Source organism: Segatella copri, from assembly GCF_026015295.1.
GTDB lineage: Bacteria > Bacteroidota > Bacteroidia > Bacteroidales > Bacteroidaceae > Prevotella > Prevotella copri_C.
Window position 1 is genome coordinate 2,620,529 of record NZ_JAPDUW010000001.1, and the last position, 57,671, is coordinate 2,678,199.

Genomic DNA, 57,671 nt, shown 5'->3' on the forward strand with positions numbered 1-57,671 from the left:
CGCATTAGCCTTTACTCGAATTTCGAAATTACCATCTAAGTCGGTAACTGCACCAGTCTTGGCATCTTTAGTCTTAACTGTTGCACCAATCAGAGGTTCACCCTGATCATCTACAACATGTCCCTTGACCGTGATCACCTGATCTTGTGCAACTGCAGCCATTGCAGGCATTGGGGTAACAAAAGAAGCACCACCAACAGCACCTAGGCATAGCATCATAGAGAATAATTGTTTCCTCATTGCTTATCAATTTTTAGGTTTATACTTTGTTTATTCTATTTTTAATGTTTTTGTTTCGTCCGTTCTCTATTTTTAGGTTGCGGATGAAATGATAAATGTCAGCTAAACTAGACATCAACCATCAAATTTCAGTGGCAAAAGTACAATTAACCGGATTATATTGGGTGGACAATTGGGTTTTATAGGTGGACAAAACGCATAAACAGTGGATTTTTAAGGATATTACGTGCTTATCCACCAGTTGTGTACCCACACATACAAAACAAGGGGTTACTTGACTTATATCAAGTAGCCCCTCAGTTTTATTTTATTTACTTAACAAATTATCACATCCAGGAACATTCTTTCTCCGAAGAATCCAAGGAGAACTATGCCATATCTGAACCCTGAGAATCCAACTGATCCTTATATGCAGTCGGCGAGATGCCAAACTGCCTGGTGAAGCAACGGGTGAAATACTTCGGATCGTTGAAGCCTACACGGTAGGCTATCTCCGTTATATTTCGGTTGGAAGTTTTATCAGCCATCATCTTGCGCGAGATGTCGAGACGGTAGTTGCGGATAAACTGGGCTGTTGGCAAGCCTGTCTCCTTGGAGAGATTCTTGCTCAGTACACTGCGGGATATACCCAAGGTATCTGCCAGTTCCTGTACACCAAACTCCGAATTATCGTAATTTTTCTCCATCACATCCATCACTTCTTCCATGAATGGACGCATAGTCTCCTCTACCATCTTCCTGTCAGCCTCAATGCTCTTTTTCTGACTGTCCTGATAACGCTTCTGGTTCTGCAGAATCATCTGGATGCGACTCTGCAACTTTTCAGGTTCATCACTTTCCTTCATCGCAGCCTCAATAGGACGGTACAGAGCCTCTACTTCCTCTTCGCGCATCTTGTTGAGACGGCGCACATAAGCATATTGGAGCAAGGCGATGATACCTATTATAATAAGGGTAACAAACCACCAGCTCTTCCAGAAATAAGGAGTAATCTGAACTTCTACAGAGATCACCTGCTCCTTGTCGGAATTGATAGATGGGATATATTTCACCTCAAACTTATAGTCTCCAGCTGGCAGAGTGGAATAACGCACACTATGCTGACCAGCCTTGAGTTGAACCCACTCATTCTCGTATCCCTTCATGCGATAAAGGTACACGCCCTGTGTCTCGCAGCCATAATTGAGCGCTGAGAAAAAGAGGGTGAACGACTTATCACTCTCATGGATACGCAACTTTCTGGCAATAGAAATGTCTTCTTCCAGATAATCGCTGCCGGCAAAGACAGGCTGGTTATCTACCAGAAGTTCGGTAAAGCACAACTTACCCGTCTGATGCACAGAACGGTTTATGCCCTTTACAGCCATCATACCCGCATCGGTGCCCAGGAATATTTCGCCCTTGGCATTGCGGATGGCACCATTGAAATAGAACTGCGAACTGATCAGACCGTCTTCACGGGAGAAACTGCAGAATGCCTCGGTCTTCGGATTGAAGATAGAGAGTCCGTTATCGGTAGCTATCCACAACATACCCTGGTTATCCTCTACAATACCCTTCACGATATTGTTGGCAAGTCCGTTATTGGTGGTATACGACTTCACTTGAGTCTTTCCGTTTTTATCGCTGGTATAGCAATACAGACCGTAACCGTTACTGCCCATCCATATCTTTCCATCCTTAGCCTGGCAGAAAGACAATATCTTATCGAAGACTCCACTCTTCGGATTGTCGAGTTTATACTGATGATACGTCACAGCGAAATCGCCCTTGCCATGAGGACGCGACTTGAGGTCGACCTCTACCATTCCCCGCACACAACCCATCAGGAGTTTGCCCTTTCGGGTTATCAGAGAACCGATGCAGCCGCGCACATTCAGGCATCCCTTGAAAGGTTCGATGAGTTGACGGCGCTTCATATCATAGAAGAAGAGGCCGTCATTGGTTCCGAGCCACATACCATCATTGATAGGATCATAAGCCAAAGCACCGGCAAAGTTGAGTAAATGCTGATGCTTAGCATCTATCACCAGAGGAATAATCTTGCCCGGCTGACTGAGATTCATCACTGCAAAGCCCCTTCCCCAGGTACCAATCCAGAGCTGATTGCGGTTATCGGCTGCAAGAACCGAGACGGTATTATGCGGCAAACCGGAATTTGCCACCGTATAATGAACAAAGTTCATGCTGCCTGGAGTCAAGGCATTGAGACCTCCCTCTACGGTTCCTACCCACAGGGTTCCGTCGGCTGCCGCATACATGGCATTGACAGCATTAGGAGAGATACTGCCCGGGGTGGCGGGGTCGTGACGGTAGAATTCCAAATTCAGCTGACGTGGAGCCAACTTGATAACACCACCTGTCTCGGAGCCTACCCATATCTGTCCGTTCTTTGAGAAAAGACTGTTGATAAAGTTGCTGCTCAGCGGATTCACAGCCGTAGCAGTGTTCCAATGTTCTATCTCTCCGGTCTTATCATTGAAGATATCTACGCCACAGAGCGTTCCGACCAGAAGTTTGTTATCTGGAGAAACGGCAAGGCTCGTCACTACTTCGTGCTGGAGCGAATGGTCGTTAGCAGAGCAATGGAATTCCTGCTTGCCACTATTAAACAGTCCGCGATTCGTACCCATCCATATCTTGCCATGATATGAGATGATGGCACCGGCATACCAGCCTTCGAGCGGAGGAAACAGGGATGAGATATTCTTTGCTACGAGCTGATTGTTCTTCACAGAAAACTCGCTCACTACTCCATCGTTGCATAATACAACCGTTCCTCTGCGATAGACATCACAGATTCCGAGGTCGGGAGCATTATAAGGATAGGATGTGGACAAGACGCTGTTCACCTCGCCCTTTTCGTTAAAGCCGAAACGGGTAAGCTGGTTGAAAGAAAGCATCCATATATTGCCCTTTGCATCACAATATGTTCGGGTGCAAAGGTTCTTGAATACTTTGTTGAGTTTTGCCTCTACCTGGCTGTTCTCACAAGGTGGAACAACAGGCTGCATCGTTTTGAGGTCGAGCACCTGCGGACCTTCTTCGAAAGCCACCCAAAGGCGCTTGAACGGATCTTCGCAGACATTACGGCAACTGTTGCTTCGCAGACTGATTCCTACAGAACCCAAACCGAAGTTCATGAAATTGAAACCATCGTAGCGCACCAGTCCACCACCATGCGTACTGATCCATACGAAGCCGTAAGAGTCCTGAAAGATATCATCAGCAAAATTATTCGGCATACCTGCAGCCATATTGAGATAGCTTACATTATAGCGACTAGGCAACCCACCTTGCGCCCAACTGCTCAAGGTAACGAAAAGAATGCTTATTATAGAAAGAATATATCTAATCATTAACTATTCTTTTGTTCTTTTCTGTCTTCTATCTTAACGTAAATGAAAGAACCAACAGCAATCAAAGCCAGAAATATATACATTCCTAATAATCCGTAATCCATAATTATTGCCTTTTCTGTTCTTTGCGATCATCAATTTTGGCATAAATAAATATTCCTGCTGCCAAAAGCAACAAAAAGCCATACATAATAAACAATCCTGTATCCATACTTATTTCTCCTGTCTTTTTCTATCAGACATTTTAGAATAAATAACTAATCCTGTTGCGAACACAGCAAGGAAAATATACATTGCTAATAATCCATTACTCATTTTACTTCCCTTTCTTATTTTTATCTTTTCCTTTTTTAATTAAATAATATCCTAATGCAAACAATAGAACAGCCAATAAGACTGCACCAATAAATGACCACCAGGAATCATTATCTTTACCAAACATTTGCGATAAGATATAAGCAGTAATTATATACTTGGATATATCTAATAGCCATTTGCCTATTTCTTCATCCATTTTTATTAAGTTTTTAAACTTCTGCTTGCAAAAGTACGAAGAAAAAATGAAACGAAAGAATTTTTATCAAGAAAAAAACGTTCCTAGAAGTGTAAATTTACAACTCTAGGAACGTTCATATAGGAATATACTTGCGTTTTAGAACTCGAGAATCATGCTCTGGCGAGGACGGAGCTTCACGTTCTTGTTGATAAGAACGGTGCGACCGTTTGTAACATCCGTAGCCTTGTCATGAGAACCGATAATCTCTGCATAACGGGAAACATTCAGCTCGTTTGCCTCGTTCTTGCCGTTGATCACCGTCATCACATTCTTACCCTTATACTGGCGGGCAATTACGTAAACACCCTTCTGAGGACAGAACTGGATCTGCTTGCCCTTGGTAATCACTTCATTGCCCTGGCGCCAGTGCAACAGGTTGCTGAGCCAGTTGAACATCTGATTCTCTGCCTGTGTTCTACCCTCAGCTGTAAAGGCATTGTGCTTATCACCAGCCCAACCGCCAGGGAAGTCCTTGCGTACATTGCCATCGGTTACACTCTTGGTACCGTTCATCAGCACCTCTGTACCATAATAGAGCTGAGGAGTGCGATTGATGGTAAGAAGCAATGACAACGCCTGCTTCAGAGCCAGGGTATCCTTGCCTTCACCCAGGAAGCGGTCGGTATCATGATTCTCGATGAATGCCATTACGCTCTTTGGATTAGGATAGAGATAGTCGTAGCAGAACACGTTGTAGAGACGGTTCATGCCGTTCCACCAGTCATCGGTCTCCTCTTTCTTTGCACTATTGATGCGGTCGAAGAAAGCGAAATCCATAACGGTTGGCAGATAGCTGTTCTTCTCTGAAAGCTTACTGTCCTTCTGCCATGCTGCAGTATAGGCAGGTTCGGTTACCCAAGTCTCGCCTACGGTATTGAAGTGAGGATACTCCTCGCCTAGCACCTTCATCCAGTGTGCCATCGCATCGCGGTCGGCATAAGGATAGGTATCCATACGGATGCCGTCGATACCTGCACTCTCTATCCACCACTCGCTGTTCTGAATCAGATACTTGATAACGTGTGGGTTACGCTGGTTGAGGTCAGGCATAGTTGGAACAAACCAGCCATCTACGGTTTCTGTGAGATCAACCTTGCTGGCGTATGGGTCAAGTACCGGAGTCAGCTTATAACTGGTCTGCAGATACTTATCGTTCACCTTAGCAGCGCCATCCACCGTACCGATGTTCTTCTGATGCTCGGCAGTCTGATTTTCAGGAGCCAGCCATTCTGGTTTATTAAACCAGTCCTTTGAAGGCATATCGGCAACCCAAGGATGCTCGAAGCCGCAATGGTTGAAAATCATATCCATCACTATCTTCAAACCTTTCTTGTGAGCCTCATTTATCAGCTGCTTATAATCGGCATTGGTTCCGAAACGTGGGTCTACACGATAGTAATTGGTGGTAGCATAGCCATGATAACTGCTGTTCTTGCCGTTACTTGGACTGTCGTTCTCCAAAACCGGGGTAAACCACAGGGCGGTTACACCCAACTGGTTGAAATAATCCAAGTGCTGACGGATTCCCTCCAGGTCGCCACCATGTCGCAGACTAGGCTCTGCACGGTTGCAGGTCTTATCACGCATCGTCTTAAAGGCATCATTCTTCAGATTGCCGTTGGCAAAACGGTCTGGCATCAGCATATAGAGCACATCCTCATTAGAGAAACCGATGCGCTTGTCGCCCGCCATCTCACGGTTCTTCAACACATACTTTACCTTCTTCGACTGTTTGCCCTGCTTGAAGTTGAGGGTCATCTCACCAGCCTTTGCTCCATTGAGGTTAAGATAAACCAGGAGATAATTAGGAGAATCAAGGCGGGCGATGCTGTCTACCTTTACACCCGGATAGTCTACCGTTACATCGGCATTCTTGATATCCTTGCCATACACCATCAGCTGGAGTGAAGCATCTTTCATGCCCACATACCAGTCGGTAGGTTCAATGCGGTTCACGTTGACCGCCGCATTCATACTTATTGCACTACTCATAAGCAATAAAGAAGCTATTATCTTTTTCATATTACACCTTATTATATATATAAACTATTTCTGATAAAGTATCAAGGCTGACTGAGGGGCAACCTCAACATCCTTTCCCGAAACAAAGCCTAAGCCTTCCTCATTAATCACACCGTTGCAGCAAGCCACAGTATAATTACCCTCAGGAATCTGCATCTTCTTTGCCTCCTTATTGAAGTTATAGATCACGATGATGTTCTTCCAGGCATCAATGCCCTCCAGATTCTTGAGTTGGAAACCTACGAGGCAAGTCTGCTTGTTGCCATTGGCATCCTGACTAGGCAGGAACTCCAGATACTGACGTACCTTATCGCCTGTTGAAAGACGGAAGGCAGGATGATTCTTGCGGAGCTGGATGAGACTCTTATAATAAGCAAACGCCTGCGGATACTTCTGCAGATTGGTCCAGGTAAACTGGTTGATGCTGTCAGGAGAATTATAGCTATTGTGTACTCCCTTTTTGTCGCGGAGCATCTCTTCGCCGGCAAGGATGAAAGGAACACCCTGGGAAGTGAAGACGCAGGTCTGCGCAAGCTTATCGATGCGGAGCAACTCGGCAGTACGTATTGCTTCAGGGATATTCTTGTCGGTAAGAGATGCGATGCTTGCCTTCAGACGGTCTACCAGACACATATCGTCATGGCAGCTTACATAACTGATCTGCTCGGTAGGATTGTTGGTCCAAGGCTTCTTGTCATAGTTCACCTTTGTCATATCCACCTGCGGATGAGCAATGCCACCCACAATACCGAACTTCAGGCTCTCCTCCTGACCTGTAAGACCAGCCAGGAGCGCACCCTGATGGTCATCAGAGAAAGGACCACGGAGCGCATCGCGCATATCATCGCTGAAAGCACCGATGCCCTTGAGCTGCTGGGTATTCGCCTTCACCGCCAGTTTCTCGGTAGGATAAGCACAGCTGCCTGCACTCCATCCCTCACCATAAATATAGATGCTAGGATCGATGCGGTTTACCATCTCACGGATAGCCTGCATGGTTTCGATGTCATGAACGCCCATCAGGTCGAAACGGAAACCATCGATATGATATTCGTCTATCCAATATTTCACACTCTCCAGCATATACTGACGCATGAGAGGCTTTTCAGAAGCAGTCTCGTTGCCACAGCCTGAACCGTCAGAATACTTACCATCCTTGGTCTTGCGATAATAATAATCAGGATAGGTACGCTGGAAATTGCTGCCGTTGATATCGAAAGTATGGTTATATACGGCATCGAAAATCACTCGAATGCCTGCCTTATGCAGCGCCATCACCATCTCCTTGAACTCCTTGATGCGGGTTGCTGGAGAATAAGGGTCGGTAGCGTAACTGCCTTCCGGCACATTATAGTTCTTCGGATCATACCCCCAGTTGAACTGTGGTTTGTCGAGTCGGGTCTCATCTATAGAAGCGAAATCGAATACAGGCTGGAAGTGGATGGCGTTGATGCCCAGATTCTTGAGATATTCGATGGCCTTAGGCTCGGTGAGGGCGAGATATTTACCCTTATATTTCAAGCCGGATGTAGGAGAAATGGAGAAATCACGCACGTGAAGCTCGTAGACAACGAGATCGGCTGGCGATTTCAGAGCAGGACGCACGTCCTTATCCCATCCAGATGGATCGGTATCATACAAATCTACAATGGCGCCACGGTTTCCGTTCACACCTACTGCTTTGGCAAATGTACCTGGTGTTTCACCCTTGCCAATATCAAAGGTATAGAACTTTCCCTTGAGGTCGCCCTTGACTGTAGCCTCCCAACGTTCATCACCCAACTTCTTCATTTTCAGTGTTTTATAAGCCTTTCCTCCCTGACCTTGCTTATAAAGTCGGAGAGTTACAGAAGACTTTTGGGCTGTTGGAGCATTCAGGATAAACATGGTTTTCTCCTTGGAATACATCATCTCATTGAATGTCTGCTGGGCATTCAATGAAGTTGGTAAAACGGTTGCTGTCAATGCTGCAATTATTAGTTTTTGGATATTCATATTGTTAAGTTGTTGTTATACAGGACATTAAAGCGAACTGAGCGAAGAAAACTGTGACAGATTATCTACGCTCATTTTTAGCGTATTTCCGACCAACCGGACAGTTGGACGGAAATACGGAAATTATAGGCTTATTTAGCGAGCAAAGAGATGGCGAAACCACCACCACGTGCTTCATTAATCTTCAAAACATCACCCTTCTTCACAGTCTTGTGGATGATCTGATAAGATTTAGGGTTCTTCTCGTAGTCAGCATTCTTGCCGTCCTGATAGATAGCGCAAGCATACTTCTTGCCCTTATCCAGGAAGTCGAGTTTTACTACGGCTGTGCGGGCTGCATCAGTCTTGCCACCAACAAACCAGTTGTCGGTTCCCTTAGCCTTGCGGGCTACGGTGATATACTTGGCTGGCTCTGCCTCCAGATACTTGGAGTCATCCCAGTCGCAAGCTACGTCGCGGATAAACTGGAAGGCATCATCGTACTTCTCATAATGCTCAGGAAGATCGGCAGCCATCTGCAAAGGACTGTACATTACGAGATAGAGAGAAAGCTGACCACAAAGGGTGGTATGAACATAACTCTTATTGTTGCTCCACTCAGAAAGCTTGGTCTCGAAGATACCAGGAGTATAATCCATCGGACCACCCTGCAGACGGGTGAATGGCAACATCACGGTATGATAAGACTTGTTACCGCCAAATGCTTCATATTCTGTACCACGTGCACTCTCGTTGCCCACCAGGTTAGGCCAGGTGCGGCAGATACCTGTAGGACGGGTTGCCTCGTGGGCATTTACCATGATATGATGCTTGGCAGCGGTCTCGATGACACGCTGGTAGTGATTGTTCATCAACTGGCTGTAGTGATACTCACCTCTTGGAATGATATCACCCACATAACCGGTCTTCACGGCATCATAACCATATTTGTTCATCAGGTTGAAGGCATCTTCCATGTGGCGCTCGTAGTTGAGAGCTGCAGAAGATGTCTCGTGGTGCATCATCAGTTTCACGCCCTTAGAGTGAGCATACTCGTTGAGCATCTTGATATCGAAGTCAGGATATGGAGTCACGAAGTCGAAGACATCGAGCTTCTGATGACCGAACCAGTCTTCCCAACCTTCGTTCCAGCCTTCTACCAATACTTCCTGCAAACCGTTCTTGGCTGCAAAGTCGATGTAGCGCTTCACTTCCTCGTTGGTTGCACCATGAGTACCGTTAGGCTTGCACTTGCTGTAATCAGTAACGCCGAGACGCACAGATGGCAGATCGTTGGTATAGCTCCAGGTCTTGGTGCCTACAATCATGTTCCACCATACACCGCAGTACTTGGTAGGATGAATCCAGGATGTATCCTTAATCTTGCAAGGCTCGTTAAGGTTCAATGTCAACTTGCATGAAAGCATATCACGGGCATCATCACTTACCATCACGGTACGCCAAGGGGTATTGAATGGAGTCTGGATAAATCCCTTTCTGCCCACGGCATCAGGAGTAAGCCAAGACTCGAAGGTCAATGTTTTCTCATCCAGATTGAGGTGCATGGTAGGATAATCCAGACAGGCAGCCTCATGGATGTTGATGTAGAGTCCGTCCTTGGTCTTCATCTGGAGAGAGGTCTGAACACCGGTATCAGAGAAGACGGTGGTAGATGAATTGCTCTTGTAAGCTTCACGGTTTTTCGCAATAATTGGGCGAATGCCTGTCAATGGAGTAATGTTGTAGTCATACTCCTGGGTATCGTAATCGCCCGGAATCCAATAGGCTGTATGATCGCCTGCCATGGCAAACTGGGTATGCTCCTCCTGGATGACGAAATAGTTCAGACTTTCCTGCTGTGGAAACTCATAGCGCAAGCCCATACCATAATCATACACACGGAAACGGATGGTGATGTTACGCTTGGAAGCAGCCTGGTTCAGGTTTACCTCCATCTCGTTGTAATGGTTGCGGATGGTAGCGGTCTCGCCCCATACCGGCTTCCAGGTTTCATCGAAAGTCGATGTCTTGCTGCCAGTTTCAGTAAAACCATCCATCAGGCTGGTTTCCTCCATGCCCTTAGAGGCATGTTTATCCTTAGCCAGTTCCAATCCTAAGTGGGATGGCTTGCATACAGTCTTTCCCTTATAGCTCATCTCATAGGTAGGCTGTCCCTTTTCGGTCAAAGAGAATGTTACCGAGACGTTGCCGTTAGGCGACTTTACGGTCTGGGCTGCTGCCAACATAGGAAGCAAGAGCCCCATCACTAATACATTCAGTTTTTTCATACTGTTCAGTTGTTGTTTATTCTTGTTTTTGAATCTTCGTTAGTTTATCTCAATCATTATCTGTTTATTCTTAAGATAGTGCAAAGATACAAAAAACAAAAATACCCTCCACGTTTTGGGAGGGTATTTTTCTGCAAATGAGTGTGCAAACGTTTGCACGGTATATATAATCATGTTAGTTAGACTCTTCCAGACTGCGAAATCATCTCTGTGATATTCTGCACGAAACGCTTGTCAGCAGCCAGATCCTCTATGTTGAGGTGCATGCGGTAACGCCAGTAATGCTTTGGATTAGCCGGGATATTGATACGCTCGGCATTGGCATCTGGCAGACGGAGAGCCTCATCGGTAGCCAACCAGTCCTGGATGCTCAATATGCAGAGCATGGATGGAGAGGTGAGATGGCGGCTGATGATGTCACTAGCCAACCAGCCTGGGAGTGGATGAGGTGCTGGTCCCTGACGGTAGAGCATCGTATTGTAATACTCCTGGGTACGCTGGATATTCTCATCCCACCACATGCGCAGAGTAGGCATATCATGGCTGGAAATGGTACATACAGAACGGTATGGATTACGGCTCAGATGTCCGAACTTAACCGATGGATCCTTTGGCATGCTCTGGAGTTCCAGACTCAATATCTTCAACTCGTCCATTACCCAAGGCACACAGTCTGGCACCATGCCGAGGTCTTCGGCACAAACCAGCATGCGGGTAGCCTGAACCAGCTTAGGCAACTTCTTCATCGCCTCCTGATACCAAAACTGGTTGTTGCGGCGATAGAAGTAGTCATTGTAAAGACGGTTGAATGCAGCCTTGTCATTATCATAGAGCGACTCGTAGATAAAGTCAAGCTGGGCTGAGATACGTGGATGGAAGACGCCAGGGTTGGTATGATCACGTACGAAGAGTACATCACTGATCAGGGCATACAAGCCATCACGCAGCCAAAGTTCCTTCTCATCTGTTACATCAGCAAAGAGAGCCTCTACCTTGCGCTGGGTATCTACCTCAGGCTTCATCTGATAACGCTCGTCATCCAGACGGTCGAGATACTTCTCCTTTACCTCGCCGGCACGCTCATGGAACACACGGTCCAATACCCAATCAGTAATGAACGGACGGGTAAAACGGTCATCCTGGAAGTGCAAACCATAGCTTTCTATCTCTTCACGGCTCATGGCGAGCGCAGGTGCAAACTGTCCGAGCAGACCATGCACGCTGCTTACCGGAATCTCCCAGATACGGAAGAAACCCAATACGTGGTCGATGCGGTAAGCATCAAAATATCTTGCCATGTTCTGGAAACGGCGGTTCCACCACTGGCAGCCATCCTTCAGCATCTCAAACCAGTTATAGGTAGGGAATCCCCAGTTCTGACCATTGGCAGAGAAGTCATCAGGTGGAGCACCCGCCTGACCATTGAGGTTGAAGTATTTTGGTTCCATCCATACATCGCAACCATTGCGGTTTACGCCGATTGGAATATCACCCTTCAAAATAACGCCCTTAGCCTTGGCATGCTCGTGAGCCTCCTGCATCTGGCGGTCCAGTACGAACTGTACGAAATAGAAGAACGCCACGTTCTTGTAAGCTGCAGTCTTAGGGTCGGTAAGTGCCTTGCGTTCAGCCTCATCCCATACCTGAAGATCTGGCCACTGGTTGAAATCAGCCGTACCATTCTTATCACGCAGGTATGAATACTGGGCGTAAGGAACCAACCACTGTTTAGTATCCTGGAAGAAAGCCTTGTATTCGGCTGTCTTCATCATCTTTTCACCTTCCTGATTGAAGATTTGGCGCAAGTAATTTATCTTGAAATCATTTACCTTTTCGTAGTCTATCTTATCCAGTGCGTTCAACTCAGCACGTGTCTTCTCAGCCTCAGCACGAGCCTTTGCATCCTTCAACTCAGGAAGAGCATGAAGGTTGGCATACTGCGGATGAATGGCGAAGACGCTGATGCAGCTATATGGATAACTGTCGGTCCATGTATGAGTGATGGTGGTATCATTGATAGGAAGGAGCTGGAGCACCTTCTGACCGGTAGAAGCCACAAAATCTATCATGACCTTCAGATCACCGAAGTCACCGATACCGGCACTCTTTCTGGTACGCAATGAGAACACAGGCACCAGCGTTCCGGCAAGTTTGCGGTTATACAGAGCGAAGAAAGCCTGGTCGAGTTCATAAGATACCAACTCACCTGCCTTCATCTCCGGCAAATCCACGGTTCTGTTCATGCTGGCTTCCCAGAGAAAATCGTTCTTCGTATTTCTGAAAGCTACGAACTTAAACTCCAGATGACTGCCCTCAAGATGAGCCGCATCAATATCAGCCACCCATTCATTATAGGTATGCTGAGTCATCGGAAGAATCTTCTGCACATCCCAAGCGCCCAATGCTTTATCTGCACCCAATACACCCAGACGCTCACCATCGCGAAGCTGAGGAGCACGGACTATCAGACGCACAATCTTGCTGCCCGTTTCCGGCTTCATCTCCTGTGGAACCTGATGATTGATGCAATCGGTAAAGGCACTGCTGTAGAGGTAAGCATCCTCAGGCATAACCTTCCAATGATCGTAAAGGGTATAAACCGCAGCCTTCTTGGCATTTACATCGAGCTGATGCTTAATCATAAGCCATTCGGTCTTGACTGCTTTTCCTTCACGTTCTACACTATAATAATAGGTATACGATTTTTCTGGTGATTCAACACACCAGTCGCATGCCCATCTTTCACCATCTGTTGTCTCGAGAGGAAGTTTCAGTTCACCTTCCTCCGTCTGAATGTTTACGACGATCTGTTCGCCGAACATTGCTTTATATTCAATATTAAACTGTACTGTCATAAGACTCTTAAAGGCTCTTGAAAATGTTATAATTTATGTTTGATGCTACAAAGGTAAGAAAAACGAGCGAAAAACGTATCTGAAATTTGCATATTTTTTTCTCGCAAATCGTGCAAACGTTTGCACAACCCTCACTCCGTAGAAACAATCAATTAATCGTTCATCTCATTTTATTCTGATTTCTTATCCTTGATGATGCTCACAGACAGCGCACCCGCAATCAGCAGGATACCTGCCACAATCATCATATCGCTCTGACGAGAACCCACCAGACTCAGGATAGTTCCACCGCAGATGGCAGCCACAATCTGAGGGATACAGATGGTTCCGTTAAACAGACCGAGATAAGCACCCATGTGACCATATCCCTGCAAAGCATTGGTAACAAAGGTGAAAGGCATCGCCAACATAGCAGCCCAACCGGCACCAATCATCAGGAATGGGATAAACTGCAAGTACTGGTCGTGCAGGAATGGAATGAGAGCAAAGCCCACGCCACCAATAATCAAGCTGACAGCGTATGCCACCTTCGTATTCTTAAACTGAGGGAGAACGACAGCCCAGATAACACTACCTACCGCCTGAACTGCAAAGAGAATGCCCACCCAGTTGCCTGCCTCCTGGAATGCTTCAGAAGCAGGATCGGTCGTATTCCATACGGTTTCAGCGATGGCTCCCGTAGAATAATTCCAGAGATAAAGGAAACCAGCCCAGCAGAAGAACTGAACCAGTCCCACCTTCCAGAAGGTAGATGGCGCCTTGCGGAGCAAAGTAATCCAACCGGCCTTGTCTTCAGAAGGCTCAGCATTAGAATTCTTCACGCCTCCCTCTTCACTCTTCGCTTCATTATACTCCGCATACTGCTGTGGATTCCACTCCTTCACCTTCATTGTGGTGTAGATAACACAGAGAATCAGGATAGCCGCACCGATATAGAACGACCAGATGACAGAATCAGGAACCACACCCTTCTCAGCATAATTCTTGATACCGAGGAAGGTAAAGAGGAACGGGAAGATATATCCGGCTACAGAACCGGCATTGCAGAGGAAACTCTGGATAGAGTAAGCCTTTGCCTTCTGTTTTTCATTTACCATATCGCCTACCAGCATCTTGAACGGCTGCATCGCCATGTTGATGCTCGTATCGAGGAACATCAGCGCTATCAGTCCGAAGAGCATCGCACCGCTCACGGTCAGTCCGAGCGAACCGGCGTTCGGGAGCAGGCACATCACCAGGACGGCAATCGTAGCACCCACAAAGAGATAAGGGATGCGGCGACCGAAGCGGCACCACGTCTTATCGCTCAACGTGCCCACGATAGGCTGAACCAGAATTCCCATCAGAGGAGGGAGAATCCAAAAATAACTCAAGTTGTGTGGGTCAGCACCCAACGTTGCAAAGATTCGGGAGATGTTGGCGCTCTGTAGGGCGTAGGCAATCTGCACTCCGAAAAATCCGAAGCTCAAGTTCCAGAGCTTCCAGAAACTTAAATCAGGTTTTTGTTTCATCGTTATATTGTTTTTATATTTTTATCTTGTTGTTCCTCTCACCACGAGTCGTGTTCTCACCACTCTCTTCTCCACATCATCTCTAGGGATGGAGCCTTCCACCTGACCAATCAGGATATTGGCAGCTTCCTCGCCTACGGCAACACCTCGCTGCTCAACCGTAGTAAGCATCGGGTCGCACGCCTTGGCACGGTCACCATTGGTGAATCCGCAGATGCTGATTTCTTCAGGCACCTTGAACCCCATCCGCTTGGCGGTATAGAGGATGCCGATTGCCGTATCATCATTGATGGCGAAGAAAGCATCCGGACGATCTTCCTCTATCAGAATATCCGGCGTTATTGCTTCGGCATTGGCACGGTCATCGCAAATCTTCACCCAGTCAGGGTTCTCCGTCAAACCATGCTTTACCAGCGCATCATGATAACCGTTATATCGGTTCTTAGAGATTTCCAGATTCATCGGCGAGCCGTAGAAGGCAATCTTCTTGCAGCCCGTATCAATCATGTGGGTAACGGCAGTAAAGGCACCCATATAGTCATCTACCACCACTCGCGAGCAGTTCACGCCCGTACATATTCTATCATAGAAGATGAGCGGCACCCCATTCTGCAGCAGTTTTTCGAAATGGTCATACTGCTTGGTATCCTTCGCCTGTGAAACGATGATGCCACAAACCTTGTTCTGATAGAAGTCTTCACAGATAGCCACCTCCTTATCGTAACGCTCGTTACTCTGCGCCACCATCACACGGTAACCTCTGGCTCTAGCCTCTTCCTCTATACCCGAAAGCACCGACATGAAGTAATAGTGTACCACCTGAGGTACAATAACTCCAATCACCTTCATCGGCTTCACCTTATTATGTCTTAAAGCTTCACCCAGGAAATTAGGAAAGAAGTTATGTTCACGCGCGTATTTCTGAATACGCTCCTTTTGGGCAGTACTGATACGAGAACTGTCCTTCAATGCCCGGCTCACTGTGGCAACACTTACGCCAAGATCGCGAGCAATATCTTTCATTGTTATTGTTTCTTTATCACCCATTGCTATTAGTTGTGCTGCAAAATTACGAAATATCCTCAATATTGGTCAGAATTCATTGACATAAATCAAGTAAATTCTGTGCAAACGTTTGCACAAAATAAATAACGGAATTAACATAAAAATAGTACAACATAAGAGAAAAGAACTTAATTTTGCACACAGAAACGACAAGTTTATGGGCAAGCGCCCCATTCCTACCTTATATAATATAAGCAAGATGCCAGAAAGACCCCGAAAAGAGCCAGAACGGCATTTTAGAGTAGGAACGATGACAACTTAAGCCAAAAAGAATGAAAAAGTAAATAATTTAATATTATACATTAACTTAAAAATCAAGCAAATGATGAAGCAGGTAAAAATTAAATTGCCTCTCAGAGCGTTGACCCTAGCAAGCGGTCTGCTTCTGACGGTGAGTTCCTTTGCGCAGAGTAATGCAATTAAGGGACATGTGAAGGATGCTTCTGGTGAGCCTATCATGGGTGCTACCATTACAGTTAACGGTAAGGCAGTGGGCATTACCGACATGGATGGTAACTTCTCAGTTGATGCAGCGCCAGGTGCCAATCTTACTTTCACCTATCTTGGAATGACACCAAAAACAATCAAAGCAACATCTAACATGATGATTACCTTGGTTGACGACCAGAAGTCTTTGAACGAGGTCGTTGTCATTGGTTATGGTCGCGCTAAGAAGAACGACTTGACTGGTTCTGTTACAGCTATCAAGCCTGATGAGATGTCAAAGGGTATCACAAGCAGTGCCTCTGATATGTTGGTAGGTAAGATTGCCGGTGTAGATGTACAGACTGGTGGCGGTCAACCTGGTACCGGTGCACAGATTCGTATCCGTGGTGGTGCCTCTCTGAATGCTTCCAACGACCCTCTCTATGTCATCGATGGTTTGGCTATTGACAACAATACCAACAAGGGTATGAGTAACGTCTTGGCTATGATCAACCCTAACGATATCGAGAGCTTCACCGTATTGAAAGATGCTTCTGCTACAGCTATTTACGGTTCCCGTGCTTCTAATGGTGTCATCATCATTACAACCAAGAAGGGACGTTCTGGCCAGAAACCATCTGTTACCTATAATGGCGATGTAACATTGTCTACCATCCAGAAGAAATATGAGGTAATGAATGCCAGCGAATACAAGCAGGCTCTTACCAATCTGGGTATTGACACTAACGGTTTGGGAACTGCCGATACCGACTGGCAGGATGAGATTTTCCGCACAGCTATCTCTACCAATCACAACGTCAGCATTCAGGGCGGTCTGAAGAACATGCCTTATCGTGTCAGCTTAGGTTTCGAAGATAACAACGGTATCGTTAAGACCACTTGGATGAAGCGTTTCAATACATCTATCAACGTTGCTCCTACTTTCCTTGACAAGCACTTGAACGTTAACTTCACAGCGAAGTATATGTTCGAGAAGGATCGTTATGCAAAGGTTGGTGATGCCATCGGTGGCGCACTTACCATGGACCCTACACAGTCTGTATACGGAGATGGTGACATTTACAAATTCGTTGGTGGATATTACCAGTACATGCAGGCCGCAAAAGATATCAGCGATCCTAATTGGACAAGTATAGCCAAGACTCAGGTTCCACAGAATCCAGTGGCAGTTCTCAACAACTACAAATGCATCGCCAAGTCTAATGATATTTCTGGAAACCTTGAGGTAGACTACAAGATTCATGGTTTCGAAGACTTGCATTTGCATGCTGCCATCGGTGCCCAGTATACAGATGGTAAGCAGGATGAGAATATTTCCAAGTATTCTTTCTCCAACAATTACTATGGATATATTGGCTATGACCACGCCTATAAATATAGCATTGAAGGCAAAGCTTTTGCAGAATATGCACACAAGTTTGGTGTTCATGACATCGACATCATGGCAGGTGCAGAGCAGAGCCACTACCACAGAACAGGTTATAACTACGGAACAGGTACCGATGAGTACTTGAAAGCGAACAATCCTATCTATGAAGAGACAGAAGGCAAGTGGAATTACGAGCATGACCCAGTAAGCAAAGATGACGAAATGTGGAGAACCCACAACTCTCTGGTATCTTACTTCGGACGTCTTAACTACAACTTGCTCGATCGATATTTGTTTACAGCTACATTCCGTGCCGATGGTTCTTCTCGCTTCAGAAAGGGTAAGAAGTGGGGTTACTTCCCAGCAGCAGCCTTTGCATGGAAGATCAACAACGAGCCTTTCCTGAAGGATGCAAAATGGCTCGATGAATTGAAACTCCGTTTGGGTTGGGGTAAGACCGGTCAGCAGAATGGTATTGATGACTTCTACTATTCTACTCTGTATAGAGTCAGCAATGGTTATGCACAGTATCCATTCGGTGATAAATATTACCAGACATTACGCCCAACAGCAAGCAATCCTGACTTGACATGGGAAAAGACAACAACTTATAATGCAGGTCTCGACTTCACAGCTCTCAATGGTCGTTTCGGTGTAAATGTAGATGGTTACTATCGTAAGACTACCGACCTTTTGGCAAGCGTTGCCATTGCCGGTGGTACAAACTTTGGTGACCAACTTCTGAAGAACATCGGTTCTTTGGAGAACTATGGTATTGAGTTGGCATTCAACGTTAAGCCTATCGTTACCAAGGACTTCATTTGGGACGTAACTTACAATGTAGGATGGAACCACAACGAAATCACCGAATTGGAAGCAGGTTTGCAAGATTGGGTATGGACAGGCGACAAGGTATCTCGTGGTAACAACACCAAGATTCAGGTAAACAAGGTTGGCCAGCCAATCAATTCATTCTATGTTTACCAGCAAATTTACGATGAGAACGGCAAGCCTATCGAGGGTGCTTATGTTGACCGTAACGGAAATGGTACAATAGATGATGATGACCGTTATTGCTACAAGAGCCCAGCTCCTGATGTCATCATGGGTTTCACTACCAAGTTCATCTATAAGAACTGGGACTTCAGTGCAGCCTTCCATGCTTCTTTCGGCAACTATGTATACTACGACTTCTTGAATGATAAGGCTGTTCTTGCCGACATCAACAAAGATGGTCTCTACAGAAATACAACAACAGAAGCTGTCAATCTTGGTTTTACGGGTAAAACTTCCAATGCGACTAACACGAGCGACTATTTCGTACGCAATGCTTCTTACCTGAAGTGTAGCAACATGACATTGGGTTACAGTTTCCCTGCCTTGATTAAGGTTGGTGCAGAGAAGATTTGCAATGGACGCATCTTCTTCACAGTCCAGAATCCATTCATCATTACCAAGTATAAGGGTATCGACCCTGAGGTAAGCAGCGGTATCGACAATAATCCTTACCCACGTCCAATAAGCTTCCAGCTTGGTTTGAATCTTAACTTCTAAAATATTTAAAGGAGACAATTATGAAAAAAATATTGATTAAGACTGCAATGGCAGGTATGTTGTGCATGGGCTTTGTCTCTTGCGCAGACGAACTGAACATCAAGTCTGTTGACCCACATAATTACCCAACATACTCAGTAGAGGGGCTCTTGGCTAAGCAGTATGCTACTCTTGGCCTTACAGGTCAGAAAGGTCCTGCAGGTATAGCAGACTTGAGTTGCGATGAAGGTGAAAGCGGATTTATCCGTACAGTGTTCAACTTAGAAGAGTTGATGACAGACGAAACTCTGTGGGCTTGGCAGGAGAATGATGGTATCGCTCCAATTACCAACATGAACTGGACCAAGGATAATGTACGTATCAACTGGGCATACCAGCGTCTGATTTTCGACATTACCTTGTACAATCAGTTTATCACAGAGCAGACAGGAAAACTGAGTGACGACCAAATTGCAGAGGTTCGTTTTCTCCGTGCATTGAACTACTATTATTTCCTTGACCTCTTCCGCAAGGCTCCTTTCAAGGATACCTTCGACGATTCTCTCCCTGTAGAGAAGACAGGCAAGGATCTCTACGAGTGGATAGACAAAGAGTTGACTACCATCGAACCAATGATGGCTGAGGTTGGTGCTTATAACAATTCTGAGAATTTCGGACGTGCTGACCGTGGTGCAGCTTATGCGCTGCATGCCCGTCTGGCTCTTAACTCTGCCGTTTATACCAATGGTCAGGTGAAGGATTACCAGAAGGCTATCGATTATTGCGACAAGATTATCGATGGTGAAGGCAAAGATAAATACGCACTTTGCCGTAATGAGAAGAATGGCTACAGTGGTTATCAGCAGTTGTTCATGGGTGACAATGACTGCAACCCAGAAGCAATGAAGGAAATCATCTTCCCTATCCGTCAGGATGGTGTTAAGACTCGTTCTTATGCAGGTACTTCTTACCTCGTAAATGCGACCAGCATAGCAGGCATGCCTTACGCAAGTACAAGTGATTCCTGGAAATGTCTGTTTGCCCGTGTAGACTTGGTAAAGAAGTTCTTCCCTAATGGGGATATTCCTAAGGCAGACAAAGCGGATCTCGTAGCTAATGCTGATAGAGACAAGATTATTGCAAAGGATAAAGAGAAGAAATTCAGTACAGCAGATGTTATAGCACAGGCAAAAGACGATCGTGCCCTCTTCTATATGGGTATAGGTGGCTGTGACGACAAAGTACGTACTCTGACACCAGGCGATGCCATAACAAGTCCTCTGAATGGAGCATCTATCGTAAAGTGGAGCAACACCCACGCAGATGGTACACCACAGCATCACCAGAACTATTCAGACACAGACTTCCCATTGTTCCGCTTGGCAGAAATCTATCTGACCCGTGCAGAGGCTAAGTACCGCCTCAATGGTAGCCAGGACGGTTTGGCTGACATCAATTTGGTTCAGGATCGTGCCAACCGTGAAGTAAAGGCAACATCAGTAGATGAGACGACTCTTATCGACGAATGGTGCCGTGAGTTCTACATGGAAGGCCGCCGCCGTTCAGACTTGGTTCGCTTTGGATTGTTCACAGGTTCTAAGTATCTCTGGAATTTCAAGGGCGGTGTAGCTGATGGAACTGGTATTGAGGCTCACTATGACATCTATCCTATTCCAGGCAATGAGACAAAGAACAACCCTAACATGACGCAGAACCCAAAATACTAATTGTTAGGAAACCAGATTTAAAATAAAAGAAATCAATTATGAAAAAAATATTCAAATTCATGTTGCTGCCAGCAATGGTTCTCCCTTTGCTTTTTACATCATGTGATGATGACAGAGACAGCAACCCTACATTGGACTTGAGTCATGTCGCAGAGGAATTTGTATTGAATACTCCTGCACTTGCAGAAAAAAATACATACGATCTCTCCAATGCAAAAAAATTGAACCTGACATGTTCTCAACCAAATTATGGAGGAGTACCCTACGGAGTGAAATACTATGTACAGGTATCTGTCGATCCAAATTTCGTAAACGACCGTAATGCCACCCACTCAGAATTAAAGACATTCTACCAGAGAACAAAAATGGAGGTGGATGCATCTGAGGTAAATGATGCGGTAATAGCTCTTTTCAAGGCAGCTAATCCTAACGGAATACTTCCTGAAGAAATGCCTATTTACATTCGTCTCCGTGCTGTTATTGGCGGTACAAGCAATCCAAATTTGGGAGAAACCTTCTCGAATGCAATTACCTTGCCTTCTGTAAAAGCAGTCTATAAAGTTCCTGATGCTAAGTTTACAGAAAAGCTTTACTTGACAGGTAGTTCTATTCAGACACCATGGGAAAGCTGGAAAGCAATTCCTCAGGTATGGGGTGTACCAGGTAAGTATTATGGCGTTATCTACCTGCCAGCAGGTGGTGAATTCCAGTGGGGTACAAAGAACAACGATAATCGTGGTTTTAGCGACATCATTGGAGGAATCAACGATGAAGCCAACGCTGGTATTACAGAAGGTGAGAAGAACAGAATCAAGGCTGCTAACGCAGGTTGGTACACCCTCTTGTTCGAAGGTAAAATCACAGAAGACAAGAAGGACATCATTTGGACACTGTCTATCTACCCAACAAAGGTTTATCTCTTTGGTGGTTGTATGAAGCAGACCTGTGATCCTTGGGTATTTGATGAGAATTTTGCGTTTAAAGCTCCAAGCAATCCAAGCGGCAAATGGGAATCACCTGCATTCCTTGCAAGCGCAGAACTTCGTGCTGCTGTTAAGGTTGGCGATTTAGACTGGTATCGTACAGAGTTCACCTTTAACATAAAGAACGGAGAATTGTTCTGGCGTAAAAATGATATACCTGAAAACTGGGCTAAAACGGAAGGAGCTGATTACTCAGTAACGACCACCGAAGGTCAGAAGTTGTATATCGACTTGGATAATTATAAAGCAGAAGTTAAATAATTAAGACCAAAGCACAATGAAAAAAACATTATTATATAGCTTAGCAGTCTTGGCAAGTATTACACTTGCCAGCTGCAATGGCGACTACGATGATTGGGCTAATCCACAAGCCAATGAGCAGGAAGCAGCAGCTGCCCAATACGGAATCACATTTACACCTGGTTCTGAAGCAGTAAGTAGCATGCCAAACGAAGATGGAATCATCAACCTCGTCCACCTCAACTCTACAAATGACAATGTTACAGGCTATACACTGAGAGAATTGAAAGTGAATAATGAGGTCATCGAAGGAGAAATTAACGGCAATGACATCCAGGTAAGCGCAAAAGATTTGGAAAAGTTCCTCTGCAACAACAGCAATTCACGCGCCTGCAAAACTTATGACTTGAAAGTAGAGTCAAAGGTTTCAATAAACCTAGAATCGGGCGATGTTATTTCCATCAATACAGCAGGAGAAACCACAGGTAAGTTAACAACAAGCCCTGTTCCTGCAATTGATGAAAATGGTTACTACATGCTAGGTGATCTTAACGGAAAAAGCTGGGATGCAACCGATCCTCAATGGATGACTAAGATTGCAGATGGTGTTTACCAGCTCAAAGTTACCACAGAGAAAGAGAAGAACTGGTTTAAGTTCTATGAAGGCAGCAAGTACAAGTACGAAGACGGAGATTGGACTTATATCGACTCTGGTGCTCTGGGATGTAAGGAAAATGGTTGCGAAGATGGTTCTGGCTATATCTATTTTAATGGCGACAGCTGGGGTAAATTGCAGACTATGGTTATTCCAGGAGCTGGTACATGGATTGTAACACTCGACATGAACAATCTGACATACTCTTTTGCTAAGCCTGTGCTCTATATGGCAGGCAACGCTAATGATTGGAAGCAGATTGACTACCTCTCAAGTGAAGATGCAGTAAAATACACTGGTTATATGTACTTGGACGGTAGTGGTTTCAAGTTCTGTACTCAGCCAAACTGGGATGGTACCAACTATGGTGGAGCTTTCTTCGGTGAGTCAGAAGATAACATCATTATGACTCAACCTGCAGGTTACTATAAGGTAGATATTGATTTGTCTGAGAAGAAATACGAACTGACTCCTATCACCACTATTGGTATCATTGGTGACGCAACAGTCAATGGTTGGAGCGGCGACGACATTAATATGAATTATGTTCCTTACAACAAAGAAACTAAGGAAGGTCGCTATTGGGAAGTCAAAGGCATCACTTTGAAAACTGGTGTAATCAAGTTCCGCGCTAACGATGATTGGGCCATCAACTGGGGTGGAGAGTTAGATAATCTCACTTCAAAGGGTAATCCTGCAAACATCGCTGTAGAAGAAGGCAAATACGACATCAAGCTTTATCCTTGGGCTGATGGCTATGCAAAGTGTGAAATGACTAAGAAGTAAGCATTTGCTTCATCAAATAAACTAAATATCAATAGGCGGCTCTCAATTCCGAGAGTCGCCTATTTTTTTCTTTCTCCTCATCCTTTTCAAGTATTTTTTCCCTAAAACCTTGGAAGTTACGAGGAAAAGTCGTATCTTTGCACCGAATAAGTACAACATTTATATTTTATGATTATGAGAACAGGCGACAAAGTATTAATATCTCCAGACTTGACACATGCCAAAGACTGGACACAGGGCGAAGTGATTGAAGTTGAGAACAATCCTTTCGTAGGAATTGTCATCTCCGCAAAAACCGCAGATGGGAACATATTCTTTGGATATAAGGACTTATTTGAGCCAGCAAAGGAGGCAGTATGTACGCACTAGCATTTGATATGGTAATTTCTGATTTACAGAAATACTATGGCGAACCTTACAACAAGGCTTACTACGAAATAAAAGAGCTTCTAAAGAAGAATGGTTTCGAGTGGGTGCAAGGCAGTACATACATGACGATGAATGATGATTTGACTGCACTTGTAAAAACAGTTATGGAGCTTTCTAAAATAGAGTGGTTTAAGAAATCAGTCAGAGATCTAAGAGGATTCAAAGTTGAAAGTTGGTCGAACTTTACTGATTTGGTTAAAAACTCATAGAATAGGCGACTCTCCTCCAATCCGGGAGTCGCCTATTTTCTTTTTCTCCTCCCCCTTTTCAAGTATTTTTTCCCTAAAACCTTGGAAGTTACGAGGGAAAGTCGTAACTTTGCAGAAGAAAAGCTGCACTCGGCAAATTGAAAGCAAGCTTTCTTTGCGCTCGTTTGCATTTTCTTTGCCAACGAATAGCAATATTGCGTCCACGACCTGACCTTATAAAGCGTAAGCAGATGGCAAATAACATAGAAAATCAAGATAAAAGCAAACCGGTCGCAAATTGCGACCAGTACATTTGCAAACTTATTTTTTTCTCATTCATATCAAGTATTTTTCACTTAAACATTTGGATATTAAAGAGAAAAATCGTATCTTTGCGGCATCATTTAAAATAACATTAAAAGGAAAGCAATATGGATGTAGCTATAAATAATATAAAAACAACTATAACTGTTCCGCAAGTTGACTTCAACTTATTAAAGGAACTGGCAAAGAAGTTTGGCTGGGTTATTCAAACCGAAAAGAAAAGTGGTATTGAAGAAGCCCTAGAAGATGTTAAAGCAGGCAGAGTATATCATGCAAAAGATGCTCACGACTTAATCAAACAGTGCTTAGAATGAAATACTCTATTGACTTTACAAACAGATTTAAAAAGTCTTTGCGAAAAGGAGTGAAACGTGGGCTAGACCCTACTCTCATAGAAAAAGCTGTAGAGAAATTAGCTAATGAGGGTAAACTACCGCCATCATATAAATCGCATAAACTTCATGGAAACCTAGAAGGTATATGGGAATGTCACATAACCCCTGATTGGTTGATGCTGTGGGAACAAAACGATGAAAAATTAACTTTGCTGTTTCTCAACAATGGAACCCATAGCGATTTGTTTTGACTATAATGTAAATTCATATACAAACATTGTATTATAATTAATCTAACAGCCATTGTTCGACAAGCACACGGAGGCAGAGTGTATGGATATATTTGATTGTTGGATTTATATAGTGAAGAATATGAACATGTTTGAACAGATGCCATTCAGCGAGAAGTATCCAGTCTTCCGCAAGTTGGCAGAAATAGGCGACCTCCGCAAGCTCTCCCGAGAGGAACTAGAGCTGTATGACGAGGACATCAAGAATATGCGTGATATATATGCCACCAGAAAGTTTGATGAAAAGAAAGGGATGGAAAAAGGTATGGAAAAAGAAAAGCTAGCCACAGCTCGCCGCCTTCTGTCAATGGGCCTTTCTGATGAGCAAGTATCGACAGCCACCGAACTCCCACTGGAGGAAATCCAGAAATTAAAGGAACAAGCCTGAAACTGGCTGAACTTTCAGGAACTCAAATGTAGGATATGAGACGTTTTTATTAGGCATAGGATATGCTTAACTATAATTTCGCGGTTGCAACCGCGAAATTATAGTTTGCAATTCGGCGGTTGCAACCGCCGAATTACAAAACAATAAAAATCATATACAGAACTTTCGCATGTGGTTTAAGTTCGGGCTGAAGGCCCAAAAGCTCTTAGCCCAGGGCATCGCCCTGGGTATAATAGCTATCAGCAAGGCGCCCTGTAAGGGCAAAAGCTTTATGTATTGCCTAGAGTTTTAAAGCTTTTGCCCTTACAGGGCGACAGGTTTTCGCCCGTAATAACCCAGGGCGATGCCCTGGGCTAGGAGCTTCTGCCCCTTCGGGGCGTGTGGAGCCAACTTGCGAAATTTCTGTTTAATAATTCACAAAGGAACTTTTAGTTGAAATCAGCTTCTTATATGAGTATATAAACTACAACAAGCAACCGATAAATAAGGACGAACTGATCAAAGATTTTGATCGGTTCAATAACTCAAACATTCTATAATTGCGCAATCAATGATTGCGCAATTAGGAAAATAATGTAATAACATTCAATGGGCGGCTCTCAATTCCGGGAGTCGCCTATTTTCTTTTTCTCCTCCCCCTTTTCAAGTATTTTTTCCCTAAAACCTTGGAAGTTATGAGGAAAAGTCGTATCTTTGCAGAAGAAAAGCTATAAAAAAGAAATTATGGGACATCAAGAAGATATTGTAAAAACAGAAAGTAAAATCATTGTCATCAGGAATACGCAAGTCATCCTTGACTGAGATGTTGCGGAATTGTATGGAGTAACAACCAAGGTGGTTAACCAAGCCATAAGAAACAATCCAGATAAGTTTCCTTCTGGATATGTTATCGAACTGACTAACAGCGAGAAAGAGCATGTGGTCAAAAATTTTGACCACCTCGAAACATTGAAGTTTTCTCATGCAACAGTAAAGGGATTTACAGAGCAAGGACTTTATATGCTTGCCACAATATTAAAATCACCAATGGCAACAGCCACCGCCATTGCCATCATTGATACTTTCACTCAACTTCGCAAGTTGGCAAGAACTATAGATAAGGTGAATGAAGATGCAAAGGAGCATGGTATTTTACCAGACAAAGCAACAGAAGGTAAGATACAAGCTGCCATGAACGAAGTCTTCGCAGATAAGCTGCCATTAAAAATGCGCAGATTGACTTTTGGGGTAAATTTAGGAGTGCTGAAATTTTCTATAGAAACCACAAGAGAATCCAAAGAATAAAACAACATAAAAAGGAGGGAAGAATATGAACATGTTTGAACAGATGCCATTCAGCGAGAAGTATCCAGTCTTCCGCAAGTTGGCAGAAATAGCGACCTCCGCAAGCTCTCCCGAGAGGAACTAGAGCTGTATGACGAGGACATCAAGAATATGCGTGATATATATATTACCAGGCGGCTCTCGAACATATCGGGAGCCGCCTTTTTGTATGCCTTTACATTATGCAAATCTATGAAAATCGTATTAAGCCTTCTGCACGTTTTCAAGATTTTTATGATCATATTCTTTAACAGACTATGGGATGGATTTTTGCACTTGCTTGTTCAATTCGCGTTCTTTGTCTTCTATGAAAGATGATGCATATATATATAATAATGTGATAACTTGTATCTTTTGGTGTAAAATATTAGGTTTATTTATACTTTGATATATGTCATGTGATTATACGACATTTGTCATCCGACCGTACGACAAGTGTCGTATAAACGCATGACAAATGTCACGCAATCGTAAGAAAGGCTTCCTTGCATCGTTATAATTGATTCCTTGCATCATATAAGTTGCAGCATTGTTATCATCCATCTCACCATAGCCAAGCATCGGGACGTAATTTTCATTTCCTCAGTTGGCTATGATTCCTCCTCTCACCAGCCATTTCGCAAAGAAGTGGTCGCTAACCAGATAGCCAGTCGGAGTCTTGCTTATCAGCTGCTTATCTACCAATGCCTTTAATGCCGTTTTCACGCTGCTCGTAGCTGGAAGATGGTGGGTGCTGATAAACTGCTGGCTCAACGGCGAAGATACCAAATGCTCACGAGCTATCGCCCCCAAAAGGATTGTTCAATCTTGCCATATCTTGTTATCATTCATTATACAAACGTTCATTGCGCTTTTTACGCAACGCAAATTACGCAATAAAAAACGAGACCGCCAAATGTTTTCTAGTTTTTTAATAATAATTATCTCCTAAAGCTACATATACCTTAATTATATATAGAAGAAAAGCGCACCGGAATGCAAACGTTTGCACAATTTATTCGCTTGATTTGCATCAATTTTTGAACAAGCTAATGAAATAAATCGTAACTTTGCCAACGTATAACAATACAACTTGCAATTAAACATAAAATAATAATCACAAAATACAAAGATAATTATGAAGAAGATATACTTTACACTTATCGCTTTACTGGCAAGCATCAATATGTTTGCACAAGGCTGGCCTGCTAACTATAGTGGCGTCATGCTGCAAGGATTCTCATGGGATTCTTACGACTACTCCCAATGGACTGTTTTAGAGAAGCAAGCCGATGACATGAAAGGATTCATCGACCTAGTATGGCTTCCACAAAGCGGTAAATGCATCGAAACCACAAAGGTGATGGGCTATATGCCATATTATTATTTCAACCAGAACTCCTCATTCGGAACTGAGGCTGAACTCAGAAGTCTGATTGCCAAGTTCAAAGCCAACGGCATAGGCGCAATAGCTGATGTTGTGGTCAACCATCGCAATACAGACGGCTGGTATGCCTTCCCTGCAGAAACCTACAAGGGAGTGACCTACCAGATGCTGTCTACCGATATCTGCAAGAATGATGATGATGGAAGTACGGCAACACAGGCAAAAAAAGACGGGGTTAGCCTCAGCAATAACAATGATGAGGGAACCGACTTTGGAGGATGCCGTGATATTGACCATAAGAGCGAGAACGTACAGAAGATTATCAAGGCATATCTGAAATTTCTGAAGGAGGATATAGGATATACCGGTTTCCGCTACGACATGGTAAAGGGTTTCAGCGGTACCCACGTGGCTGACTACAATGATGCAACAGGCGTAAAATTCTCTGTTGGAGAATATTGGGACGGAAACGAGTCTATCATCAACTGGATAAACAAAACCAACAAGAAGAGTGCAGCCTTCGACTTCCAGTTCCGTTATAATGTACGCGACGCAATAAGCGTAAAAGACAATAAGGTTGTTTCATCGCAAAACTGGTCAAAGCTGAAGAGCGATTACAATCTGATGCATGACCCAACATACCGTCAGTATGCCATCACATTCGTAGAGAATCACGACATGCAATACCGCTCTAAAGATGAGCCGCTGGATCCTCTTAAGCGAGATACGCTTGCTGCAAATGCCTATATGCTCGCCATGCCGGGAACTCCTTGCGTGTTCCAGCCACACTGGAGAGCCTACAAACAGGAAATCAAGAGCATGATTGAAGCCCGCAAACTTGCAGGCATCACCAACATGAGCAATTATACCAACAAGATGGCGCAGATCGCATGCTTTGCCAATGAGACTACCGGCGACAAGGCTAAGCTCATCGTGGTTGTAGGAAACAACACCAAGGCATATACTCCAAGTGCTGATTATGCACAGATTCTCGAAGGATACCACTACCGTTATTATCTTTCTAAATCTGCAGAAACCGCATGGTGCAACATTCCATCAGGCGAATACGAGGCAGGATTCAAGGCTAAGCTTACGGCTGTGAGTCAGAACAGCAATGCCAAACTGGTATACACTACTGACGGCACAGACCCTACAGCCAAGAGCAAGCAGGTAGCTACAGGTAACACCATCAACATAGATGAGACCTGCACCTTGAAGGTTGGCTTGCTTATCAATGGAAACGTAACAGGTATCCGTACCTACAATTATACCGTCAAGACATTCGAGCCATATACCATCACCATATATGCCAATGCCGACCAGGTAACCAACTGGGGTTCAGCCATGTATTTCTACGCATGGAATTCCAGCGAAACCTTTACACTAGGCTGGCCAGGTACTGCTGTTACAGCAACCAAAACGCTGAACGGAAAGAAGTGGTACTATATGGACTTCAAAATCAAAAGCAAGGATGCTATCGTAAACATCATCTTCAATCAGGGAAATGGAACAGGCAAGAAGCAGACCGTAGACATGAACGCTGGCAACAGCACCAAGTTCTACGAGATTACCACTGCACAGAATAATGGCAAATACACCTGCAAGGATGTTACCGCCATCTGGGCACCAACAGGCATCACAGGAACTCCAACCATAAGCAATACCACAACTACAGACAATGCATGGTATACGCTAAGCGGTATGAAAATGGGTAAGAAGCCTGCAAAGAATGGTATTTACATCCATCAGGGAAAGAAAGTGATTATCAGATAAGAATACAACAAATAAGTTCAAAGAATAGTTTCAGTTTTTAGTTTAAGTTTTTTAGCTTTAAGCTTTTAGGTTTATTAAGATTTATGTTTTTAGGTTTAGTTTTGTGTGAACAAAATTATTAGTCAGTTGTTTTAGGTTAGGAAAAAGAGGTATACCCAAGATTCATCTTCGGGATATACCTCTTTTCTTATTTTAATTATCTTTCTTATTCTAATTATCTTTCGCGCTGGTCAGCACCCCACATCAGTTTTTCTCTCAGGGTAGAGAAATAACGCTGGTTGCGCTGCTTCACAATCTTGATGCTATGAGGAGCCTTGCGGATGATAAGGCGGGTTTCCTCCGTCATACGCTCACTACGACCATCGATGGCTACCAGATAGTTGTGGCTGCGACTCTCGATATCGAGCGTAATGACAGCCGTATCGTTGATGACGATAGGACGGATGTTCAGACTGTGAGGAGCAACCGGAGTAAGACAGATGCTGCCACTCTGCGGAATGATGATAGGTCCGCCATTCGATAGATTGTATGCCGTAGAACCTGTTGGCGTAGTAACAATCAGACCATCCGCCTGATAAGTGACGAGGAATTCGCCATCTACCTGCGTACGGATGGAAATCATCGAAGCATCATCACGCTTCAGTACGGCGATATCGTTGAGGGCGAACGGATTGCCGGCAAGTATGCCACCTTCTGCCTCCACCTGAATCACCGCATGCTCCTCTATCAGACAATCACCGGCATAAAGACTGTCCAGCGCCGACTCTATCTCGCTTGGCAGCACATCGGCAAGGAAGCCCAATCTGCCCATATTCACACCGATGATAGGTGTACCCTTGGCTCCCACACGGCTCGCTGCCTTCAGGAAGGTACCGTCACCACCCATAGAGATGACGTAATCCACATCGAAGTTGTAATCCTCGAACACCCCAGCCGCCTTCACATCGAGATGCTGGTCGCGGGTAAGAAACTCGTAATAAGCATTCTCCACATAAACTTCAGCCTCCTTCTTTTCGAGATAAAGAAGGATTTTCTCTATCGAAGCCGACTTCTTAGCCTGGTATTCATTACCAAATATTGCGAATTTTAAATGTTGCTGTGCCATAGCTATAAATCTGTTCATCATAAATTTATATGCAAAAGTAATGTTTTTTTTCGAAAAGTCAACAATTATATGGAAAAATCTTCCATTTATTGTATGATTTGACAAAAAACCACTTTTCTTTTGATACCTTTTTCTACCCATTGCGTACTAACAAGAAATTAAATCCATAAAAATATGAATAAAATAAAACTTGCAGCCGTCATTTTCGGCTTATTTAGTTATTCTGTCTCCATGCAGGCCCAACTATTGAAAGGAACAGTAAAGGCAGACAGCATCAGCGACATGATGATTACCTACTATCCTGACGGAAACATTTTGGAAGCCGTCAGTACAGACATCGAAAGAGATGCCAAAGGCAACTTTATCTATGATGGTCCCATCCCAAGCAAAGAACAGGACATTACCATCCAAGCCGACAATGACATCTTTGGCGTCCACTTAGAGAAAGGAAAGACTGCACAGATCACCATTTTCCGCAATAAGGAAGGAAAGCTTGAGGCGAAAATCAGCGGAGACAACGCAGACCTCAGCCGTTTCTACAACACTTACACCCAAGGATACGACATGATGAAATACTGGTCACCAGATCCAGAGGATGCAAAGCCCAACGCAGAGTATCGCAAAATCCTCGAAGAGGAAAATGCCCACGTGATGAAAGAACTTCAGAAACTCAAAGGCAAACCTTACTTCAACTATTACAAAAGATTGAGCGAAGGCATGTACACCTGGAGCAAGATTCGCCTCATCATGGATCTTTCATACGATGAGAAGAAGCATACCATAGACTATCCCGAATATATCAATGCCGTCAAGGACATCGACCCCAACGACTCCATCAACTTAGCCACCAATCTGAGTAGCGCTTGGCTTGATTACCAGTGGAATTTGCTATACAAGGAGACCAACGACTCCACAAAAAGCTATCTTGCCAATATACAGAACATAGAGGGAAAGATAACCAATCCCAAGGTGAAGAAGTTCCTCGTCAACATGTTCATGTATGGCTATTCGATGGCACCAGCGGGCGACATCAAGACCATCTGGAAGGTTTACGAAAATCTGGCAAAGGATTATCCAGAAATGATTGCAAAGTACAAGCCCATGATACAAACTGCTCTGAAGTCGTTCGACGGAAAGCCATTGCCATACGATCCAACGATAGAGACACCAGACGGCAAGACATGCAAATTGAGTTTCCTCTATGGCAAACTCACCTATATAGATATGTGGGCAACTTGGTGCGGACCATGCTGCAAGGAGATTCCTCACCTCGAAAAAGTGGTAGAGAAATACAAGGGCAACGACAAGATTCAGTTCATCAGCATCTCCATCGATGCCAACAAGCAGGCTTGGCTCAACAAGCTAAAGAAAGACAATCCTGCCTGGCCGCAATACATCATGCCACAAGCAGACGCAGACAAATTGATGAAACAGATGGGCATCAATGGCATTCCACGCTTCCTGATGTTGGATGGCAATGGCAATGTCATCTTCCCAGATGCCAAACGTCCTTCAGATCCAGAGCTTATCGAAGACCTCAATAATCATATTAAATAAACAACACTATCGCCATGGAGAAATATACTAACGAGCATATCAGTGCCTTGCTCTTCAAGAAAATCATAGGTTCCATCTCTTCCGACGAAGAGATGGAACTCAATACTTGGCGAAAAGAAGAAGCTGAGCACGAAAAACTATACCAGCGTATGCTTGACTACCAATACATCAACAGTCAATTACAAAAGCGTAGGTTTGTGAATACAGAACGTCCACAAGCGGAAATGCTCCAACGTATAGCATCTCCATCCAAGAGATGGCATCGCTTGGGCATCGCCGCTTCCTTCCTTGCCATCATCAGCCTTAGCGCAGCATGGATGTGGACGCAGCAAGAGCAGAAAGAACGACAAGAAGTGGCAGCTATCTTGGCTCCAGCCACCAACAAAGGCATCGTGCCAGGCGAGAACAAGGCCATCCTGACCCTCACCGACGGAAGACAAATCGCATTGGGCGAGAAAGTAGGCAAAGAGAAGCCCTCACTCTTGGACAAAGCCATCGCCAAGATTACCGGCAGTCAAAAACAGTTGTGCCTTGACATTCCGCGTGGAGGAGAGTTCAAGATTGTCCTCGAAGACAGCACGGAGGTCTGGCTAAATTCCGAGACCCAACTCATCTATCCTGAAAAATTCGCAGAAAATGAGCGCCGTGTTATCGTGAAAGGAGAAGCTTTCTTCAAGGTGGCCCATGAAAGCAACCGACCTTTCAGGGTGGAAACAGATGGACAGCTTGTCACGGTACATGGTACGCAATTCAACGTGAAATCATACAAGGAAGACAGAAAGATACTGACCACCTTGTTGGAAGGCAGTATCTCCCTGAGCAGGAAAAACAACAGCGGCGAGGTTCTACTCAGCCCTGGACATCAATCACAGTTCGACAAGCTTTCCTCCAGCACGAACATCAAGTCAGTCAATGCAGAGATTGTTGCGAGTTGGCGACAAGGAAAATTCGTGTTCGAGAACCAGACTTTGGAGGAAATCATGCAAGAGCTTAGCCGCTGGTATTCATTCGAGTATAACTTTGCCAACGCCGAATTGAAGAAGATAGTGTTCATGGGTAGCATTCCACGCTACTCCAAGTTCGCCACAGCCCTCACCATTCTGGAAAAGAGCGGTAACATCCATTTCAAAGTTCACGGCAAACATCTGATAGTAACTAAATAAAGTATTAACATAAAAACATTCGCTATGAGAAGAGAGATTTTTATCTGGACGATGACGGTAATCTTAGCCTTACTGCCACTGGCAGGCAATGCAAAGAACTATTCCGTTAATTACCAGAACATTGCTTTCGAAAAGGTCATCAATGACCTAAGAAAAAAGACAGGCTATGAGTTTGTCTATCAAAAGAACGTCATTAAGAATGTGGGAACCATTTATTGCCGTCTCAACAATGCGAGCCTGCAACAAATTCTCAACCGCATCATCTTGGAAGACGCAGAGTTAGACTACGAAATTGTTGACAAGACCGTTGTCATCAGCCAGGTCAAGAAGAGCCTCCCTTATTTCAAGAAGCTCGTCACGGGTTACGTGAACGACGAGAATGGAGAGCCTCTTGTTGGCGTAACCATCCGCCAGGTAGGCTCCAAGAGCGGTGTGGCAACAGACATTGATGGTCAGTTTGCCATCATGGTGGAAGGCAAAGACCCAAAAATCGCCCTATCCTATATTGGCATGAAAGACAAGGTGGTAAAGGCACAAAGCATCAAGGGGAAAAACGTGACCATCACCATGCAAACCAATGAAATCATGATGAACGATGTTCTGGTGACTGGTTACCAGAATATCAAGCGCAAGAATGCCACAGGTTCTTACCAAACCATCACCGCCAAGGACATGGATGAGCGATACACCGGCGACATCGTTAGCAACCTAGAGGGAAAAGTCCCAGGTCTGGTATCCTACAAGAATGGCATCAATGGAGAAGGTGAAGCTTCTCTTGCCATCCGTGGCATTGGTTCTTTCCAAGCCAAGACCAACCCTTTGGTCGTTGTTGACGGACTTCCTATAGAAGGCTCTATCGAATCCATCAATCCATACGACATAGAAAACATCACGATTCTGAAAGACGCTGCCGCTGCTTCCATCTATGGAGCAAGGGCTTCCAACGGTGTCATTGTCATCACGACCAAGAAGGCACAAAAGGAGAAAGTTGACATTGACTTCAACGCCGACCTGTGCATCAGCGAGAAATACAATTACGACAACTTCCGTTGGGCAAGTGCCGCCGAAGTCATCCAACTGGAAAAATACAACTTCAACGGACTGAAAAATGCTGAAGACCCAAGTGCGTTCAACTCTCTCCAACAGAGTTATCTCAACAACAAGCATAGCCTCAGCATCATCAGCCGCTTATTGATGGACAACTATAGCGGTGTACTGAGCGACGCTGACTTGCAGAATCAACTTGATGCCTTGAGCAAGAACAACTACCGCAAGGAATGGCAGGATGCCTACGAACGCGCCCAAGTGACCCAGCAGTACAACCTCGCCATCAGAACCAACGGAAAATCACTGAACTCAAACATTACCTTGAACTACAAGACCGATAACAACGGTATGGTCAAGGAGCATAACAACGCCCTGAACTTGAGTTACAAAGGAATCCTGAGAGCAAGCAATTGGCTCAATTTCACCTTTGGAGCCAATATCCAGAGTGAGCGTTCCAAGACACACATCGGAGACTTATGGAGCGCCATCTATTCCTTCATGCCGTATCAAAGCATGTATAATGCAGACGGCACCTTGGCAAGAATGGAAGCAGACACTTACCTGGGCGAGGAAGCTCTCCAAAATCCAGAATACGGTTTCAAGGATGCCAGCTACAATCCTTTGGAAGAGGTAAATATGAACTTCAACAATACCCGTCGAACTAACATCCGATCTTTCATCCACGCTGACTTCAACATTCTTCCAGGATGGACAGCCTCAGCACAGTTCCAGTACGAGGACATTTATTACAAAAACGATGCCTATAGAGAAGGGAGCTCTTACTATATGAGAAACCTCTACAACCTCTATACCAGCAGTAATAACGCATCAGAAGATGGAGGAGATGACGAAGATGATGATTGGGGAGACGAAGACATGTATGCTCTTAGTCGTACTATCAAACGTGTCAGTCCTTATACTTTAGGCAGCGATGCAGGCGTAAAGCACTACATTCCAAACGGCGGTATGCTCCAGACCAACACGGCAGAAGGTGCATATTACACATTCCGCCTACAGACAGACTTCAACAAGACTTTCGCAGAGAAGCATGAACTAAGTGCCTTGGCTGGTTTTGAGTATCGACAGACCAAATACAAGACCAACAGCAATCTCCTGATGGGCTACGATGAACAGACACAGACCAACAACCAAGGTCTGATGAACTTCGGTCAATTGGTGGATATCGAGGGAAACTTATCTGCATTGGGTTCCAATTACCACATGTATGGAGCACCAGCAGGTAACGATTTCAGCACAACAGAAACCTTGCATCGTTTCTACTCTCTCTACTTCACAGGAAGCTATGTCTATGACACTCGATACTCGGCATCCGTGTCTTGCCGCCTGGACAAGGCAGACCTATTCGGAACAGACCCTAAGTTTCGTGGACGTCCATTATGGTCTGCTGGATTGAGTTGGAATGCGCACAACGAGGAATTTATGAAGGACATCAAATGGCTCAATGTACTGAAGTTCCGTACTTCATACGGTCTGACAGGTAACATCGACCAATCCGTTTCCTCATACCTGACTGCCAACATCGGTATCAACAAAATCAACGGCAACAAGGTGGCAACCCTAAACACACCACCTAACGACCAGTTGAGATGGGAGAAGACCTCTTCCTTCAACTTCGGTATAGATTTCGCCATGTTCAACAATCGACTCAACGGTTCGTTGGATTTCTATCACAAGAAGGGAAGCGATTTGCTCACCATCACCGACCTTGACCCGACAACAGGTTGGAACCAATTGACCATCAACAACGGAAAGGCCACCAACAAGGGTGTAGAATTACAATTGGATGGCATCATCTTGCCAGCACGTAGTCGAAACGACTTCGGAATCAACGCAAGTTTCAACTTGGCATATAACCAGAACAAGGTAACCCACGTAAGCCATGAAGCTGCATCGGGACAGGAAGCATTATATTCCAAAACCCTACACAAGGGCTACCCTATCCACTCCTTGTTCTCTTACCGATACGAAGGCATGGAGGTAGATGGGAATACCCAATCGTTCAAATGGCGTGGTGCCGATGGCGAAGTCCACTCTTCGGATATAGCCAATGGTGAGTTTACACCAGACGATGTCGTTTTCAGTGGTGGTCTCGACCCTAAGATTACTGCGAACTTTACTCCCGATTTTACCTATCGTGGCTTCACCCTCTCTGCCATGTTCGCCTTTTATGGAGGACATTACATGAGAGCTAAGGTAAACGACTGGACTTCCGAAGGTACAGCAGCAGGATATGACAACCAGGGAAATATCATTTCATCCGCCTACCTCAACTATTGGACTTCAGACGACAAGACGCTCCACCCTGCCAACGGTTACCTTGGTACAGTCAATGTCATCGGCAATCCACAATACATGGACACCAACGTTGTCCATGCCGACTACATGAAGCTACGCAACATCGTATTGGGTTACAACTTTTCACAAGACATCTGTCACAAGTTGGGTATCAACCAACTCCGTCTCCGCTTCCAGATGAACAACATCGCCACCTGGACACGCAACAAATGGAACATAGACCCAGAGGCCAACGACCCTGTGACAGGAATGGACTTGAAAAAGACTCCACGCAGTTACACAATGAGCCTGTTCGTAAACTTCTAAAGTCACTCCTTCATCAATTTCAAAAAGAAAGAACAATGAGAAAGACCATCAAAAAATTCATATACATAACTTGTATCGCATTGGCATTCACCGCCTGCGATGACAAGTTGGAGATAACTCCCAAAGGGCAGACCACGCTCGAAACTGTAGATGACTTGGCATTATTGCTCAACCAAGAGTATGATCTCGTGACCATGCCATTCTCCGACTTAGGACTTATCTGTGACGAGTCGTTGGGAAGCTCCGAATCAGTAAGCGAAATGTTGTCTCAGACCAAGACACTCAATTACGCCTACCTGACATACGACGAAAAAGTTGACCGCGCAACCTTGTCACAACAAGACGCAAGGTACGAGGCTCTCTACAAGTACATCAACTATATGAACGTCATTCTGGACAAAGCCGACGATGCCTCTGGCGACAACCGCACGAGAGCCACCATCAAGGCACAGGCACAAGTATTGCGAGCCTACTTCCACTATCTGCTCGTCAACATCTATGCCGCACAATATGACCCAGCCACAGCCTCAAAAAAAGGCGGCGTGCCATACGTAACCGACATAGATGTGAGCAAAAGAAAGGAAAAACTCAACTTGCAAGACACCTACGACCATATCCTCGCCGACTGTTCTGACGAAGTTATCGCCCAGCTTCCCAAAACAGCAACTGACGTTACCCATCCAAGTCAGGCTACAGGAAACGCCATTCGTGCCAAGGTTCTCTTCCAAATGAAGAAATACCAAGAAGCCCTGCCTTACGCTCAGGCTGCCTTACAGTTGAACGGTCAAATCGAAGACCGCAGCACGACTGTCGACAATGAGGCATGGGTTGTGGCAGAAGACAGTCCCAACAACTACTTGATAGTCAGTGCCACCGCTCGTACCTGCCCATTTATGGAAACAGCCTCCTTGGAAACCATGGCTAAGTTTGAGAATGGAGATTATGTGAGAAATTATGACAGCATGGGATGGAGCGAAATGTTCGGACAGATGATGGCAGGAATCAATGGTTGCGCCAGTTGTTTCACAACGACTGCTTGCACCACTGCATACGGAATCAATGCCGAGCGGACCTATTACTTGGCAGCTGAATGCCTTATCCGTACAGGAAAAATACGCGAAGGTTTGGCTTTGATAGACAAGGTCAGAGAGAAGCGAGTGGAAGATTACGAGAAATATACAGACCTCTATGACGAGGAAGGCATGAACGCGAAAGAAGCGATGTCTCTATTGCAGAAAGCTAAGTGGATAGAATGTCTCGGCTCTTATGAGAATTTCTTCGACTGCAAACGCTGGAACAGCGAGGAGAGCTACAAGCAAACCATCACCCGTAACTTAGGCGAAGACTTAGGAAGCTACAGCATCTCCCCAGAATCTTCATTATGGGTCCTCCCATTCCCAAGCAATGCTGTCAGATATAACCCCACATTGACCCAAAACTATTAATACATAGAAAATAGAGAAAAACTAATGGGCAAGCACCAATAAAAGCATCATTAGTTTTTCTCCATTCTCTCCCTTTAAGTTATGGCGCAAGAGCTCCAACATTCGAGCCTTGCGCTTTTTATATGATACAACGGCTATACCCAACGCCTTGGCGGCCTCGGCATTTTTCATGCCCTCCACAAAACTCATATTAAACACTTCTTGGTATTTCTCGGGCAAACGGCTGATGGCATCATAAAGCATCGTTATCGTTTCTTGCTCGATAATCCCTGTAAGAAAGTCTTCCTTTTCCTCCTCCAACGTAGTGAGATAGTTACTTTTCGCCTTAACTTTGCGAAAGACATTCATCACTTCGTTGTGAACACAAATATAGATATGGTTCTTCCATTGGCTTGAACTGCTGAAAGTATCTCTCTTTCGGAAAGTATTATAGACCGCATTCTGCACACAATCCTCTGCCAAGAAAGCGAACTCAGCGCCTAATAGCCGAGAAGCATAGACCACTAATTCTGCATACATCTTCCGATAGAATGAAGTAAGCGAACCCTCTTGAAAATCTTTGAAAATCTCTGCATAAACGCTCATAAGTCTATAATTTCTTTTGATTTTACCAGTTGAATAACCAATAATTTTGTAATTTCAAATATTATGATTACATTTGCAGTTGCAAAGATAAGAATATTATTTGAATAACAAGACAAAAAACAAATAAATTATGGCTAAGGTATATGAATTTCTTGCCAATGGCTTCGAGGAAATCGAAGGATTGGCTCCGGTTGACATCCTCCGCAGAGGTGGTGTAGACATCAAGACTGTAAGTGTAACGGGTACTGAATGGGTAGAAACATCGCATGGTGTAACCATCAAGGCTGACCTGAAGTTTGAGGATATTGCCAGCTTTGAAGATGCTGACATGCTGATGATTCCGGGCGGAATGCCAGGCAGTACAAACCTCAACGAGCACGAAGGTGTGCGCCAGGCGCTCATCGCACAGCACAAGGCTGGCAAGCGAATCGGTGCCATCTGCGCAGCCCCAATGGTTCTGGCAAGCACAGGCATTCTCGAAGGAAAGAAGGCTACCTGTTATCCTGGCTTTGAGCAGTATTTCGGCGAGAACACCGAATATACCGCCACCCTCTTCCAGGAAGACGGCAACGTGATTACGGGCGAAGGTCCTGCAGCAACCCTCCCATACGCCTATAAGATATTGAGCTATTTCGTAAGCAAGGAAACCGTAGCTGCCCTGCAGGATGGCATGATGTATGATCATCTCATGCAGAGCAAGTAAGCCCTATAAACTATAAATTATAAACTATTAATTAGTAACATCGTGGATTACGTAATCATAGTAGCCGGAGGCAAGGGCCTCCGCATGGGAAGTGAGATTCCAAAACAGTTCTTGCCGGTAGCGGGCAAGCCTATCCTGATGCGCACCATAGAGCGTTTTCATGAATATGACCCTGCATTGAACATCATCCTGGTTCTGCCGGAGAGTCAGCAGGCATACTGGCACCAGCTCTGCGAGGAGCATCATTTCAGCATCAAGCACCAGATAGCTAATGGTGGCGACACCCGTTTCCAGTCTTCCAAAAACGGACTGGCACTCATTCCTGATGATGAAGATGGCGTAGTGGGTATTCACGACGGCGTGCGCCCATTCGTATCTAAAGAAGTCATCGAGGAATGTTTCGAGACGGCTCGCGAAGAATATGCAGCCATCCCTGTATATGCCGTAACCGACACCCTGCGCTATATCGACCAGCACGGAGGCGGAAAGAACGTGCTGCGCAGCGATTACCGCGTAGTGCAGACTCCCCAGACCTTCGACATCGGTCTGGCAAAGCAGGCTTTCAACCAGGAATACAAGGAACAGTTTACCGATGATGCTTCGGTGGTAGAAAGTCTTGGCTGTCAGGTTGCAATGGTAGAGGGTAACCGTGAGAACATCAAGATTACCACTCCATTCGACATCAAGGTAGCGGAAGCTTTGCTGGGCTGATAATCTGCATGTCATCCCTGTTAGACAGGATGACGAAGACTGAGCCATAAGCTGGCAAGTTCAAGTTCACTATCTGGCGGATTCTGGAAGTACCGGTACGGAAGGTTGCCATAATCTGGCGCTCCTTATTCTCCTGATTAATCAGGAAATAGATATCCTTCCTGCCCGTTGCCTCCAGAACCAGACGGTGGGCATAATCCATATTCTCAGGCAGTATGACATCCGGATCGATGCCATACTGCGAGAAGTTCTTCGCCTGATAAGGCTTGTCGATGATGACGATGCCTTCCTCACGCAATTCCTCCAGTTTCGCTTTTATCTCAGCAGAGAGAGAGCTATCCGGCTGCGAAACCACGAGAATGCGATAATCCTGATTTCCAGGCAGTTTACCTTTCGGACTGTATTCGAAATTCCATTTCAGCAAGGCATCCTTGTTGATCAAATCGTATTTGTAACCACGAGGGGCACGATAGCTGTTCTTCTGTTCGGGGTTTCCCGAAGGATGAAACACAGCGATATCAACCACCGGTCTGCCCTGCTGCAGATAATGCTGACACATGGTGATGTAATCCATGAAACCTCGAGCCTCTGGATGCCGGACAATATCATGCAGGAAAATGAACCTGTTGATGCCAAGCGCCAGGTGGCGGTCTATCAAAGGTTTGAGCAAAGCGGGCGTTCCGTTCCGTGCGCCATAGTTTCCTGTACAAACCACAGCCTGAACCGGATTTTCATTATAGATATGGGCTCTGCTTACGGCACGAAACATATCGTCAGGATGATCGGTACGCGGGATAGGCTCACAAGAAACCTCAACATACTGTTCTTCTGCCAGACGGGTGAAGGTCTGGAAGAACTTCTCCTTTACCAGTTCCTCGATGGTGAGACGGATATCATTCTGTACCTGTTCGTATCGGGAAGCCGACTCCAGCGGAACACCTGCCATGACAGGAAGATAGGGGATGAGATCATAGCCGCGGCGCACCTTGAATTCTTCGGCAAACTGACAGCCCCAGTTCTGACTGCCCCACTCTCTCGGGTCGATATACAGATACGACACCACATCGCCATGCGGACGGTTCAGTAACGGCGCATACCAGGAATCGAATAGTTTCTTTACGGCTGCCGGTGAGAACCTGTCCACCTCAAGTCCTATACCTTTCCCATCCGTTGCATGAGTCTGTCCCGTTGAGGTATGTCCCATCCGCAACAGGCACCAGGAGCCCTTAGGCAACTTATTCTGCAAGATACCATTCACCATGACACCCATCACCATTCCCCCTTCCATCTTCAAGGGAAGCACATCAGTCATCGGCACCGCCTCGCTCCGGGCAGCCGAATCGGTTGCGTTGCGCCAGGCAGGACCCGTTTTCCCTTTAAAGCGGATGGCAAAAGCAGCAATATCCTGATAATATCCACCTTCGCTTCCGGCAGACTGCATCTTTCCGTCCTTATAACTCTCGGGCTGCCACATCTGCAAGCCTTCAATCTTCTTTCCGCCCTTCACGATGGTATCGGTCCAGACAACCTTCTGCATCGATTCAGCAGGGAGGACAAGCGGATTGCCAGGCAAGACATGGATGCCCATGTCAAAATCGAGAGAGTCGGCTAGCTGGAAGGAATAATCCATCATCTTCCAGAACTCAGGCGACAGCTGTGCCACCCCGTCCTGAGATTCCAGACACTCACCGGCTTCACGTACCGGCATCAGCCAGATACCGCCCATACCTACATTCTTCATACCCGTCAGATCGGCATGAATACCCGGTCTGGAAACAGAGCCATACTTCCAGTTCCAGAAGGTCCAAGGCTTAGCCTCGTCATTATATGCCATTGCCGACACAACCAGAAGCGCCAGCAAAGCTATCACCATATATCTTTTCTTACTATTCATGAAAGTTTTAATCTTATTCGGTGCGAAGGTACGAAGAAAAATCAATATAAACAAATAAAAAAGCCACAATTGCGGAAAAAAAGAGTTAAACATTTTGGCTGTTTTGCCATAATGTTGTACTTTTGCATCATTATGAATAGTATTTTAGACCAAGACATCATGTTCCTGCCAGGGGTAGGACCCAAGAAGAAAGAGATACTGAGCAAGGAGCTCGGCATCAACTCTTATAGTGACCTGCTGGAATACTATCCATATAAATATGTAGACCGCTCCAAGGTTTTCCACATCAGCGAACTCAATGCCGACATGCCCTTTGTACAACTCAAAGGCAAGATACTCAGCTACGATGAGATAGATACCGGCAAGCGCAACAAGCTGCTGGTAGCCCATTTCTCAGACGGCTACGGTGTAGCTGACCTCATCTGGTATCGCGGTGCCCAATACATCATGAAGACTTACCGTGTGGGAACCGAATATCTCGTTTTCGGAAAGCCAACCGTCTTCAACGGCAGATTCCAGTTTACCCATCCCGACATGGACGATGCCACCAATCTCCAGATTTCAGAGATGGGCATGCAGCCCTACTACTCGCTTACCGAGAACCTGAGAAAACGCGGCTACACCTCACGTTCCATAGAGAAGTTGACCAAGCAGTTGGTCACCATCCTTCCTCCTCTTCCCGAAACGCTGCCAAGCCATATCGTAGACCGTCTGCATCTGGTTTCGCGCGATGCAGCCATCCGCATGATTCATTATCCGCATTCCCATCAGGAGATGCAGAAGGCACAGGTACGCCTTAAATTTGAGGAACTCTTCTATGTGCAGCTTAATATAATAAGGTATGCCACCGACCAGCGCCGCAAGTTCAGGGGCTATGTCTTCAACCGCATCGCCGATATCTTCAACGGGTTCTATGCCCATCATCTGCCCTTCGAACTGACAGGCGCCCAGAAACGGGTGATGCATGAAATCAGAGCCGATATGTGCAGCGGCAGACAGATGAACCGTCTTCTGCAGGGTGATGTAGGTTCAGGCAAGACGCTCGTGGCTCTCATGACCATGCTCATTGCGCTGGATAACGGTTATCAGGCATGTATGATGGCACCTACCGAAATTCTTGCCGAGCAGCATCTGCAAACCATCTGCGACTTCCTGCAGGGAATGGACATCCGGGTGGAACTGCTCACAGGCATCGTAAAGGGAAAGAAGAGAGAAAAGATTCTTGCCGACCTGGCTACGGGCGACATCCAGATTCTGGTAGGCACCCATGCCATCCTCGAAGACCCTGTGGTTTTCAGAAGATTAGGCGTAGCCGTCATCGATGAGCAGCATCGCTTCGGTGTGGCGCAGAGAGCCAAGCTGTGGAACAAGAGCGAGAATCCGCCTCATATCCTCGTGATGACCGCCACTCCTATCCCCCGCACCCTCGCCATGACCATTTATGGTGACCTGGACGTGAGCGTGATTGATGAACTGCCACCGGGCAGAAAACCGATACAGACGCTACATAAGTTTGATACCCAACTTACCAGTCTCTATCAGAGCATCCGCCGCCAGATTAATCTCGGCAGACAGGTATATATCGTCTTTCCGCTGATCAAGGAAAGCGAGAAGAGCGACCTGAAGAACCTGGAAGAAGGTTACGAAACGCTGAAACAGGCATTCCCGGAATTCAAATTGAGTAAGATTCATGGCAAGATGAAATCTGCCGAGAAGGAGGTAGAGATGGAGCAGTTTGTGAAGGGCGAAACACAGATTCTCGTTGCCACCACCGTAATAGAAGTTGGTGTTAATGTGCCCAATGCTTCTGTGATGGTTATCCTGGATGCACAGCGCTTCGGTCTGTCCCAGTTGCACCAGCTGCGAGGCCGTGTAGGAAGAGGCTGCGACCAGAGCTACTGCATTCTGGTAACCAACTATAAGCTTTCAGAAGAAACCCGCAAACGCATTGATATCATGTGCGATACGAACGACGGTTTCCGTATCGCCGAGGCCGACTTGAAACTCCGTGGTCCCGGCGACCTGGAGGGAACGCAGCAGAGCGGCATGGCTTTCGACCTGAAGATAGCGAATATTGCCAGAGACGGTCAGCTGGTACAACTGGCGCGCACAGAAGCACAGGAAATCATCGACAACGATCCCGAATGCAATGCTCCTCACAACGCCCTGCTCTGGAACCGCCTCAGGGATTTGAAGAAAACCCATATCAACTGGGCAGCCATCAGCTAAAGCAGCAAGCAAAAGCAGTTCCTGCTATCAGAAAGCAAGGCTAAAAGGCGGCTTCAGCTATCAAGCAGCCTCACCCCCGTTCCAGGCGATTCCATCGCCTGTCCCAAAAGTAAAAAGTATAATTATGGATAGAAGAAGAAAGCCGGCTATCAGGGAGCCGCGACCAGAAATAACCCTGGAAGAAATGAGAGCCATTCTCGAAAACATTACGGAAATAGAAAGCGCAACAGGCATCAGATACGTCAAACTGCATGTCACGGCAAAGATGATTATCGGTATCAGAGAGTCATCGGGTAAGGAATTTACCATCAATCTCAACGACCTCTACCGCGCTTATCAGGAATGCCTCCGATTCACCAGTCCGGAGGTAAAAAAGTATATTTTCATGGGGCATTCTCCTGCCGTGGCTCTGTTGAGAATGCTACAAAAACATGAAACGTACTAAAAGTCAACTCCTTGCATCTCATTTTCCTAATGTAAGTTAAAAAAAAGGCTAGGGCGTTAAATATCGCCCTTTTGGCTTTAACAACTTTGGTTTTTTGAAGTTTTTTTGTTATATTTGCAACGTCTATATAACAAAACCGCTACATGAAGGCATTTGCCTTAGTGGTTTTTGCAGAATTTCTTGTATGATTCTGCGCTGTTGACACGAACCTAAAAAAGAAAATAGAAAAAGTAGTATGAGTTTTAAAAAGAGTATAAAGAAAATTTCGGTCGTTGCATTGTTGGCGCTAACAGCTTCTCCCGTTTGCGGACAAGACCTGTTGGCAAGACAGGCACCTGTAGACCACAGAATGAAATCGCTCGACACACTCGCTGTGTCGCATTATCGAATGATTGAAGACAGAGAGAACCCTGCAGCCGAGCTGTATGAGGATTTCTCTAACAAGTACGCTCACAGGGCTACAACCTTGCCTGAGCACTTCCGCATCGATCTCCGTCATTTCTGCATGCCAACTCCTAGTCGCGTTGTCACAAGTAACTTCGGTTACCGTGCTAGCTTTGGCCGCCAACATAAAGGTATGGACATCAAGGTTTATATTGGCGACTCAATCCGCTCAGCCTTTTCAGGCAGAGTTCGCATTGTAAGATATGAAGGTGGTGGTTACGGTAAGTACATCGTGATTCGTCACAACAACGGTTTGGAGACTATCTATGGTCACCTCTCTAAGCAGCTCGTTACTGAGGGCGAAGAGGTAAGAGCCGGCGACGTGATTGGCTTGGGTGGTAATACGGGTAGAAGTACCGGTTCGCATCTCCACTTTGAGACCCGTCTCTGTGGTGTGGCTCTGAACCCGGCACTCTTCTTCGACTTCCGCAACCAGGACGTTACAGGCGACTTCTACAGCTTTAACCGTAATACCTACGAAAGCGAATCAGCTGATGCCAATGCTGCCCGCGGCAAGGTTGGCAACGGTGGTTACACCAGAGAGCAGGTTAACGGCGGCGAAGTGGGAAGATACTACGAACTGCCTGCTGGCCACGAGAAGCTCTACCACAAGGTGAAGCCAGGCGAAACGCTTAGTTCTATCGCTGAAAAGCGCGGCGTATCTGTAGAGCAGATCTGCAGACTCAACGGCTACCGCAAAGACAAGAAGGTTAGTGTAGGACAGATTATCAGATACGTATAATACGTATAAAAGAATAAACTCAAAAAAAGAGGGTGTGTCATAAATTAATGACACACCCTCTTTTTTTAGACCTTTATTTTTGCGATTCCCCAGCATTACAAGATGCCGAAGAGTCGCAATACATCGTTCAGATTGGCAACGACAAGCAGAAGAATCAAAATGCCGAAACCAATATACTCAGCACGCTCCATGAACTTATCGCCCGGTTTGCGACCTGTGATAATCTCATAGAGAAGGAAGAACACATGTCCACCATCAAGAGCAGGAATAGGAAGAATGTTCATGAAGGCAAGAATGATGCTCAGGAACGCTGTCATAAGCCAGAATGCATGCCAATCCCATACAGATGGGAAGAGACTACCCAGCGCACCGAAACCACCCAGACTCTTGGCGCCTTCCTTAGAGAAGACATACTTCATATCGCCCACATAACCGGCCAAGACATTCCAGCCGTATTTGATGCCGGCAGGGAAACTCTCGAAGAAACCATAGTTGACATGAGTAATCTTATAATCGAGCAAGACAGGATGATTGTAGAAACCAAACTTCACACCCTCTTCGGTAGACTTCAGGAGAACACTCGACTTGACGGTATCGCCAGAAGCCTTGAGATAAATAACCTGAGCTGTAAGTGCTCTGGCACTATCCTGCGGCGTCTCAGCCGAAGCAAGCACATCCTCTACTCTGCCCAATTCAATCTGAAATTCGTTGAAAGAGACTACCTTTTTATTATTAATAGCAAGAATCTTATCACCCTTTGTCAAACCGAGTTTGCTGGCAGGTGAATCTTTCATCACACTATCAATCTGCAGCGGTACATACACATCTACGAAGCGAGGACTGCTCTTAATCATACTGAGCATGTCGAGATCGCCAGGCAGATTAAGCGTCATCGGTTTGCCCTGACGGATGATATTGACCTGCTTAGCCTCAGAGAGATTACGATACAGATCGCCATCAAAGGTCTTGAACTCACCCAGATCGGTGCTTACCAGAATATCCTTGTCCTGGAAACCCAATGCCTTTGCCTCGGTATTGAACTTCATACCATAACTCATATCGCGGGTAGCCACATAATTGTCGCCCCAATGGAACAGAATCATGGAATAGATGAAGAGAGCCAGCACGAAGTTGACCAGCACGCCACCTATCATGATGAGCAGGCGCTGCCATGCCGGTTTGCTGCGAAACTCGTATGGCTGTTCCGGCTGTTTCATCTGTTCGGTATCGAAACTTTCATCTATCATACCCGAAATCTTGCAATATCCTCCGAGCGGCAACCATCCCAAACCATAGGTAGTATCCGAATTCTTTGGCTTGAACTCGAAGAGATGGAACCAAGGGTCGAAGAACAGATAGAACTTCTCCACTCTTACACCAAAGAGTTTGGAGAAGAAGAAGTGTCCGCCCTCATGGAGCAACACTAAGATGGAAAGCGACAGCATCAGCTGCAACGCTTTGATCAAAAATACTTCCATTTATTTACTTTGAACTTTGAACTTGGAACTTTGAACTTTATGATGAGCCCTATATCCTACGTTCATTTTAACTATTAACTATAAACTATTAACTATAAACTATTACTTGTGCATCAGCTCTGTAGCTATGCGGCGAGCCTCAGCATCGGTCTGCAGATAGACATCGAGGTCGGGATTACTGTCAAAAGTAGCCTTCGCCATCGTCTCTTCGATGATATCAGCCATCTGAAGGAAGCCACACTCACCTTTGCGGAAGCCGGCATTCACTATCTCGTTGGCAGCATTCACAATACATGACATATTACCACCCTTTCTGATGGCATCGAAAGCCAGTTGCAGACACTTGAACTTCTGATAATCAGGCTTGAAGAACTGCAGATCCTGCGTCTTGAAGAGGTCGAGACGATCGCCATTCAGATGCAGACGCTGAGGGAAAGAGAAGGCATACTGGATAGGCAGACGCATATCTGGCACACCCAACTGAGCCTTGACAGCACCATCTACAAACTGAACGGCACTATGCACAACGCTCTGCGGATGGATAAGCACCTCAATCTTGTCAGCCGGAACCCCGAAGAGCCATTTAGCTTCTGTCACCTCGAAGCCCTTGTTCATGAGCGAAGCCGAATCGATAGTTATCTTAGCGCCCATATCCCAGGTAGGATGCTTGAGGGCATCGGCAGCAGTCACCTTCTCCAACTGCTCGTGGGTATAATTGCGGAAAGGACCACCCGAACAGGTCAGAAGAATCTTCTCCACCTCGTTGTCGCCCTCACCCACCAGACTCTGGAAGATGGCACTATGCTCGCTGTCAACAGGGAGGATAGGCACGTGATATTCCTGTGCAAGATTGCAGATCAGCTCACCCGCTACCACCAGCGTTTCCTTGTTGGCAAGACATATCTTCTTACGCGCCTTGATGGCATGGATGGTTGGTTCCAGGCCCGAGAAGCCTACCATGGAAGCCAGCACCATATCGATAGGCTCAGCCTGTACGATATCGCAAAGCGCCTGAGCACCGGCATAAACCTTGATATCAGGCTCATCACTGAGCATATCCTTCAGCTCCTCGTAGCGAGCCTCATTGGCTATGACCACAGCAGCCGGATGGAACTTGCGAGCCTGCTCGGCAAGTTCCTGCACTCGGTTGTTGGCGGTGAGGCAATACACCTCGTAAAGGTCACTGTGCTGCTCGATGACATCAAGCGCCTGTGTACCGATACTTCCCGTAGAACCGAGAATACATATCTGTTGTTTCTTCATATTTCTTCACTTTATAAGTCGAGCAATCCTTCCGGAATCGCCATTCTGATTTCTTTCTTTTCAGCGCTCACCTCTTCGATGAGGTCGTTGCTGGCAGGGATGAGGATTTCATCACCTGCATCGGTTGTTACCTCGAAAAGAAGGTTGAGGGTAGAATCGTCTACATGTTCTATGGTACCTACCACCTTGCCGCTTACAGCATCTACCAGATGGAAACCGATGATTTCTGCCCAGCTCATGTTCTCTTCATCACTGTCAGAGAGATGACGTGGGAAGAAAACCTCGCAACCGGTATAGTTGCGTGCCTGCTCCTGGGTATCTATATCCTCAAACTTCACGAGCACATTCTCATCGTTCTTAAAACGATATTCCTCTAAATAGAAAGGCACGAGGATGCCATCGATGTCGAGTACCAGGTACTCGGCATCTACACGGTCGAAAACATCATCTGTTATGGCGAAAGTTATCTCGCCCTTCACGCCATGAGGTTTTCCCAACTTGCCTATCTTATATACTTCATCGCGTCTAATCATTCAACATTCAACATTTAACATTTAACATTGATTAGTCACTGACACGGGTAATCTTGGCACCCAGCGCATTAAGGCGATGCTCGATATCCTCATAACCACGGTCTATCTGGGCGATATTGGCAATGCGGCTGGTACCGTTGGCACTCATGGCAGCAATCAGCAGGGCAATACCGGCACGGATATCAGGACTGGTCATTCTGCCAGCACGCAGTTTGATCTTATGGTCATGACCTACCACCACTGCACGGTGAGGATCACAGAGAATGATCTGCGCACCCATATCAATCAGTTTATCCACGAAGAAGAGGCGGCTCTCGAACATCTTCTGATGGAAGAGGACGCTGCCACGAGCCTGGGTAGCCACTACGAGGAGCACGGAGAGAAGGTCTGGAGTGAGTCCTGGCCAAGGGGCATCGGCAAGCGTCATGATGGTGCCGTCAATAAATGAATCGATGACATAATGTTTCTGTTCTGGAATCACAAGGTCATCGTCCTCTATCTTTATCTTCACTCCCAGGCGGCGGAATGCATCAGGAATAATGCCCAAATCCTTGACAGACACATTCTTGATGCGCACACCTTCGCCACACATTGCCGCCATGCCGATGAACGAACCAACCTCAATCATATCAGGCAAGATGCGATGCTCGGCACCATGCAGTTTATCAACACCCACGATGGTGAGCAGGTTGCTGGCGATGCCACTGATCTGAGCACCCATCGCATTGAGCAGATGGCAGAGCTGCTGGATATATGGTTCGCAAGCTGCATTATAAATGGTGGTAGTGCCCTTTGCCAATACTGATGCCATGATGATATTGGCGGTACCGGTAACCGAAGCCTCATCGAGCAACATATAGCAGCCCTTCAGCTTCTTAGCCTGTATCTGGTAAACATTACGCTCATCATCGTGAACGAAGTTGGCGCCCAGATACTTGAAGCCCAGGAAGTGGGTATCCAGACGGCGACGACCTATCTTATCGCCACCCGGCTGAGCTATGGTAGCCTTGCCACATCTACCGAGCAGCGGACCTATCATGAGCACACTACCACGAAGAGAAGAACATTTCTTCACAAACTCCAGACTGTCGAGATAATCGAGTTTCAACTCATCACTTTGGAATGTATAGTCGTGACGACTGTGCTTGGTTACCTTGACACCTATCTCCTGGAGCAACTTAATCAGGTTGTTCACATCCAGGATGTCCGGCACGTTGGTGATGCGCACAGGCTCGTCGGTAAGGATTGTGGTACAGATAACCTGCAGCGCCTCGTTCTTGGCGCCCTGAGGTGTGATAGTACCTTTGAGCGGATGACCGCCCTCTATGATGAAAGACTCCATAAGCTTGTCTACTATATATAATAATGTGGATTACTTTTTCTTCTTATTATTATTTACATTCTTAGGCTGCGCCTCAATCTTCTCGAAAACGAAGGTATCGAGATCGAGCTGGATATTGCCATCGGTAAAACGTGCCAGATCGGAAGCTACCTTGGCTACATCACTGGAGCCATGACTCCAAGTTACCAGGTCGCGATGCATCTGGTTGGCAGTAAGCTCCACGAGTTTATCGCGCTCCTCACTTGGTTCCATCGTCTTCAGCTTTTCGAAAATCTCGAAGAGCATAGCTCCATAATGGCGCACCGGGATGTGCTGCATAGGATATGGCAAAGGCTCCGGCTTGGTCGCTATCTTCACAGCATCCGATACATCATAAGGGAAATCGATGTCGAGCTGGAAATTGCTCATGATGGCAAGCTGGTCCCAGAGTTTCTGCTCATGGTCCTCTACCCCTCTGTTCTCAGGGAACATACGGTCCATGACTGCAATAATGGTCTCTGCACAGCGCTGGCGCTCTTCACGGTCGGTAAGCGTCAGACAATGGTCTACCATCTGCTGAATCTCACGGCCATACTCAGGCAGAATGAGCTTAGCTCTCTGGGTATTATAGTCTAATCCTTCTATATTCATTCTTACAATATTTTATATAATCAATAATTCTAGAGCAGTTTCTTTGGCATCTTAGCCACGAAATCCTTAAGATAGAAAGGCACGAAATATGCCACATCTTCGAACTTGCCCTCTACAAAACGCTTCTCTGCCAGCGGAGCCATATTCTTAGCCAAAGGCTCAATGCCCTCTACGAGGTGAGCATTCGGATGGTTGATGGTCTCCATACACTTGGCAGCGCCATTTCCGAAGAAGTACACATGATGCTGGTCCAGATATTCCTTGTAGGTATCAGCATCCACAATATCAGCCTGAATAGGGCGAACCACCTTCAGGGCGCGGTCGAGCACTTCGGCATATACCTCCATGCGACGGGCGTCGAGCATAGGTACGATGAGGGCGTCTTCCTCCTCAGGATGTTCGCCAAGCAATACAGGCACTGCCATCAGTTCGAGTGTTGGAACAGCGATGAGTTTCACACCGCGACCATAACAGATGCCCTTCGCCATACTCACACCGATACGCAATCCGGTATAGGAACCCGGACCACAACTTACCGCCACAGCCTCCAGCGGAAGACCATGAGAATCGAGGAAATCAAGAGCCTCATCCACAAACACACCCAACTTAACAGCATGGTTCGGACCTGTGTGATCTTCCTGGTTGAAAATCACCTGTCCACTATCACTAATTGCCACTGAGCACACGTCCGTACTCGTCTCAATATTCAAAATACACGACATAATTAAAAAATATATTCTTAAATAAGGTGCAAATATACTCATTTTCTCGCTTTTTTTTGTACTTTTGCAGAAATTTAACGCGAAAGATTATATGATACAGTCAATGACAGGCTTCGGAAAAGCTACCGCGGCCTTTAAAACAAAGAAGATTAATGTAGAGATAAAGTCATTAAATAGCAAGACTCTTGACCTCTCTACTCGTATTGCTCCGCTCTATAGAGAGAAGGAGATGGAAATCCGTCAGTATATCTCTAAAAATCTAGAAAGAGGCAAGGTTGACTTCGCCATCTGGATTGATAAGGATGCTACTACAGATGCCACTCCTATCAACGCGGCGCTTGTACAGAATTATTACCAGCAAATCAAGAAGATTTCGGCTGAAACAGGCATTCCTGAGCCAACCGACTGGTACAGCACTCTGTTGCGTCTTCCGGATGTAACAACGAAGACGGATGTGGAAGAATTGAGCGATGAGGAGTGGGAAGTGGCAAAAAATGCAATTTGCGAGGCTGTGAACCATCTCGTTGCCTTCCGCAAGCAGGAAGGAGCCGCTCTCCAGAAGAAATTTACTGAGAAGGTGGATAACATCCAGACTCTCCTGGCTAGTATCGAACCATACGAGAAGGCTCGCGTGGAGAAGATCAGACAGAACATCGTTAACGGTCTGCAGCAGATTCCGAATGTGGATTACGACAAGAACCGCCTGGAGCAGGAACTCATCTACTACATCGAGAAGCTCGACATCAGTGAGGAGAAGCAGCGCCTTGCCAACCACCTGAAGTATTTCCGCGAGACCATGAATGAGGAAGGTCATGGTGTAGGAAAGAAACTCGGTTTCATCGCACAGGAAATGGGACGCGAAATCAACACCACCGGCTCTAAGAGCAACCAGGCTGAGATGCAGAACATCGTGGTGAAGATGAAGGACGAACTGGAGCAGATCAAGGAGCAGGTGCTGAATGCCCTCTAAACAAGAGACAGGCACCTCCTCTCTCCCCAAGAGCCGCCTCAAAAGCTCCCTCAAGTGGCGTTTTTGAAAGCCTCGCCCCGTTCCAGGCGATTCCATCGCCTGTCCAAAAAGCCCCCTATCAAACAGCAAATAAAGAAAAGAAGAATAAAAAATGAAGAACGGATTGTTAATTTTCAGCGCCCCATCGGGCAGCGGTAAGAGCACCATCGTAAACTGGCTGATGAAAGAGCACCCGGAATTGAAGCTGGCTTTCTCTATCAGCTGCACCTCTCGTGCTCCGCGCGGTACAGAACAGAATGGTGTTGAGTATTTCTTCCTCTCTCCAGAGAAATTCAAGGCTAAGATTGAGGCTGACGAGTTCCTGGAGTACGAGGAGGTTTACCAGGACAGATTCTACGGCACCCTGAAGTCACAGGTAGAAAACCAGCTTGCCAAGGGCGAGTCGGTGATTTTCGATGTTGACGTGAAGGGTGGTGTAAACATCAAGAAGTTTTATGGCGAACGTGCCTTGAGCATCTTTGTCCAGCCACCTTCGGTAGAGGAATTGCGCCGCCGTCTGGTTGGCCGCAATACTGATGCGCCTGAGGTGATTGAGCAGCGCCTTGCCAAGGCAAGCTATGAGCTGACCTTCGCCCCTCAGTTTGACCACGTGGTCGTAAACGATGACCTGGAAAAGGCTCAGCAGGAGGTTTATCAGCTCGTCAAGACCTTCCTAGACGCAGAGTAAGAAATGAAGAAGGTAGGAATCTTTGGCGGTAGCTTCAACCCCATCCATACGGGCCATATCGCATTGGCGAAAAGCCTTTGCGAGAAGGCCTGCCTGGACGAGGTGTGGTTCATGGTTTCGCCCATGAACCCATTCAAGAAGACCGCTACCGACTTGCTCGACGACCAGCTGCGCCTGGAAATGGTAGAAAAAGCGCTGGAGCACGAGCCACAACTGAAGGCATGCGACTACGAGTTCCGCCTGCCTAAGCCATCTTATACCTGGCACACGCTGCAAGCCATCAGCAAGGATTACCCGGAAAACGAGTTCACCCTGCTGATTGGTGGCGACAACTGGGCTGCTTTCGACAAGTGGTACCACCACGACGACATCCTAGCCCACTATCCCATCGTGGTTTATCCGCGCCAGGGAGCCAGCATAGGCAATGTGCCTGAAGGCGTTACCATCGTAGAAACTCCACTGCTCAACATCAGCAGCACGGAAATCAGAAAGCGTATCAAAGAGGAGGAAAGCATCAGGGGAATGGTGCCGGAATGCATCGAACAACTGGCTGTCAGAAACTACAGGCAGCTCTAAGCATCCCTCTCTCCGAAAACGCTTAAAATCATATTTAAACAACAAACAGCAAAAAATGAGTTGGAAAGAAATCATTAAGAAGTGTCTGAACGTGGCTTCTGCGCCGATTCGCAGAAATGCCAACTTCTTTGTGTTCATGTACCTGCTGGGCATGATCAGTTCTATCGTGACTACACCTGCCAAGGGGACTTTATACGACAACCTGTTCCTGGAACTCTTTGTCGACCTCTATGTGGTGTGTGCCGTTGTCGCCATCTTCCCCAAGAAGGTGCGCTGGGGTCTGCGTGCCGTACTATACCTTATATTATATAGTACAGCTGCCGCCGACACCTATTGCTACGTGAATTTCGGCTCTACGCTCAACCCTTCTATGCTGATGCTGGTGGGCGAGACCAACAGTTCGGAGGCTAGCAGTTTCCTCTCAGCCCTCATCTCTGCCGAGGTTCTCTTCAGTAGTGTGGGCTGGATCCTGCTTCTCGCTCTCATCCAGATTCTCATCGCCATCTTCCGCAAGCAACTCATCAAGCTATACGTTTTCATCATTACCGTTCTGGAGTTGGCTTCTGTCAAGAAACGGCTGATGGCTATCCCCCGCATGACTGCAGCCATGCCTGCCAGCTTCGGAATCCTATGCCTCATCATCTTCATCATAGGATGCTGCACCTCCTGGCACAACAAGATGGCTTACCATAAACTCATGAATGGTAGAACGATAGGCGAAGTAGAGCATATCCTGACAGAAAAGGATCATGCTGTACTCTATCTGCCAATCTACCGACTCCAATTCAGTATCTATGCCAATCAGCTGGCAGCACATCAGATTACCCAACTCATTCATGCTGCCCACGATGTGAAGGTTGACAGCTGCAGCTACCGCTCGCCAAACATCGTGCTGATTATCGGCGAAAGCTTCGGCCGCCATCATTCCCAGCAGTACGGCTATTTTATGGATACCACTCCACAGCAGGTAGCCTTGGAGAAATCGCGCAAGCTCACCAAGTTTAGCGATGTGGTAACCTGCTGGAACCTGACCAGTTTCGTTTTCAAGAACATGCTCTCTACCCATGTGGTAGGCGAGAAAGGCGAATGGTGCGACTATCCGCTCTTCCCTGAAGTGTTCCGAAAGGCAGGCTACAACGTAACCTTCATCACCAACGAATTCCTGCCACAGGCAAAGGAGGCGGTTTACGACTTCAGCGGCGGTTTCTTCCTGAACAACCCGGAACTGAGCAAACTCCAGTTTGACCATCGTAACACCCAGCTCCACGATCTGGACGACGGACTGCTGAAGGATTATGATGACAGTCTGAAGAACTTCCAGAAGGAGCACAACCTCACCATCTTCCACCTGATGGGCCAGCATGTAAACTATAAGCAGCGCTACCGCACAAAGCAAGCCCGGTTCTGGGCAAGCAGTTATGAAGACAAGCGCCCTGAACTGACCAATGCCCAGCGCAAGATGCTGAGTCATTACGATAACGCTACCCTCTACAACGACTCTATCGTAGCCCAGATTGTAAAGCGTTTCCAGAAGCAGGATGCCATCGTCATCTACGTGCCCGACCATGGCGAGGAATGCTACGAAGAGAACCGTGGCTTCATCTGCCGTAACCACTCTGCAGAAATCGACTGGCCGCTGGCGCACTACGAGTTTGAAATTCCGTTCTGGATTTACTGTTCGCCAAAATATATCAGGAACCACCGCGACATTTACCGTCAGATACGCAAGGCTAAGGACAAGCGCTTCATGACCGATGCTCTGCCTCATCTCCTGCTGTATCTGGCTGGCATTGAGACACCTACCTATAAGGAGGAATATAACATTCTGAGTTCGAAATATGACGAGATGCGACCACGTATCCTCAAAAACTCTGCCGATTACGACAAACTTCGTGATGCGCATCTGGAAAAGATAAAAAAGGAAGAAAGTAAAAAGGTAAAAAAGAAAGAAAGGAGAAACTGATTATGAATAGTGCTATTCTATCACGCCCGGCATGCAATGCCCTGAGAGGACTCGCCATCATCGGCATCTTCTTGCATAACTACTGCCATTGGCTGGGACCTATTGTCAAGGAGAACGAGTATCAATACTTCCAGCACAATGTTGACTGGCTGAACCAGGTAATGGTCAGCATGGACCTCAACCTGCCTGTGCACCTGCTCTCGTTCTTCGGCCATTACGGTGTGCCCGTATTCCTCTTCCTGAGTGCTTACGGACTGGTGATGAAATACGAGGCTAAACCTCATCTCTCTACCGAACAGCAGACCAGAATGTACAACATCTCGGGCAAGAAACTTACAGGAAGCATCAACTGGCGCGAACCGCTCCACTTTATCCGCTATCACTATCTGAAGCTCTTCAAGATGATGATAGTAGGTTTCGTGGCATTCACGATGCTCGACCTTATCACGCCTGGCTCTCACCACTATGCAGCGCTCGACATCGTTGCGATGCTGGGCATGTTCAATAATGTATTGCCAAATCCGGATAACATCATCTGGCCGGGTCCGTACTGGTTCTTCGGTCTGATGCTGCAACTTTACATCGTCTATCGTCTGCTGCTCTATCGCCGCCATTGGGGATGGACCGTAGGATTGATGGCCATCTGCATCGTCATCCAGCTCATCCTGGGTTTTGACAATCCAGAGAGTGAAGTGATGAACCGCTACCGCTACAACTTTATGGGCGGCATGTTGCCATTCGGACTGGGC

44 protein-coding genes (2 of these 44 running past the window's edge) are annotated in these 57,671 nt (G+C 46.0%); 25 read left to right on the forward strand and 19 right to left on the reverse strand.

Translation table 11 applies throughout. The features are described from left to right. The 9 genes from ONT18_RS11125 to ONT18_RS11165 all read right to left on the reverse strand — a co-directional run. Positions 1-240: the start of a SusC/RagA family TonB-linked outer membrane protein gene (locus ONT18_RS11125; RefSeq protein ID WP_264905609.1), read on the reverse strand. Its footprint begins 2,964 nt before the window's first position; only the first 240 of its 3,204 coding nucleotides appear in the window; the start codon lies at positions 238-240; its stop codon lies beyond the left edge, outside the window. Positions 241-608: 368 nt separating this feature from the next. Then, a complete protein-coding gene (locus tag ONT18_RS11130; RefSeq protein ID WP_264905611.1) occupies positions 609-3,599 on the reverse strand; it encodes a two-component regulator propeller domain-containing protein in 2,991 nt (996 codons plus the stop codon). A 316-nt stretch (positions 3,600-3,915) separates the two neighbouring features. Beyond that, complete coding sequence (locus ONT18_RS11135; RefSeq protein WP_118066256.1) at positions 3,916-4,113, reverse strand: DUF6722 family protein; 198 nt, start codon at positions 4,111-4,113, stop codon at positions 3,916-3,918. Positions 4,114-4,251: 138 nt separating this feature from the next. Next, positions 4,252-6,177 (reverse strand): glycoside hydrolase family 13 protein, encoded by a 1,926-nt coding sequence (locus tag ONT18_RS11140; protein WP_264905613.1) that lies wholly within the window; start codon positions 6,175-6,177, stop codon positions 4,252-4,254. Between the two features lie 24 nt (positions 6,178-6,201). Continuing rightward, complete coding sequence (pulA, locus tag ONT18_RS11145; RefSeq protein WP_264905615.1) at positions 6,202-8,172, reverse strand: type I pullulanase; 1,971 nt, start codon at positions 8,170-8,172, stop codon at positions 6,202-6,204. A 131-nt stretch (positions 8,173-8,303) separates the two neighbouring features. Beyond that, a complete protein-coding gene (locus ONT18_RS11150; protein ID WP_264905617.1) occupies positions 8,304-10,439 on the reverse strand; it encodes a glycoside hydrolase family 97 protein in 2,136 nt (711 codons plus the stop codon). Between the two features lie 179 nt (positions 10,440-10,618). Then, positions 10,619-13,294: a 4-alpha-glucanotransferase gene (locus tag ONT18_RS11155; protein WP_264905619.1), complete on the reverse strand. Its 2,676-nt coding sequence runs from the start codon at positions 13,292-13,294 to the stop codon at positions 10,619-10,621. Positions 13,295-13,464: 170 nt separating this feature from the next. After that, positions 13,465-14,805, reverse strand: a complete 1,341-nt coding sequence (locus ONT18_RS11160; protein ID WP_264905621.1) for an MFS transporter — start codon at positions 14,803-14,805, stop codon at positions 13,465-13,467. Between the two features lie 21 nt (positions 14,806-14,826). Then, entirely contained in the window at positions 14,827-15,852 is a 1,026-nt protein-coding gene (locus tag ONT18_RS11165) for a LacI family DNA-binding transcriptional regulator (RefSeq protein ID WP_119228837.1), read from the reverse strand. A gap of 343 nt (positions 15,853-16,195) precedes the next feature. On the opposite strand from ONT18_RS11165, the gene ONT18_RS11170 reads away from it, so the two are divergent. The 10 genes from ONT18_RS11170 (at position 16,196) to ONT18_RS11215 (ending at position 26,848) form a co-directional block, all read left to right on the forward strand. Next, complete coding sequence (locus ONT18_RS11170) at positions 16,196-19,240, forward strand: SusC/RagA family TonB-linked outer membrane protein (RefSeq protein WP_264906871.1); 3,045 nt, start codon at positions 16,196-16,198, stop codon at positions 19,238-19,240. A gap of 20 nt (positions 19,241-19,260) precedes the next feature. After that, positions 19,261-20,946, forward strand: a complete 1,686-nt coding sequence (gene susD, locus ONT18_RS11175) for a starch-binding outer membrane lipoprotein SusD (protein WP_264905623.1) — start codon at positions 19,261-19,263, stop codon at positions 20,944-20,946. Between the two features lie 38 nt (positions 20,947-20,984). Then, positions 20,985-22,190 carry a SusF/SusE family outer membrane protein gene (locus tag ONT18_RS11180; RefSeq protein ID WP_264905624.1) on the forward strand — a complete coding sequence of 402 codons (1,206 nt, stop codon included), beginning with the start codon at positions 20,985-20,987 and terminating at the stop codon, positions 22,188-22,190. A gap of 16 nt (positions 22,191-22,206) precedes the next feature. After that, complete coding sequence (locus ONT18_RS11185) at positions 22,207-23,610, forward strand: Outer membrane protein SusF domain-containing protein (RefSeq protein WP_264905626.1); 1,404 nt, start codon at positions 22,207-22,209, stop codon at positions 23,608-23,610. A gap of 174 nt (positions 23,611-23,784) precedes the next feature. Then, on the forward strand, positions 23,785-23,979 hold the full coding sequence (locus ONT18_RS11190; RefSeq protein ID WP_117662311.1) for a transcriptional regulator: 195 nt from the start codon (positions 23,785-23,787) through the stop codon (positions 23,977-23,979). Beyond that, a complete protein-coding gene (locus tag ONT18_RS11195) occupies positions 23,967-24,248 on the forward strand; it encodes a virulence associated protein D (RefSeq protein WP_022120086.1) in 282 nt (93 codons plus the stop codon). Before ONT18_RS11190 ends, ONT18_RS11195 begins: the two co-directional genes overlap by 13 nt. Before the next feature lie 410 nt (positions 24,249-24,658). Further along, positions 24,659-24,865: a hypothetical protein gene (locus ONT18_RS11200; RefSeq protein ID WP_118082101.1), complete on the forward strand. Its 207-nt coding sequence runs from the start codon at positions 24,659-24,661 to the stop codon at positions 24,863-24,865. Next, the gene (locus ONT18_RS11205; RefSeq protein ID WP_153119127.1) at positions 24,862-25,137 is read left to right on the forward strand and encodes a type II toxin-antitoxin system RelE/ParE family toxin; all 276 of its coding nucleotides are present in this window, start codon (positions 24,862-24,864) and stop codon (positions 25,135-25,137) included. Before ONT18_RS11200 ends, ONT18_RS11205 begins: the two co-directional genes overlap by 4 nt. A gap of 52 nt (positions 25,138-25,189) precedes the next feature. Then, a complete protein-coding gene (locus ONT18_RS11210) occupies positions 25,190-25,564 on the forward strand; it encodes a PD-(D/E)XK nuclease family transposase (RefSeq protein WP_254949420.1) in 375 nt (124 codons plus the stop codon). A gap of 813 nt (positions 25,565-26,377) precedes the next feature. Then, positions 26,378-26,848, forward strand: coding sequence for an ORF6N domain-containing protein (locus ONT18_RS11215; protein ID WP_264905629.1), 471 nt, complete (start codon positions 26,378-26,380; stop codon positions 26,846-26,848). A gap of 621 nt (positions 26,849-27,469) precedes the next feature. Here the strand turns inward: ONT18_RS11215 and ONT18_RS11220 are convergent. Next, positions 27,470-27,679 carry a hypothetical protein gene (locus ONT18_RS11220; RefSeq protein WP_264905631.1) on the reverse strand — a complete coding sequence of 70 codons (210 nt, stop codon included), beginning with the start codon at positions 27,677-27,679 and terminating at the stop codon, positions 27,470-27,472. A 325-nt stretch (positions 27,680-28,004) separates the two neighbouring features. Here ONT18_RS11220 and ONT18_RS11225 point away from each other — a divergent pair, with 325 nt between their 5' ends. Then, complete coding sequence (locus ONT18_RS11225; RefSeq protein ID WP_264905633.1) at positions 28,005-30,026, forward strand: alpha-amylase family glycosyl hydrolase; 2,022 nt, start codon at positions 28,005-28,007, stop codon at positions 30,024-30,026. Positions 30,027-30,240: 214 nt separating this feature from the next. On the opposite strand, the gene ONT18_RS11230 is transcribed toward ONT18_RS11225, so the two are convergent. Continuing rightward, positions 30,241-31,131 (reverse strand): NAD kinase, encoded by an 891-nt coding sequence (locus ONT18_RS11230; protein WP_118254573.1) that lies wholly within the window; start codon positions 31,129-31,131, stop codon positions 30,241-30,243. A 174-nt stretch (positions 31,132-31,305) separates the two neighbouring features. On the opposite strand from ONT18_RS11230, the gene ONT18_RS11235 reads away from it, so the two are divergent. Genes ONT18_RS11235 through ONT18_RS11250 form a run of 4 tightly spaced genes read left to right on the forward strand, consistent with a single transcriptional unit; the run spans position 31,306 to position 38,965 of the window. Beyond that, on the forward strand, positions 31,306-32,688 hold the full coding sequence (locus ONT18_RS11235; RefSeq protein ID WP_264905635.1) for a TlpA family protein disulfide reductase: 1,383 nt from the start codon (positions 31,306-31,308) through the stop codon (positions 32,686-32,688). A 14-nt stretch (positions 32,689-32,702) separates the two neighbouring features. Then, positions 32,703-33,851, forward strand: a complete 1,149-nt coding sequence (locus ONT18_RS11240) for a FecR family protein (protein WP_264905637.1) — start codon at positions 32,703-32,705, stop codon at positions 33,849-33,851. A 24-nt stretch (positions 33,852-33,875) separates the two neighbouring features. Beyond that, the gene (locus tag ONT18_RS11245) at positions 33,876-37,520 is read left to right on the forward strand and encodes a SusC/RagA family TonB-linked outer membrane protein (protein ID WP_264905638.1); all 3,645 of its coding nucleotides are present in this window, start codon (positions 33,876-33,878) and stop codon (positions 37,518-37,520) included. Positions 37,521-37,555: 35 nt separating this feature from the next. Next, a complete protein-coding gene (locus ONT18_RS11250; protein WP_264905640.1) occupies positions 37,556-38,965 on the forward strand; it encodes a RagB/SusD family nutrient uptake outer membrane protein in 1,410 nt (469 codons plus the stop codon). Between the two features lie 21 nt (positions 38,966-38,986). On the opposite strand, the gene ONT18_RS11255 is transcribed toward ONT18_RS11250, so the two are convergent. Further along, positions 38,987-39,550, reverse strand: coding sequence for an RNA polymerase sigma factor (locus tag ONT18_RS11255; protein WP_264905641.1), 564 nt, complete (start codon positions 39,548-39,550; stop codon positions 38,987-38,989). A 130-nt stretch (positions 39,551-39,680) separates the two neighbouring features. On the opposite strand from ONT18_RS11255, the gene ONT18_RS11260 reads away from it, so the two are divergent. After that, positions 39,681-40,253: a DJ-1 family glyoxalase III gene (locus ONT18_RS11260; RefSeq protein ID WP_006847960.1), complete on the forward strand. Its 573-nt coding sequence runs from the start codon at positions 39,681-39,683 to the stop codon at positions 40,251-40,253. Positions 40,254-40,295: 42 nt separating this feature from the next. Further along, positions 40,296-40,964 (forward strand): 2-C-methyl-D-erythritol 4-phosphate cytidylyltransferase, encoded by a 669-nt coding sequence (locus ONT18_RS11265; RefSeq protein ID WP_022121302.1) that lies wholly within the window; start codon positions 40,296-40,298, stop codon positions 40,962-40,964. Here the strand turns inward: ONT18_RS11265 and ONT18_RS11270 are convergent. Next, positions 40,936-42,858, reverse strand: coding sequence for a glycosyl hydrolase (locus ONT18_RS11270; RefSeq protein ID WP_264905643.1), 1,923 nt, complete (start codon positions 42,856-42,858; stop codon positions 40,936-40,938). The genes ONT18_RS11265 and ONT18_RS11270 overlap by 29 nt on opposite strands. A gap of 132 nt (positions 42,859-42,990) precedes the next feature. On the opposite strand from ONT18_RS11270, the gene recG reads away from it, so the two are divergent. From recG to ONT18_RS11285, 3 genes are all read left to right on the forward strand, one after another. After that, positions 42,991-45,087 carry an ATP-dependent DNA helicase RecG gene (gene recG / locus ONT18_RS11275; RefSeq protein WP_264905644.1) on the forward strand — a complete coding sequence of 699 codons (2,097 nt, stop codon included), beginning with the start codon at positions 42,991-42,993 and terminating at the stop codon, positions 45,085-45,087. 124 nt (positions 45,088-45,211) lie between these two features. Further along, a complete protein-coding gene (locus ONT18_RS11280) occupies positions 45,212-45,532 on the forward strand; it encodes a hypothetical protein (protein ID WP_006847964.1) in 321 nt (106 codons plus the stop codon). 235 nt (positions 45,533-45,767) lie between these two features. Then, complete coding sequence (locus tag ONT18_RS11285) at positions 45,768-46,718, forward strand: M23 family metallopeptidase (RefSeq protein ID WP_022121306.1); 951 nt, start codon at positions 45,768-45,770, stop codon at positions 46,716-46,718. Between the two features lie 95 nt (positions 46,719-46,813). Here ONT18_RS11285 and rseP read toward each other — a convergent pair whose 3' ends face one another. The 6 genes from rseP to tsaB all read right to left on the reverse strand — a co-directional run bounded on the left by rseP (position 46,814) and on the right by tsaB (position 52,686). Next, positions 46,814-48,196 carry an RIP metalloprotease RseP gene (gene rseP / locus ONT18_RS11290; protein WP_264905645.1) on the reverse strand — a complete coding sequence of 461 codons (1,383 nt, stop codon included), beginning with the start codon at positions 48,194-48,196 and terminating at the stop codon, positions 46,814-46,816. Between the two features lie 102 nt (positions 48,197-48,298). Beyond that, positions 48,299-49,459 carry a 1-deoxy-D-xylulose-5-phosphate reductoisomerase gene (locus tag ONT18_RS11295; RefSeq protein ID WP_006847967.1) on the reverse strand — a complete coding sequence of 387 codons (1,161 nt, stop codon included), beginning with the start codon at positions 49,457-49,459 and terminating at the stop codon, positions 48,299-48,301. A gap of 11 nt (positions 49,460-49,470) precedes the next feature. Continuing rightward, on the reverse strand, positions 49,471-49,992 hold the full coding sequence (gene rimM, locus ONT18_RS11300; RefSeq protein ID WP_117728768.1) for a ribosome maturation factor RimM: 522 nt from the start codon (positions 49,990-49,992) through the stop codon (positions 49,471-49,473). A gap of 31 nt (positions 49,993-50,023) precedes the next feature. Then, on the reverse strand, positions 50,024-51,334 hold the full coding sequence (gene murA, locus ONT18_RS11305) for a UDP-N-acetylglucosamine 1-carboxyvinyltransferase (protein WP_022121310.1): 1,311 nt from the start codon (positions 51,332-51,334) through the stop codon (positions 50,024-50,026). 30 nt (positions 51,335-51,364) lie between these two features. Then, positions 51,365-51,964, reverse strand: coding sequence for a DUF4290 domain-containing protein (locus ONT18_RS11310; protein WP_006847970.1), 600 nt, complete (start codon positions 51,962-51,964; stop codon positions 51,365-51,367). A gap of 29 nt (positions 51,965-51,993) precedes the next feature. Next, the gene (tsaB, locus tag ONT18_RS11315) at positions 51,994-52,686 is read right to left on the reverse strand and encodes a tRNA (adenosine(37)-N6)-threonylcarbamoyltransferase complex dimerization subunit type 1 TsaB (protein WP_040553267.1); all 693 of its coding nucleotides are present in this window, start codon (positions 52,684-52,686) and stop codon (positions 51,994-51,996) included. Between the two features lie 91 nt (positions 52,687-52,777). On the opposite strand from tsaB, the gene ONT18_RS11320 reads away from it, so the two are divergent. The 5 genes from ONT18_RS11320 to ONT18_RS11340 form a co-directional block, all read left to right on the forward strand. After that, entirely contained in the window at positions 52,778-53,656 is an 879-nt protein-coding gene (locus ONT18_RS11320) for a YicC/YloC family endoribonuclease (RefSeq protein ID WP_022120347.1), read from the forward strand. Between the two features lie 151 nt (positions 53,657-53,807). Further along, positions 53,808-54,383: a guanylate kinase gene (gene gmk / locus ONT18_RS11325; protein WP_264905648.1), complete on the forward strand. Its 576-nt coding sequence runs from the start codon at positions 53,808-53,810 to the stop codon at positions 54,381-54,383. A 3-nt stretch (positions 54,384-54,386) separates the two neighbouring features. Continuing rightward, positions 54,387-54,959 carry a nicotinate (nicotinamide) nucleotide adenylyltransferase gene (gene nadD / locus ONT18_RS11330; RefSeq protein ID WP_117728062.1) on the forward strand — a complete coding sequence of 191 codons (573 nt, stop codon included), beginning with the start codon at positions 54,387-54,389 and terminating at the stop codon, positions 54,957-54,959. A gap of 55 nt (positions 54,960-55,014) precedes the next feature. Continuing rightward, positions 55,015-56,922, forward strand: coding sequence for a phosphoethanolamine transferase (locus ONT18_RS11335; protein ID WP_264905650.1), 1,908 nt, complete (start codon positions 55,015-55,017; stop codon positions 56,920-56,922). A 2-nt stretch (positions 56,923-56,924) separates the two neighbouring features. Beyond that, positions 56,925-57,671, forward strand: the 5' portion of a protein-coding gene (locus ONT18_RS11340; RefSeq protein ID WP_217326224.1) for an acyltransferase family protein. 399 nt of this gene lie beyond the right edge of the window; the window shows 747 of its 1,146 coding nt (coding positions 1-747); the start codon lies at positions 56,925-56,927; its stop codon lies beyond the right edge, outside the window.

Excerpts from the sequence above, each read along its gene's own strand:
- ONT18_RS11130 (WP_264905611.1), bottom strand. The coding sequence starts at position 3,599 with ATGATTAGATATATTCTTTCTATAATAAGCATTCTTTTCGTTACCTTG.
- ONT18_RS11135 (WP_118066256.1), bottom strand. The coding sequence starts at position 4,113 with ATGGATGAAGAAATAGGCAAATGGCTATTAGATATATCCAAGTATATA.
- ONT18_RS11140 (WP_264905613.1), bottom strand. The coding sequence starts at position 6,177 with ATGAAAAAGATAATAGCTTCTTTATTGCTTATGAGTAGTGCAATAAGT.
- pulA (WP_264905615.1), bottom strand. The coding sequence starts at position 8,172 with ATGAATATCCAAAAACTAATAATTGCAGCATTGACAGCAACCGTTTTA.
- ONT18_RS11150 (WP_264905617.1), bottom strand. The coding sequence starts at position 10,439 with ATGAAAAAACTGAATGTATTAGTGATGGGGCTCTTGCTTCCTATGTTG.
- ONT18_RS11155 (WP_264905619.1), bottom strand. The coding sequence starts at position 13,294 with ATGACAGTACAGTTTAATATTGAATATAAAGCAATGTTCGGCGAACAG.
- ONT18_RS11160 (WP_264905621.1), bottom strand. The coding sequence starts at position 14,805 with ATGAAACAAAAACCTGATTTAAGTTTCTGGAAGCTCTGGAACTTGAGC.
- ONT18_RS11165 (WP_119228837.1), bottom strand. The coding sequence starts at position 15,852 with ATGGGTGATAAAGAAACAATAACAATGAAAGATATTGCTCGCGATCTT.
- ONT18_RS11170 (WP_264906871.1), top strand. The coding sequence starts at position 16,196 with ATGAAGCAGGTAAAAATTAAATTGCCTCTCAGAGCGTTGACCCTAGCA.
- susD (WP_264905623.1), top strand. The coding sequence starts at position 19,261 with ATGAAAAAAATATTGATTAAGACTGCAATGGCAGGTATGTTGTGCATG.
- ONT18_RS11180 (WP_264905624.1), top strand. The coding sequence starts at position 20,985 with ATGAAAAAAATATTCAAATTCATGTTGCTGCCAGCAATGGTTCTCCCT.
- ONT18_RS11185 (WP_264905626.1), top strand. The coding sequence starts at position 22,207 with ATGAAAAAAACATTATTATATAGCTTAGCAGTCTTGGCAAGTATTACA.
- ONT18_RS11190 (WP_117662311.1), top strand. The coding sequence starts at position 23,785 with ATGAGAACAGGCGACAAAGTATTAATATCTCCAGACTTGACACATGCC.
- ONT18_RS11195 (WP_022120086.1), top strand. The coding sequence starts at position 23,967 with ATGTACGCACTAGCATTTGATATGGTAATTTCTGATTTACAGAAATAC.
- ONT18_RS11200 (WP_118082101.1), top strand. The coding sequence starts at position 24,659 with ATGGATGTAGCTATAAATAATATAAAAACAACTATAACTGTTCCGCAA.
- ONT18_RS11205 (WP_153119127.1), top strand. The coding sequence starts at position 24,862 with ATGAAATACTCTATTGACTTTACAAACAGATTTAAAAAGTCTTTGCGA.
- ONT18_RS11225 (WP_264905633.1), top strand. The coding sequence starts at position 28,005 with ATGAAGAAGATATACTTTACACTTATCGCTTTACTGGCAAGCATCAAT.
- ONT18_RS11230 (WP_118254573.1), bottom strand. The coding sequence starts at position 31,131 with ATGGCACAGCAACATTTAAAATTCGCAATATTTGGTAATGAATACCAG.
- ONT18_RS11235 (WP_264905635.1), top strand. The coding sequence starts at position 31,306 with ATGAATAAAATAAAACTTGCAGCCGTCATTTTCGGCTTATTTAGTTAT.
- ONT18_RS11240 (WP_264905637.1), top strand. The coding sequence starts at position 32,703 with ATGGAGAAATATACTAACGAGCATATCAGTGCCTTGCTCTTCAAGAAA.
- ONT18_RS11245 (WP_264905638.1), top strand. The coding sequence starts at position 33,876 with ATGAGAAGAGAGATTTTTATCTGGACGATGACGGTAATCTTAGCCTTA.
- ONT18_RS11250 (WP_264905640.1), top strand. The coding sequence starts at position 37,556 with ATGAGAAAGACCATCAAAAAATTCATATACATAACTTGTATCGCATTG.
- ONT18_RS11255 (WP_264905641.1), bottom strand. The coding sequence starts at position 39,550 with ATGAGCGTTTATGCAGAGATTTTCAAAGATTTTCAAGAGGGTTCGCTT.
- ONT18_RS11260 (WP_006847960.1), top strand. The coding sequence starts at position 39,681 with ATGGCTAAGGTATATGAATTTCTTGCCAATGGCTTCGAGGAAATCGAA.
- ONT18_RS11270 (WP_264905643.1), bottom strand. The coding sequence starts at position 42,858 with ATGAATAGTAAGAAAAGATATATGGTGATAGCTTTGCTGGCGCTTCTG.
- recG (WP_264905644.1), top strand. The coding sequence starts at position 42,991 with ATGAATAGTATTTTAGACCAAGACATCATGTTCCTGCCAGGGGTAGGA.
- ONT18_RS11280 (WP_006847964.1), top strand. The coding sequence starts at position 45,212 with ATGGATAGAAGAAGAAAGCCGGCTATCAGGGAGCCGCGACCAGAAATA.
- ONT18_RS11285 (WP_022121306.1), top strand. The coding sequence starts at position 45,768 with ATGAGTTTTAAAAAGAGTATAAAGAAAATTTCGGTCGTTGCATTGTTG.
- rseP (WP_264905645.1), bottom strand. The coding sequence starts at position 48,196 with ATGGAAGTATTTTTGATCAAAGCGTTGCAGCTGATGCTGTCGCTTTCC.
- ONT18_RS11295 (WP_006847967.1), bottom strand. The coding sequence starts at position 49,459 with ATGAAGAAACAACAGATATGTATTCTCGGTTCTACGGGAAGTATCGGT.
- rimM (WP_117728768.1), bottom strand. The coding sequence starts at position 49,992 with ATGATTAGACGCGATGAAGTATATAAGATAGGCAAGTTGGGAAAACCT.
- murA (WP_022121310.1), bottom strand. The coding sequence starts at position 51,334 with ATGGAGTCTTTCATCATAGAGGGCGGTCATCCGCTCAAAGGTACTATC.
- ONT18_RS11310 (WP_006847970.1), bottom strand. The coding sequence starts at position 51,964 with ATGAATATAGAAGGATTAGACTATAATACCCAGAGAGCTAAGCTCATT.
- tsaB (WP_040553267.1), bottom strand. The coding sequence starts at position 52,686 with ATGTCGTGTATTTTGAATATTGAGACGAGTACGGACGTGTGCTCAGTG.
- ONT18_RS11320 (WP_022120347.1), top strand. The coding sequence starts at position 52,778 with ATGATACAGTCAATGACAGGCTTCGGAAAAGCTACCGCGGCCTTTAAA.
- gmk (WP_264905648.1), top strand. The coding sequence starts at position 53,808 with ATGAAGAACGGATTGTTAATTTTCAGCGCCCCATCGGGCAGCGGTAAG.
- nadD (WP_117728062.1), top strand. The coding sequence starts at position 54,387 with ATGAAGAAGGTAGGAATCTTTGGCGGTAGCTTCAACCCCATCCATACG.
- ONT18_RS11335 (WP_264905650.1), top strand. The coding sequence starts at position 55,015 with ATGAGTTGGAAAGAAATCATTAAGAAGTGTCTGAACGTGGCTTCTGCG.